The 56,812-nt window shown below is 66.1% G+C and carries 52 protein-coding genes (2 of these 52 only partly in view); 27 read left to right on the top strand and 25 right to left on the bottom strand.

Annotated features, from left to right (window positions below):
• The 3 genes from APZ15_RS24955 to APZ15_RS24945 form a co-directional block, all read left to right on the top strand.
• On the top strand, positions 1–632 hold the 3' portion of the coding sequence (locus tag APZ15_RS24955) for a PadR family transcriptional regulator (protein WP_027790182.1). Its footprint begins 82 nt before the window's first position; 632 of the gene's 714 nt are visible here — the last part of the coding sequence; its start codon lies off the left edge, out of view; the stop codon is at positions 630–632.
• Positions 633–669: 37 nt separating this feature from the next.
• Entirely contained in the window at positions 670–1,491 is an 822-nt protein-coding gene (locus APZ15_RS24950) for a siderophore-interacting protein (RefSeq protein ID WP_027790183.1), read from the top strand.
• A 167-nt stretch (positions 1,492–1,658) separates the two neighbouring features.
• Positions 1,659–1,883, top strand: a complete 225-nt coding sequence (locus APZ15_RS24945; RefSeq protein WP_027790184.1) for a hypothetical protein — start codon at positions 1,659–1,661, stop codon at positions 1,881–1,883.
• A gap of 24 nt (positions 1,884–1,907) precedes the next feature.
• Here APZ15_RS24945 and APZ15_RS24940 read toward each other — a convergent pair whose 3' ends face one another.
• Entirely contained in the window at positions 1,908–2,489 is a 582-nt protein-coding gene (locus APZ15_RS24940; RefSeq protein WP_021157499.1) for an undecaprenyl-diphosphatase, read from the bottom strand.
• A 443-nt stretch (positions 2,490–2,932) separates the two neighbouring features.
• Here APZ15_RS24940 and APZ15_RS24935 point away from each other — a divergent pair, with 443 nt between their 5' ends.
• From APZ15_RS24935 to APZ15_RS24920, 4 genes are read left to right on the top strand one after another with little or no spacing between them, the layout of a single operon-like run.
• Positions 2,933–3,673: an acetoacetate decarboxylase gene (locus APZ15_RS24935; protein WP_021157498.1), complete on the top strand. Its 741-nt coding sequence runs from the start codon at positions 2,933–2,935 to the stop codon at positions 3,671–3,673.
• Between the two features lie 52 nt (positions 3,674–3,725).
• Entirely contained in the window at positions 3,726–4,511 is a 786-nt protein-coding gene (locus APZ15_RS24930) for a 3-hydroxybutyrate dehydrogenase (protein WP_027790185.1), read from the top strand.
• The gene (locus tag APZ15_RS24925; RefSeq protein WP_027790186.1) at positions 4,508–5,725 is read left to right on the top strand and encodes a patatin-like phospholipase family protein; all 1,218 of its coding nucleotides are present in this window, start codon (positions 4,508–4,510) and stop codon (positions 5,723–5,725) included. Before APZ15_RS24930 ends, APZ15_RS24925 begins: the two co-directional genes overlap by 4 nt.
• Before the next feature lie 60 nt (positions 5,726–5,785).
• Positions 5,786–6,250: a hypothetical protein gene (locus APZ15_RS24920; protein WP_027790187.1), complete on the top strand. Its 465-nt coding sequence runs from the start codon at positions 5,786–5,788 to the stop codon at positions 6,248–6,250.
• Between the two features lie 75 nt (positions 6,251–6,325).
• Here APZ15_RS24920 and APZ15_RS24915 read toward each other — a convergent pair whose 3' ends face one another.
• Positions 6,326–7,210: a LysR family transcriptional regulator gene (locus APZ15_RS24915; RefSeq protein ID WP_027790188.1), complete on the bottom strand. Its 885-nt coding sequence runs from the start codon at positions 7,208–7,210 to the stop codon at positions 6,326–6,328.
• A 120-nt stretch (positions 7,211–7,330) separates the two neighbouring features.
• Between APZ15_RS24915 and argC the strand changes: the two genes are divergently transcribed.
• Positions 7,331–8,278 (top strand): N-acetyl-gamma-glutamyl-phosphate reductase, encoded by a 948-nt coding sequence (gene argC, locus APZ15_RS24910; RefSeq protein WP_027790189.1) that lies wholly within the window; start codon positions 7,331–7,333, stop codon positions 8,276–8,278.
• A 158-nt stretch (positions 8,279–8,436) separates the two neighbouring features.
• On the opposite strand, the gene APZ15_RS24905 is transcribed toward argC, so the two are convergent.
• On the bottom strand, positions 8,437–9,360 hold the full coding sequence (locus APZ15_RS24905; RefSeq protein WP_027790190.1) for a LysR substrate-binding domain-containing protein: 924 nt from the start codon (positions 9,358–9,360) through the stop codon (positions 8,437–8,439).
• Between the two features lie 117 nt (positions 9,361–9,477).
• Here APZ15_RS24905 and APZ15_RS24900 point away from each other — a divergent pair, with 117 nt between their 5' ends.
• Positions 9,478–10,563: a tartrate dehydrogenase gene (locus APZ15_RS24900; protein WP_027790191.1), complete on the top strand. Its 1,086-nt coding sequence runs from the start codon at positions 9,478–9,480 to the stop codon at positions 10,561–10,563.
• Between the two features lie 497 nt (positions 10,564–11,060).
• Here APZ15_RS24900 and APZ15_RS24895 read toward each other — a convergent pair whose 3' ends face one another.
• Together APZ15_RS24895 and APZ15_RS24890 are read right to left on the bottom strand one after the other, a co-directional pair.
• The gene (locus APZ15_RS24895) at positions 11,061–11,540 is read right to left on the bottom strand and encodes a nuclear transport factor 2 family protein (RefSeq protein WP_027790192.1); all 480 of its coding nucleotides are present in this window, start codon (positions 11,538–11,540) and stop codon (positions 11,061–11,063) included.
• A 63-nt stretch (positions 11,541–11,603) separates the two neighbouring features.
• On the bottom strand, positions 11,604–12,209 hold the full coding sequence (locus APZ15_RS24890) for a TetR/AcrR family transcriptional regulator (RefSeq protein ID WP_027790193.1): 606 nt from the start codon (positions 12,207–12,209) through the stop codon (positions 11,604–11,606).
• A 183-nt stretch (positions 12,210–12,392) separates the two neighbouring features.
• On the opposite strand from APZ15_RS24890, the gene APZ15_RS24885 reads away from it, so the two are divergent.
• Both APZ15_RS24885 and APZ15_RS24880 read left to right on the top strand, forming a co-directional pair.
• A complete protein-coding gene (locus tag APZ15_RS24885) occupies positions 12,393–13,031 on the top strand; it encodes a GNAT family N-acetyltransferase (RefSeq protein WP_027790194.1) in 639 nt (212 codons plus the stop codon).
• Positions 13,028–13,444 carry a hypothetical protein gene (locus APZ15_RS24880; protein WP_027790195.1) on the top strand — a complete coding sequence of 139 codons (417 nt, stop codon included), beginning with the start codon at positions 13,028–13,030 and terminating at the stop codon, positions 13,442–13,444. Before APZ15_RS24885 ends, APZ15_RS24880 begins: the two co-directional genes overlap by 4 nt.
• Positions 13,445–13,840: 396 nt before the next feature.
• Here the strand turns inward: APZ15_RS24880 and tdh are convergent, their stop codons facing one another.
• Together tdh and APZ15_RS24870 are read right to left on the bottom strand one after the other, a co-directional pair.
• Positions 13,841–14,869: an L-threonine 3-dehydrogenase gene (gene tdh, locus APZ15_RS24875; protein ID WP_021163717.1), complete on the bottom strand. Its 1,029-nt coding sequence runs from the start codon at positions 14,867–14,869 to the stop codon at positions 13,841–13,843.
• Positions 14,870–14,882: 13 nt separating this feature from the next.
• Positions 14,883–16,082: a glycine C-acetyltransferase gene (locus tag APZ15_RS24870; protein ID WP_021163718.1), complete on the bottom strand. Its 1,200-nt coding sequence runs from the start codon at positions 16,080–16,082 to the stop codon at positions 14,883–14,885.
• 161 nt (positions 16,083–16,243) lie between these two features.
• Between APZ15_RS24870 and APZ15_RS24865 the strand changes: the two genes are divergently transcribed.
• From APZ15_RS24865 to APZ15_RS24855, 3 genes are all read left to right on the top strand, one after another.
• A complete protein-coding gene (locus APZ15_RS24865; protein ID WP_027790196.1) occupies positions 16,244–16,855 on the top strand; it encodes a helix-turn-helix domain-containing protein in 612 nt (203 codons plus the stop codon).
• Positions 16,856–16,995: 140 nt separating this feature from the next.
• Complete coding sequence (locus APZ15_RS24860) at positions 16,996–17,373, top strand: DUF2471 family protein (RefSeq protein WP_021163720.1); 378 nt, start codon at positions 16,996–16,998, stop codon at positions 17,371–17,373.
• A 109-nt stretch (positions 17,374–17,482) separates the two neighbouring features.
• Positions 17,483–18,508, top strand: coding sequence for a tyrosine-type recombinase/integrase (locus APZ15_RS24855; protein ID WP_027790197.1), 1,026 nt, complete (start codon positions 17,483–17,485; stop codon positions 18,506–18,508).
• Positions 18,509–18,644: 136 nt separating this feature from the next.
• On the opposite strand, the gene APZ15_RS24850 is transcribed toward APZ15_RS24855, so the two are convergent.
• A complete protein-coding gene (locus tag APZ15_RS24850; RefSeq protein ID WP_027790198.1) occupies positions 18,645–19,826 on the bottom strand; it encodes a DNA-binding protein in 1,182 nt (393 codons plus the stop codon).
• Between the two features lie 1,822 nt (positions 19,827–21,648).
• Between APZ15_RS24850 and APZ15_RS24845 the strand changes: the two genes are divergently transcribed.
• Complete coding sequence (locus APZ15_RS24845; protein WP_021163723.1) at positions 21,649–23,016, top strand: replication initiation protein; 1,368 nt, start codon at positions 21,649–21,651, stop codon at positions 23,014–23,016.
• A 90-nt stretch (positions 23,017–23,106) separates the two neighbouring features.
• On the opposite strand, the gene APZ15_RS24840 is transcribed toward APZ15_RS24845, so the two are convergent.
• Entirely contained in the window at positions 23,107–24,168 is a 1,062-nt protein-coding gene (locus APZ15_RS24840) for a ParB/RepB/Spo0J family partition protein (RefSeq protein ID WP_021163724.1), read from the bottom strand.
• A gap of 23 nt (positions 24,169–24,191) precedes the next feature.
• A complete protein-coding gene (parA, locus tag APZ15_RS24835) occupies positions 24,192–24,854 on the bottom strand; it encodes a ParA family partition ATPase (protein WP_027790199.1) in 663 nt (220 codons plus the stop codon).
• Positions 24,855–25,879: 1,025 nt separating this feature from the next.
• Here parA and arsC point away from each other — a divergent pair.
• Positions 25,880–26,239: an arsenate reductase (glutaredoxin) gene (gene arsC / locus APZ15_RS24830; protein ID WP_034195996.1), complete on the top strand. Its 360-nt coding sequence runs from the start codon at positions 25,880–25,882 to the stop codon at positions 26,237–26,239.
• Between the two features lie 122 nt (positions 26,240–26,361).
• On the opposite strand, the gene APZ15_RS39760 is transcribed toward arsC, so the two are convergent.
• Both APZ15_RS39760 and APZ15_RS24825 read right to left on the bottom strand, forming a co-directional pair.
• Positions 26,362–26,577 (bottom strand): zf-HC2 domain-containing protein, encoded by a 216-nt coding sequence (locus tag APZ15_RS39760; RefSeq protein ID WP_059495285.1) that lies wholly within the window; start codon positions 26,575–26,577, stop codon positions 26,362–26,364.
• Complete coding sequence (locus APZ15_RS24825; protein ID WP_027790201.1) at positions 26,555–27,154, bottom strand: RNA polymerase factor sigma-70; 600 nt, start codon at positions 27,152–27,154, stop codon at positions 26,555–26,557. Before APZ15_RS24825 ends, APZ15_RS39760 begins: the two co-directional genes overlap by 23 nt.
• A gap of 365 nt (positions 27,155–27,519) precedes the next feature.
• Here APZ15_RS24825 and APZ15_RS24820 point away from each other — a divergent pair, with 365 nt between their 5' ends.
• Positions 27,520–28,074, top strand: a complete 555-nt coding sequence (locus tag APZ15_RS24820; RefSeq protein ID WP_011353625.1) for an NADPH-dependent FMN reductase — start codon at positions 27,520–27,522, stop codon at positions 28,072–28,074.
• 60 nt (positions 28,075–28,134) lie between these two features.
• Here the strand turns inward: APZ15_RS24820 and APZ15_RS24815 are convergent, their stop codons facing one another.
• A complete protein-coding gene (locus tag APZ15_RS24815; RefSeq protein WP_027790202.1) occupies positions 28,135–30,378 on the bottom strand; it encodes a hybrid sensor histidine kinase/response regulator in 2,244 nt (747 codons plus the stop codon).
• Between the two features lie 481 nt (positions 30,379–30,859).
• Here APZ15_RS24815 and APZ15_RS24810 point away from each other — a divergent pair, with 481 nt between their 5' ends.
• The 3 genes from APZ15_RS24810 to APZ15_RS24800 are packed head-to-tail and all read left to right on the top strand — an operon-like array spanning position 30,860 to position 32,782.
• A complete protein-coding gene (locus APZ15_RS24810) occupies positions 30,860–31,228 on the top strand; it encodes a response regulator (RefSeq protein ID WP_021161390.1) in 369 nt (122 codons plus the stop codon).
• Positions 31,221–31,847, top strand: a complete 627-nt coding sequence (locus tag APZ15_RS24805) for a chemotaxis protein CheC (protein WP_021161391.1) — start codon at positions 31,221–31,223, stop codon at positions 31,845–31,847. Before APZ15_RS24810 ends, APZ15_RS24805 begins: the two co-directional genes overlap by 8 nt.
• The gene (locus APZ15_RS24800) at positions 31,844–32,782 is read left to right on the top strand and encodes a GGDEF domain-containing protein (protein WP_027790203.1); all 939 of its coding nucleotides are present in this window, start codon (positions 31,844–31,846) and stop codon (positions 32,780–32,782) included. Before APZ15_RS24805 ends, APZ15_RS24800 begins: the two co-directional genes overlap by 4 nt.
• A gap of 54 nt (positions 32,783–32,836) precedes the next feature.
• Here APZ15_RS24800 and APZ15_RS24795 read toward each other — a convergent pair whose 3' ends face one another.
• Positions 32,837–33,721 (bottom strand): alpha/beta fold hydrolase, encoded by an 885-nt coding sequence (locus APZ15_RS24795; RefSeq protein ID WP_027790204.1) that lies wholly within the window; start codon positions 33,719–33,721, stop codon positions 32,837–32,839.
• Positions 33,722–33,896: 175 nt separating this feature from the next.
• Between APZ15_RS24795 and APZ15_RS24790 the strand changes: the two genes are divergently transcribed.
• The 5 genes from APZ15_RS24790 (at position 33,897) to APZ15_RS24770 (ending at position 39,301) form a co-directional block, all read left to right on the top strand.
• Entirely contained in the window at positions 33,897–34,229 is a 333-nt protein-coding gene (locus tag APZ15_RS24790; RefSeq protein WP_027790205.1) for a hypothetical protein, read from the top strand.
• Positions 34,230–34,488: 259 nt separating this feature from the next.
• Entirely contained in the window at positions 34,489–35,337 is an 849-nt protein-coding gene (gene hpnD / locus APZ15_RS24785; RefSeq protein ID WP_027790206.1) for a presqualene diphosphate synthase HpnD, read from the top strand.
• Positions 35,338–35,350: 13 nt separating this feature from the next.
• Entirely contained in the window at positions 35,351–36,604 is a 1,254-nt protein-coding gene (gene hpnE / locus APZ15_RS24780; RefSeq protein ID WP_027790207.1) for a hydroxysqualene dehydroxylase HpnE, read from the top strand.
• A 15-nt stretch (positions 36,605–36,619) separates the two neighbouring features.
• Positions 36,620–38,593: a squalene--hopene cyclase gene (shc, locus tag APZ15_RS24775; RefSeq protein WP_021161397.1), complete on the top strand. Its 1,974-nt coding sequence runs from the start codon at positions 36,620–36,622 to the stop codon at positions 38,591–38,593.
• A 24-nt stretch (positions 38,594–38,617) separates the two neighbouring features.
• Positions 38,618–39,301: a phosphorylase gene (locus APZ15_RS24770; protein ID WP_088611405.1), complete on the top strand. Its 684-nt coding sequence runs from the start codon at positions 38,618–38,620 to the stop codon at positions 39,299–39,301.
• 137 nt (positions 39,302–39,438) lie between these two features.
• Here the strand turns inward: APZ15_RS24770 and APZ15_RS24765 are convergent, their stop codons facing one another.
• Both APZ15_RS24765 and hpnN read right to left on the bottom strand, forming a co-directional pair.
• A complete protein-coding gene (locus APZ15_RS24765) occupies positions 39,439–40,398 on the bottom strand; it encodes an MlaA family lipoprotein (protein WP_027790209.1) in 960 nt (319 codons plus the stop codon).
• Positions 40,391–43,024, bottom strand: a complete 2,634-nt coding sequence (gene hpnN, locus APZ15_RS24760; RefSeq protein ID WP_027790210.1) for a hopanoid transporter HpnN — start codon at positions 43,022–43,024, stop codon at positions 40,391–40,393. Before hpnN ends, APZ15_RS24765 begins: the two co-directional genes overlap by 8 nt.
• A gap of 323 nt (positions 43,025–43,347) precedes the next feature.
• Between hpnN and APZ15_RS24755 the strand changes: the two genes are divergently transcribed.
• The gene (locus APZ15_RS24755) at positions 43,348–43,944 is read left to right on the top strand and encodes an MlaC/ttg2D family ABC transporter substrate-binding protein (RefSeq protein WP_027790211.1); all 597 of its coding nucleotides are present in this window, start codon (positions 43,348–43,350) and stop codon (positions 43,942–43,944) included.
• A gap of 128 nt (positions 43,945–44,072) precedes the next feature.
• On the opposite strand, the gene APZ15_RS24750 is transcribed toward APZ15_RS24755, so the two are convergent.
• The 5 genes from APZ15_RS24750 to APZ15_RS24730 form a co-directional block, all read right to left on the bottom strand.
• On the bottom strand, positions 44,073–45,254 hold the full coding sequence (locus tag APZ15_RS24750) for a fimbrial protein (RefSeq protein ID WP_027790212.1): 1,182 nt from the start codon (positions 45,252–45,254) through the stop codon (positions 44,073–44,075).
• The gene (locus APZ15_RS24745; RefSeq protein ID WP_455768393.1) at positions 45,242–47,821 is read right to left on the bottom strand and encodes a fimbria/pilus outer membrane usher protein; all 2,580 of its coding nucleotides are present in this window, start codon (positions 47,819–47,821) and stop codon (positions 45,242–45,244) included. Before APZ15_RS24745 ends, APZ15_RS24750 begins: the two co-directional genes overlap by 13 nt.
• Before the next feature lie 120 nt (positions 47,822–47,941).
• A complete protein-coding gene (locus tag APZ15_RS24740) occupies positions 47,942–48,715 on the bottom strand; it encodes a fimbria/pilus periplasmic chaperone (protein WP_027790214.1) in 774 nt (257 codons plus the stop codon).
• An 89-nt stretch (positions 48,716–48,804) separates the two neighbouring features.
• A complete protein-coding gene (locus APZ15_RS24735) occupies positions 48,805–49,353 on the bottom strand; it encodes a fimbrial protein (RefSeq protein ID WP_027790215.1) in 549 nt (182 codons plus the stop codon).
• A 273-nt stretch (positions 49,354–49,626) separates the two neighbouring features.
• Entirely contained in the window at positions 49,627–50,268 is a 642-nt protein-coding gene (locus APZ15_RS24730) for a TetR/AcrR family transcriptional regulator (RefSeq protein ID WP_027790216.1), read from the bottom strand.
• A 144-nt stretch (positions 50,269–50,412) separates the two neighbouring features.
• Between APZ15_RS24730 and APZ15_RS24725 the strand changes: the two genes are divergently transcribed.
• Positions 50,413–51,936: an MFS transporter gene (locus tag APZ15_RS24725; RefSeq protein WP_027790217.1), complete on the top strand. Its 1,524-nt coding sequence runs from the start codon at positions 50,413–50,415 to the stop codon at positions 51,934–51,936.
• Between the two features lie 49 nt (positions 51,937–51,985).
• Here the strand turns inward: APZ15_RS24725 and APZ15_RS24720 are convergent, their stop codons facing one another.
• The 4 genes from APZ15_RS24720 to APZ15_RS24705 all read right to left on the bottom strand — a co-directional run.
• On the bottom strand, positions 51,986–52,630 hold the full coding sequence (locus APZ15_RS24720) for a response regulator (RefSeq protein WP_027790218.1): 645 nt from the start codon (positions 52,628–52,630) through the stop codon (positions 51,986–51,988).
• Positions 52,631–52,659: 29 nt separating this feature from the next.
• The gene (locus APZ15_RS24715; protein ID WP_027790219.1) at positions 52,660–54,045 is read right to left on the bottom strand and encodes a cache domain-containing protein; all 1,386 of its coding nucleotides are present in this window, start codon (positions 54,043–54,045) and stop codon (positions 52,660–52,662) included.
• A gap of 168 nt (positions 54,046–54,213) precedes the next feature.
• Positions 54,214–55,776 (bottom strand): sensor domain-containing diguanylate cyclase, encoded by a 1,563-nt coding sequence (locus APZ15_RS24710; RefSeq protein WP_027790220.1) that lies wholly within the window; start codon positions 55,774–55,776, stop codon positions 54,214–54,216.
• A 563-nt stretch (positions 55,777–56,339) separates the two neighbouring features.
• A protein-coding gene (locus APZ15_RS24705) for a malate synthase G (RefSeq protein WP_027790221.1) crosses the window boundary here: on the bottom strand, positions 56,340–56,812 show its 3' end. 1,702 nt of this gene lie beyond the right edge of the window; 473 of the gene's 2,175 nt are visible here — the last part of the coding sequence; its start codon lies beyond the right edge, outside the window; the stop codon is at positions 56,340–56,342.

Below are 56,812 nucleotides of genomic sequence, written 5' to 3'. Positions count from 1 at the left end.
GGTACGCGATCGGCCGCCACCGCCGCGGCCACGATCCGTTCGGTGGCGGCGGCCCGTTCGGCGGCCGTGGCGGGCGCGGCGGCTTTGGCGATTTCGGCGACGACGGCATGCCACGCGGCCGCCAGTTCAGCTCCGACGATCTCCAGTTGCTGTTGCTTGCGCTCGTCGCCGAGCAACCGAGCCACGGCTACGAGCTGATCAAGGCGCTCGACACGCGTTCGAACGGTTTCTACAGCCCGAGCCCCGGCATGGTGTATCCGGCGCTCACGTATCTCGAAGAAGTCGGCTTCGTCGCGTCGCAGGCGGAAGGCAACCGCAAGCGTTATGCACTGACCGACGCCGGCCGCACCCATCTCGACGCCCAGCGCGAACGGGTCGATACGCTGTTCGCACGCCTCACGCACCTCGCTCGCAAGATGGAATTCATGCGCCGTGCGTTCGCCGGGGAATCGGCGGGCAACGAAACGCAGGACGAAACGCAAGCAGGCTGGCTGCCGGAGTTCGTCGAGGCGCGCCTCGCACTCAAGCGCGCGTTGCTGCACAAGAGCGCAGCCGGCCCGGATGAACAGCGCCGCGTCGCGGCCATCTTGCGCCGTGCGACGGCCGAAATCGAAGGCGGCACCGGCGCGTGATCCGCGCCGTCCCGTCAAACCTCAGGAGAACGGATTGATGCAGAACACATCCGAGCGCACCGTGACCCGCGTGCGCCACACCCTCAAGTTCCGCTTGCTGCAGGTCCTGCGCGTGCACGCCGTGACGCCGCACCTGCTGCGCGTCACGCTCGGCGGCCCCGATCTCGCGGATTTCGAATCCGCGTCGTTCGACGATCACGTGAAGGTATTTTTCCCGCCGCCCGGCGCCGAACGGCCTGCGATGCCGACGCTCGGCGCGAACGGTCCGGAGTTTCCGGAAGGCGAACCGAGGCCGGTCGCGCGCGACTTCACGCCGCGCCGCTTCGACCGCGCCGCTCGCGAACTCGATCTGGAATTCGTGCTGAACCACCCGGGCCCCGCGTCGCAGTGGGCCGCACAGGCACGCGTCGGCCAATGGCTCGGCATCGGCGGCCCGCGCGGTTCGTTCGTCGTCCCGACCGGTTTCGACTGGCACCTGCTGATCGGCGACGATACGGCGCTGCCGGCAGTCGCGCGGCGCCTCGAGGAATTGCCGGCCGGCGCGCGCGCGGCCGTCGTGATGGAAGTCGCGGATCGCACCGCGCAGATCGCGTTCGACACGCGCGCCGACGTGCATGAAATCTGGCGCTTCCGCGCCGAAGCCGACGCCGCGAACGGCGACGTACTGCTGAATGCCGTGCGCGACCTGCCGCTGCCGCCGTCCGGCGACGGCTACGTGTGGGCGGCAGGCGAAGCGCTGTCGATACGCGCGGTACGCCAGCACCTGACCGGCGAGCGCGGCGTCGACAAATCGCGCATCCGCGCGGCGGCCTACTGGAAGCGCGGCGCGGCGGCCGTGCACGAAACCCTGGAAGACTGACGGATGCGGGTAGCCGTCAAAGGCGTACCCGGCTGACCGGCGGATGACACAATCGTCGCGTCGGCGCACCAGCGGGCTTGGCACCGCTATCGCGACTGGTATATATCTGTGTGTGCGACGCCGCTGTCGGGCGACAGCCGTCGCAGCCCGCCCAGGAGCGTCCGGTCATGACAAAAGAAAGCCCCGCGTCGCCTTTCCTTCGCAACCTGAAGATCGCCGGCTATTGCGGCCTTGCCGCGGTGGTACTCGCGCTGTTCGTCGCGATGTGCGCGATCCTGAAGGAAAGCGCGCTCGACCGCGACGCCGCGCAACATCCGGCCGATACGCCCGAACTGCACGATGCGGGCGGCGGGCCATCCGCATCGGCTGAATCGGCCAGGACACCCGGCTGACGGCGTCCGGCCCGATCCCCCCGCTTACGGCGCGTGCCGGCGCCCCATCACGACTGCATGCACCGAATCGCCGAGCCGTTCGAGCAGCGCGGTCGCGCGTTGTCCGTACAGGTGCGCGGCCAGCGCGCCGGCCGTGCCGACCAGCACGCCGCCCGCCATGTCGAACGGCCAGTGCACGCCCGCATAGATACGCCCCCATGCAATCGCCGCGGCCAACGCGGCCATCACGAACCCGGTGAGCCGGGTCGTGCCGCCGAGCATCAACCCGACTGCCATGCTCCACGCGAACGTCATGTGGTCGCTCGGAAACGAGCTGTCCGGCGCATGCGGAATCAGTTGCGTGCCGACGCCGGCCATGAACGGACGCGGCGAGAACCAGAAATGTCCGATGACCTGCGCGAGCGCGATCGCCACGCATACGCCGACTCCGGCTTCGATCGCCTGGCGCCGCGTCGTGCGCGCGCCGAAGATCCAGGTCAGCAGCAGCATCGCGGGCAGCGCATAGACGAGCCAGTCGGCGGCGAAGATGGCGAGGCGGGCAACGCCCGGCTGCGGCGCAACCCCGGCGTTGATGGCGGAAAAAAGGGTGAGATTGAGGGTCTGCATGAATCCGGTTGCGTGAGGCGTAAAAACTCGGCCGGTTGCCCGGCCTGATACGAACGATGCTAGGGCGCTCTCGCTTAAGCGATGCTTAATGCGGCGGACGCACGCGACGAAGCCCGCCGCGGCGAACGCACTTAGAGCTTGCACTGCAGCACAAGTTCACACAATTGTCACATTCCCGCGCGACCGCCTCCCGGAAAGGCTCACCTGCCGTCCCGTAAAGACTCACCTTTTTCACATCGTGACGTCATCGATGCATGCGAATATCGGGACGCCGGGGGCTGTCCGGACCGTTTGCATCATTCATCTCAATATTTACGCGTCGAATTCTACGAAATCGGCAACAATTAATTCCATATGCGGCATCGCACAACGGCAACGCACAGGCATAGGATTACGAGCTTACGAGCACTCATCCACGAAGCGATCAACAACAAGGAGTCCGCATGAAACCCAGCGATGTCCGATCGAAAGCGTTTGCGATGCCGTTGACCAGCCCTGCCTTCCCGATGGGCCCTTACCGTTTCGTCGATCGTGAGTTCCTGATCATCACGTATCGCACCGATCCGGACCGTCTCCGCGAAATCGTCCCCGAGCCGCTGCAGGTCACCGAGCCGCTCGTGCATTACGAATTCATCCGCATGGCCGATTCGACCGGCTTCGGCGATTACACCGAAAGCGGCCAGGTCATTCCCGTCGAGTACAACGGCCAGCCGGGCGGCTATACGCTCGCGATGTATCTCGACGATCACCCGCCGATCGCCGGCGGCCGCGAACTGTGGGGCTTCCCGAAGAAACTCGCATCGCCCACGCTGCACGTGAACACCGACCACCTCCTCGGCACGCTCGACTACGGCAAGGTGCGCGTCGCGACCGGCACGATGGGCTACAAGCACAAGGAACTCGACATCGACGAGCAGACGAAGCGTCTTGCCGGCCCCAATTTCCTGCTGAAGATCATCCCGCACGTCGACGGCACTGCGCGCGTCTGCGAACTGGTGCGCTACTACATGCAGGACATCAAGATGAAGGGCGCGTGGACGGGCCCCGCATCGCTCGAGCTGGCGCCGCACGCGCTCGCGCCGGTAGCCGACCTGCCCGTGCTCGAAATCGTCGAAGCCCGGCACATCGTCGCGGATTTGACACTGGGCCTCGGCGAAGTCGTCTACGATTACCTGGCTCAGTAACACGTCCGCAGTCCTTTCTCCCTGTCAAACCTTTCACCACGGGAATTCGAACATGAGCAACCTGAATGGCAAGACCGCAGTCGTCACGGGCGCCGCGAGCGGCATCGGCAAGGAAATCGCACTCGAGCTCGCGAAAGCGGGCGCGGCCGTCGCGATCGCCGACCTGAACCAGGACGGCGCGAACGCCGTTGCCGACGAGATCGTCAAGGCGGGCGGCAAGGCGATCGGCGTCGCGATGGATGTGACGAACGAGGAAGCCGTGAACAGCGGTATCGACAAGGTGGCCGCAACGTTCGGCTCGGTCGACATCCTCGTGTCGAACGCGGGCATCCAGATCGTCAACCCGATCGAGAACTACTCGTTCTCCGACTGGAAGAAGATGCAGGCGATCCACGTCGACGGTGCATTCCTGACGACCAAGGCCGCGCTCAAGCACATGTACAAGGACGATCGCGGCGGTGTCGTGATCTACATGGGTTCGGTGCACTCGCACGAAGCGTCGCCGCTGAAATCGGCGTACGTGACGGCCAAGCACGGGCTGCTCGGCCTGGCCCGCGTGCTGGCGAAGGAAGGCGCGAAGCACAACGTGCGCTCGCACGTCGTATGTCCGGGCTTCGTGCGCACGCCGCTGGTCGACAAGCAGATTCCGGAGCAGGCGAAGGAACTCGGGATCAGCGAAGAGGAAGTGGTGAAGAAGGTGATGCTCGGCAATACGGTCGACGGCGTGTTCACGACGGTGCAGGACGTCGCGCAGACGGTGCTGTTCCTGTCGGCGTTCCCGAGCGCCGCGCTCACGGGCCAGTCGTTCATCGTCAGCCACGGCTGGTTCATGCAATGAAGCCGCACGCCCGCACCGAAAAGCAGGCCGTCGATGCGGCGGACCTGCATCACGAGGCCGGCGCACCGGCCGCCGCGCGCACGCTGCCGTACGAAACGATCGCGCTCGTGCTGCAAGGCGGCGGCGCGCTCGGCGCGTACCAGGCCGGCGTGTTCGAAGGGCTGCACGAGGCGGGCATTCCGCTCGACTGGATCGCGGGCATCTCGATCGGCGCGCTCAACACCGCGCTGATCGCGGGCAATGCGCCCGAGCATCGCGTCGAGCGGCTGCGCGAGTTCTGGGAAACGATCTGCAAGCCGGCGTTCTTCCCGACGGTTCCGGCCGCATTCGAGTTCGCGCTGTTCAACAGCATCGACCAGGTTCGTACGTTCTTCACCGCGTCGCAGGCCGCGAGCGCGATGATGCAGGGCCAGCAGGGCTTCTTCGTGCCGCGCTTTCCGCCGCCGCTGCCGGGCGTGTCGGATCATCCGGAGAAGATCAGCTGGTACGACACGTCTCAATTGCGCGCGACGCTGCTGAAGCTGTGCGATTTCGACCGGATCAATTCGGGCGAAACGCGCGTGTCGGTCGGCGCGGTCAACGTCGGCACCGGCAACTTCGTGTACTTCGACAACTCGCGCATCCGTCTGGCACCCGAGCATTTCATGGCGTCCGGCGCGCTGCCGCCCGCGTTCCCGCCGGTCGAGATCGACGGCGAGTACTACTGGGACGGCGGTGTCGTGTCGAACACGCCGCTGATGGAAGTGCTCCGCGCACGGCCGCGCCGCGACACGCTCGCGTTCCAGGTCGACCTGTGGAGCGCGCGCGGGCCGCTGCCGCGCACGATGGCCGACGTCGCCGAGCGCACGAAGGACGTGCAGTATTCGAGCCGCACGCGCTTCGTGACCGACACGCTGCAGCGCGAACAGCGCTACCGCAACGTGCTGCGCCACGTGCTCGAGCAGGTGCCGGAAGAGCAGCGCAAGGCGGATCCCTGGTGCGTCGAGGCCGATGCGATGTCGTCCAGCAAGAAGTACAACATCCAGCACCTGATCTACCAGCAGAAGGCGTACGAGCATCACTACAAGGACTATCAGTTCGGTCTGTCGACGATGCGTGACCACTGGTCCGCGGGTCTCGACGACATCCGCAAGACGCTCGCAGTCAAGGACGGCCTCGCGCTGCCCAACAACGACGCGGGCTTCGTGACGCACGACATTCACCGCAAACGGTAATGCCGTGCGCGACGGATCGGCGCGATGCATGCGCCGATCCGTCCTCTTCTCCGATCAGACATGCCGATCTTCATTGCACTGTTCGCGCTCATCGCTGCCGGATGGGGCGCGGTTCACCTGTTTCACGTCATCGCCGCACAGTTCGGCCAGCCGGTCGCGATCGCGGCCGCCGTGCTCGCCGCCGCGATCCTGATCGCGCTGGTCGCCTGGTGGATCAAGCGCCACCGCGACATCGCACCGAATACGAAGGAAGAAGGCTGGACCCACGTCGTGCACCGCGCGTGGGGCGAGCTGCGCGTGTCCGCAACGCAGGGGCTGCTGTGGCTGTCGCACGACGGCGCGGACGGCCGCTATACGCTGTCGCAGCTCGACGGCTGCCAGGCCGCGCCGATCGGTGGCCGCTGGCACCTCGTCGTGCACGTGCGCGATGGCGTGCGCAGCGAATGGACGCTGCCGATGATGGACAAGCGCGACGCGCAACGCTGGGCGCGCGTGCTGACGCTCGCGAAGGACAACCGGCTTTGAGACGGCATGCCGTGGATGCACGGGCACGGCATGCACGCATGAACCGCCGCGCCGCCTAGCCCGCATGCCGGTGCGCTATCGCGCGCCGAGCGCCCACAACGCATCGAGTACATGCTGGGTCGCCCGCTCGACCGGCCCCGCCCGATGGGCGATCCCCAGTTCACGCCACAACGCCGGGCGCAACGCCCGCATGACGATGCGCGCATCGGGCAGCGGGGCGCCCGCCTCGTGCGGCAGCAGCGTCGCGCCGTAGCCCGCGGCGACCAGGCTCTTGATCGCATCGTTGTAGTTGAGTTCGATCCGCGGCTCCGGCCGGTGGCCGCCGAGCGCGAACCATTCCGTCGTCAGCCGTGACAGGCGGGTGGTCGCATCGTTGAGAATCAGCGGGCGGGCGGCCAGATAGCCGGGCGTCACGCGCGCCGGAAGCGGCCAGTCCGCCGGCAGAAACGCCATCACCGGATCGCGCCGCCACGCGCGAATCGACAGCCCCGCGACCGCCGTCTGCGGCAGCGCCACCAGCCCGACATCGAGCGTGCCCTGTGCGATGCGCGCCAGCGTGTCGTGCGACGTGAGCACCGCGATCTGGACATCGATGTCCGGATGCTGCTCGCGCAAGCGGGCCACCGCCTGCGGCAGCAGGTGCGCGATCGCCCCGGTCGATGCGCCGAGGCGTACGCGTCCGGTCAACCCCTGCACCTGTCGCTGCACATCGTCCAGCGTGGATTCGACCTCGGCCAGCAGGCGGCGCGCGCGCTCCACCAGCACTTCACCGATGGGCGACGGCCGCACGTTTCCACGCGTGCGGGACAGCAACGGCGCGCCGATGCGGCTCTCCAGTTCGGCAATGTGAAGGCTGACGGTCGGCGGCGCGAGGTGAAGCAGTTGCGCCGCGGCGACAAAGGACCCTTGGTCCGCGATGGCGACCAGCGTGCGCAGGCGGTCCAGGCTGATCTCCCGCATTCTCCACCTCTCGTTCAAGAAAACTGAATCTGATGGTCAGTAAATTCAACTTTTCCTATTCTAGGCGTTCGGCGGACGATACGGCTTTCCCGACGACCGAACCGAAGGAACGCGACCACCATGAGCCAGCCCACTGTCTACATCGACGGCGATCAAGGGACGACCGGATTGCAGATCCACGAGCGCCTGCGCGGGCGCACCGACTTGCGGCTCGTCGCGCTGCCGGAGGCCGAGCGCAAGGATCCCGTGCGGCGCGCCGAAGCGATCAATGCCGCCGACATCGCGATTCTGTGCCTGCCCGACGCGGCCGCACGCGAAGCGGTCGGCTTCATCCGGAATCCGGCGGTACGCGTGATCGACGCGAGTTCGGCCCATCGCACGCAGCCGGAATGGGTCTACGGCTTTCCCGAGATGGCCGACGGGCAGGCACGGGCGATTGCACACGCACGGCGTGTCACCAATCCGGGCTGCTACCCGACCGGCGCGGTCGGGCTGCTGCGGCCGCTGCTACAGGCCGGGCTGCTGCCGCGCGACTACCCGGTGAGCATCCATGCCGTGTCCGGATACTCGGGCGGCGGGCGGGCTGCCGTCGACGCATTCGAATCGGACGGCGCTTCACGCGCGAAACCGCTGCAGATCTACGGCCTCGCCCTCGCGCACAAGCATCCGCCCGAGATCCAGCTGCATGCCGGTCTGGCGAACCGTCCGTTGTTCGTGCCGGCTTACGGTGCCTATCGGCAAGGCATCGTGCTCACCGTGCCGATCGAGTTGCGGCTGCTCCCTGCCGGTGTGACCGGTGAGCAACTGCATGCATGTCTCGCGCACCATTACGCCGAGTCGCGCCACGTCGACGTCACGCCGCTCGCGGACACGCATGCGATCACGCATCTCGATCCGCAAGCGCTGAACGGCACCAATGACATGCGGCTCGGCGTGTTCGTCAATGCCGAGCACGGCCAGGTGCTGCTGTCCGCCGTGTTCGACAATCTCGGCAAAGGCGCATCCGGCGCAGCCGTGCAGAATCTCGACCTGATGCTCGGGGCGGCAGGCGCGGCAAAAGCGGCGTAAGCCGTGTGCGGGCACCAGCGTCGGCAGGCCCGGCATCTCGCGACCGCGATGTGTTGATACCCGTTCGACGCGACCGGTTCGCGACGCGGTTGCGAGCCGGAAACGGGGCCTGCCGATGTTGCGCACATGCCCCCGTAAAAGCTCACCTTTAGCCGGTTTCAGGCCGTATCGTCACCCGCCGCGGCATTCAAACCGGCCAGCGTCTCCATCAGAAAATCCACGCACACGCGCACTTTCGCCGACGCCGCGACGCGCTCCGGATACACGGCCCAGATGTTCGCGGGCTGGATTGCGTCCGGCAGCACGCGACACAGTGCACCGCGTTCGATCAGCGGCGCGGCTTCCCAGATCGAACGCAGCACGATGCCGCGCCCGGCCAGCGCCCATTGCACGGCGACCTCGCCATGGTTCGTCGACAGCGCGCCGCCAACCTTCACCGTGGCCGTTTCACCGCGCACGTTCAGCCGCCACACGCCGAACGGGTGATCGCGCTCCTTGATGGCAAGACAGTCGTGCGATGCGAGATCCGCGAGCGAGCGCGGTGTACCGCGCCGGGCGAGATAGTCGGGCGACGCACACAACACGCGGTAGTTCGCGGCAAGGCGGCGCGCGATCAGGTGATCGGCGATCTCGTCGCCGATGCGCACGTCGAGGTCGTAGCCTTCGCCCGCGACGTCGACGAGCCGGTCGAACAGATCGAGCCGCACGTTCAGTTGCGGATAGCGTGCCGAGAAGTCGAGCAGCGCCGGCGCGACGATGTACCGGCCGAAGCCGAAGCTGCTCGAAATGCGCAACGTGCCGCGCGGCACCGTGCGCGTGGTCGACACGTCCTCGACGAGATGATCGACGTCGTCGAGAATCTTCTCGGCGCGCGCGAACACGCGCTCGCCTGCTTCCGTGACCGTCACGCGGCGCGTCGAGCGATGCAGCAGGCGCGTGCCGAGCTGCGCCTCGAGCAACGCGATGCGCTTGCTGACATAGGCCGGCGACACCGCGAGCTGCTCGGCGGCCGCGCTGAAGCTGGTCAGGCGGACGACCAGGCTGAACACGCGCAGGTCGTCAAGATTCGGCGATTTGTTCACGATTCGTGGAAAGTCGATTAACCTTTCGCGCGATTTTAATCCAGATGGAAATAAATAGAATGACGTGACGCGCCGCTGCCTCTCCCCGCGGCCAGCCCACCAGCCAAGGAGCTTTGCATGACCGACAAGACCTACAGAATTGCCGTGATCCCCGGCGACGGCATCGGCCGCGAAGTGATGCCCGAGGGCCTGCGCGCACTCGACGCCGTGACCGCGCGCTTCGGCATCCGCTTCGACTTCGTCCAGATCGACTGGGCGAGCTGCGACTACTACGCACAGCACGGCAAGATGATGCCGGACGACTGGAAGGCACAGCTCTCGGGCATGGACGCAATCCTGTTCGGCGCGGTCGGCTGGCCCGCGACGGTGCCCGATCACGTTTCGCTGTGGGGCTCGCTGCTGAAATTCCGCCGCGAATTCGACCAGTACATCAACCTGCGGCCCGCGCGCCTGTTCGACGGCGTGCCGTCGCCGCTCGCCGGCCGCCGCGCGGGCGACATCGACTTCATGATCGTGCGCGAGAACACCGAGGGCGAGTATTCGTCGGTCGGCGGCACGATGTTCGAAGGCACCGATCGCGAGATCGTGATGCAGCAGGCGATCTTCACGCGTCACGGCACCGAGCGCGTGCTGAAATTCGCGTTCGAACTCGCGCAGCGGCGCGCGAAGCGCCTCACCGTCGCGACGAAGAGCAACGGCATCGCGATCAGCATGCCGTGGTGGGACGCGCGCACGGCCGAGATGGCCGAACGCTATCCCGACATCGCCGTCGACAAGCAGCACATCGACATCCTGTGCGCGCGTTTCGTGCTGCAGCCGGACCGCTTCGACGTCGTCGTCGCGTCGAACCTGTTCGGCGACATCCTGTCGGATCTCGGGCCCGCGTGTACGGGCACGATCGGCATCGCGCCGTCGGCGAACCTGAACCCCGACCGCACGTTTCCGTCGCTGTTCGAACCCGTGCACGGCTCCGCGCCCGACATCACGGGGCAATACATCGCGAACCCGGTCGCGATGATCTGGTCGGCGGCCCTGATGCTCGACTTCCTCGGCAACGGCGCAGGCCGCGAACGCGAAGCGCACGATGCGATCGTCGCCGCGATCGAGGACGTGCTGCGCACGGGGCCGCATACGCGCGATCTCGGCGGCAACGCGAGGACACAGGAAGTGGGCGAGGCGATCGCCGCGCGCATCGCGGGCTGACGATCAGGCCCGGCGCAATCGCAATCACACGCGCCGGGCAGAGGCTGCACGAATCGGTGTGCGGTGAGTTGCACGCCATGCGTTTGCGCACGTGTGCGAATTCCTGCGCCTGCCTGGTGAAGTCGAGCGGTGAGCAACGTCGCACCGCAACGCGCACGGCACGCGCCATCAGGCGTCGACGTCGATACGATCGGTGAGCTGCACGCCACACGCGTGCACACCGATCGTCAAACCGCTACCGGCCCCGATCGATCGGTGAGATGCATCACGTGGTGAAGCACACCGTTGCATACCGATACGCGCATCACGAGATCCCTACGTGCATGACATGTCCGCTTTGCCCGGGACGATGCCGCGTCGAACGGCTCGAAGCACACAGTCCGACGCGACATTTCCCCTCGTCCCGAAAAACCTCACCTTCAGCGCATCGACTCCCGAATTTCCTCACCGTTGAAGCCCGGTGATGCGTTCGCCGGTCCGTCGAGTCGGCACGCGCGTCACAGGCCGAGATCGGACAGCCCGGGATGATCGTCCGGACGACGGCCGAGCGGCCAGTGATAGAGACGATCCTGCTCGCGAATCGGCAGGTCGTTGATGCTCGCGTGACGATGCGCCATCAGCCCGTTTTCGTCGAATTCCCAGTTTTCGTTGCCGTACGAACGGAACCAGTTGCCGGCATCGTCATGCCATTCGTACGCAAAGCGCACCGCGATGCGATTGCCGTCGAATGCCCACAGCTCCTTGATCAGCCGGTAGTCGAGCTCGCGCGCCCACTTGCGCTGCAGCAGCCCGACGATCTCGTCGCGGCCGGTCACGAATTCCGCACGATTGCGCCATCGGCTTTGCGGCGTATAGGCGAGCGACACGCGCTGCGGGTCGCGTGTGTTCCACGCGTCCTCGGCGGCGCGCACTTTCTGGCGCGCCGTTTCGAGCGTGAAGGGCGGAACGGGCGGACGAACTTCGACGGAAACGGACATGGGTTGCTCCTGTTCAGGTTCTGGCCACGGACGACCGCGGCCGGTTCGGATTCGCTGCTTCGACTATCGTGATACCGCGTCGAGCAGCAGTTCGGCCGTCGCGCGCGCATCGCGCGCGGCGTTTGCATCACCGCTGACGAGCGCCACGCCGATTGCGCCGTCGATCAGCACGAGCCACTGACGCGCGATGCGCGCGAGCCCGCGGCGCTCGATGCCGGTTTCATCGGCATACGCATCGAACCGCTCACGCACGAACGCCAGCAAGCGCGCCTTGTGCGAGCGTGCGACGACGCGCACCGGATCGTCGGCATCGGGAATCTCGCCCGATGCGTTGAGGAACGCGCAGCCGTGAAAGTCGGGTTGCCCGAACCAGTCGCGCAGCGCGTCGAACATGCCGAGCAACTGAACGCGCGGTGCCTTGCCGCGCGCCAGCGTCGCGTCGACGAACCAGCGCATCCAGCGTTCGTCGCGACGTTCGAGCGCGGCCACCACCAGCGCCTCTTTCGATTCGAAATGCGAATAAAAGCTCTTTCGCGCCGCGCCGGATCGCTTGACGATCGCATCGACACCGGTTGCATGGATGCCGCCCGAGTAGATCAGCGCTTCGGCTGCATCGAGCAGCCGGTCGCGAACGCCCGGTTCGCCGGAAGGGTCGTGATGTGTGTTCATGGGTTTACGGTAGAACGATCGTTCTCCACCGTCAACACCCGGATGAAAAAGCCCTGCTGGCGGAAGGGCTGAATTGCAACCTGGCCGCGCGATGCAAGTCCGCCGCGTTTACGACATTTTTTCTTGAAGCGGACGCGCGACGCTCACTACACTTCGCTCACCCTGTCTGGGCGAAAGGACATCATGCAGCGACCGGAATCCGCGCGCCCCGCGCGCGCCTATGCGGCTTATGCCAAGCGGCTCGACGGCCGCGTCGTCGTGCGGCGCTTCGACCCGCGCAACGATTCGTACGACACGTTGACCGCGCTGCTGCATCGCGCCTTCGCACCGCTCGGCGCACTGGGCTTCAACTGCCCGTGCGTCGATCAGCCGGCCTCGGCGACACGCGAACGCGTACTCACCGGCGAGTGCTTCGTTGCGCTCGGCAACGCGCACCTGGTCGCGACGATGACGATGCGTTCGCACGATCCCGATTCCCGCTGCGATCCATACCGCAGCCGGCACGTCGCGACGCTCGGCCAGCTTGCCGTCGATCCCGTCTGGCAGGACCGCGGCATCGGCCGATCGCTGCTCGCATTCGCGCAACGGCGGGCCGCCGCGCGCGGCGCGACGCACCTGGCGCTCGACGCACCTTACGCGGCGGTCCGGCTCATCGATTTCTATCGTCGCGAAGGATTTCAACCGGTCGACATGATGCGCTTTCCGGGGCACAACTACGACAGCACGATCCTGTGCAAATCGGTCTGCGTCACAAGCGGTCGCATCGTTGCCGGTGATACGACGCGGATCGACGTTGAACGACCTGTCGGTGCCGCGTCGTGAAACACGACATGCCGAAGCGCGAAGGCGGCGACGATCGCACCCGGCTCGCCGTCCGGCAGGCACGCGTGCGCGCTGCACTGCGGCTGCGTGGCGTGTTGAAGCTGACGATCGTCACGATCGCGGTCGCGCACGTGCTGGCATTCGTGTTCGACAGCCTGCTGGTCGTGGCCGGCTTCGCGCCGGATGCCGCAGCGGTGCTGCTGTTCCGTTTCGTGACGTGCGCGCTGGTCAGCTTCTGGCTGCAAGCGGATGCGTTGCGCGCATATCAATATGCGGCGCAACACGGGTTCGTCACCGCGCCCGGAGTGCACGGCGGCCCGGTCGACGTTGCACCGCAGTGTCCGAAACGCTGGCTCGTCGTGTTGAGTCTTCAGCTCGATCCGCGCGGGTTGAACGGTGAACGGATCAAGTAGCCGTCGGCGCACCGATCGACGTCGATCGATATCGAATGGTTTCACGCATGAGTGAGTCGCAACGACGCGCGCGGGCTCACGGTCGACGCCACGGTTCGGCACGACATCGCATGCGGTTGCATGACGAGCGATCGCGCGGCAAGGCAAGCAGGGAAGTGTCTGGAAGGGGAGAGAAGGTGCCGGAAGGCACGAGGGCGGAAAGCGAGGCAGCTTCCGTCAGGTGAAGTGAACGTGCGATTGCAGTTCACCGATGCGCAATCGTGTCGCGATTCGGCGCGCCAACACAGCTCCCGAATAATCTCACCTTGAGCCTGGACTCGCGCGTTTCGGCCTCGAAAACGCAGACGTAAACGAAAGCGGGGCAGGCGGCGAACACGCAGCACTGCCCCGCGGCACTCAGGCCGTCCAGTCGAGAATCACCTTGCCGCTCTCGCCGGACAGCATCGCGGCAAAGCCTTTCTCGTAATCGTCGGCCGCGAAGCGATGCGTGATGATCGGCGACAGGTCGAGGCCGCTTTGCAGCATCGCGACCATCTTGTACCAGGTCTCGAACATCTCGCGGCCGTAGATGCCCTTGATCTCGAGCCCCTTGAAGATCACCTGGTTCCAGTCGATCGCCGTCTGCGCGGGCGGAATGCCGAGCAGCGCGACCTTGCCGCCGTGGTTCATCGCCTCGAGCATGCTCGTGAACGCGCTCGGCACACCCGACATTTCGAGGCCGACGTCGAAGCCTTCGGTCATGTGCAGGTCGGTCATCACGTCGCGCAACGACTCGCGCGCGACGTTGACCGCACGCGTCGCGCCCATCTTGCGCGCGAGTTCCAGCCGGTAGTCGTTGATGTCGGTGATGACGACGTTGCGCGCGCCGACGTGCTTCGCGATCGCAACAGCCATGATGCCGATCGGGCCCGCACCGGTGATCAGCACGTCTTCGCCGACGAGGTTGAACGACAGCGCCGTATGCGTCGCGTTGCCGAACGGATCGAAGATCGACGCGAGATCGTCGGAGATCTCGGGCGGGATCTTGAACGCGTTGAATGCCGGAATCGCCAGATACTCGGCGAACGCGCCTTCGCGGTTCACGCCGACGCCGACCGTGTTGCGGCACAGATGCCGGCGCCCCGCGCGACAGTTGCGGCAGAAGCCGCACGTGATGTGGCCTTCGCCGGACACGCGATCGCCGATCGCGAAGCCGCGCACTTCCTGCCCCATCTCGACGATCTCGCCGACATATTCGTGACCGACGTGCATCGGTACGGGAATCGTCTTCTGCGCCCAGTCGTCCCACTTCCAGATATGGATGTCGGTGCCGCAGATCGCCGTGCGGCGGATCTTGATCAGCACGTCGTTGTGGCCGACTTCGGGACGCTTCACGCGCGTAAGCGTGAGGCCGGGGCCGCGTTCGAGCTTTGCCAGTGCTTTCATGGTCGCGCCTCCGTCAGATCACGCCGAGCGACTTGCCGACGCGCACGAACGCGGCGACCGTCTGGTCGATCTGTTCAGGCGTATGCGCGGCGCTCATCTGCGTGCGGATGCGGGCGCGGCCGCGCGGCACGACGGGGAACGAGAAGCCGATCACGTAGACGCCTTCGCCGAGCAGCTTGTCGGCCATGTTCGTCGCGAGCTGCGCATCGCCGAGCATCACCGGGATGATCGGATGCGCACCCGGCACGAGCGTGAAACCGGCTTCGGTCATCTGCTTGCGAAACCGCGCGCCGTTCTCGCGCACGCGCTCGCGCAGCTTCGCGCCTTCGTCGCTGCCGAGCAGTTCCAGCACCTTCAGCGATGCCGCGGCGATGCTCGGCGTAAGCGTGTTCGAGAAGAGATACGGGCGCGAGCGCTGGCGCAGCAGCTCGACGACTTCGCGACGCGCGGCGACATAGCCGCCCGATGCGCCGCCGAGCGCCTTGCCGAGCGTACCCGTGATGATGTCGACGCGGCCTTCGACGCCGCAGTGCTCGGGTGTGCCGCGGCCGTGCGTGCCGATGAAGCCGACCGCATGCGAATCGTCGACCATCACGAGCGCGCCGTAGCGATCGGCGAGATCGCAGATGCCTTTCAGGTCGGCGATGATGCCGTCCATCGAGAACACGCCGTCGGTCGCGATCAGCTTGTGGCGCGCGCCCGCTGCATCGGCTTCCTTCAGCTTCGCCTCGAGGTCGGACAGGTCGTTGTTCTTGTAGCGGAAACGCTTTGCCTTGCAGAGGCGGATGCCGTCGATGATGCTCGCGTGGTTCAGCTCGTCGCTGATCACCGCGTCGTTCTCGTCGAGCAGCGTCTCGAACAGCCCGCCGTTCGCATCGAAGCAGCTCGAATAGAGGATGCTGTCCTCGGTGCCGAGAAAGGCGGCCAGCGCGCTTTCCAGTTGCTTGTGCACGGTTTGCGTGCCGCAGATGAAGCGCACCGATGCCATGCCGAAGCCGTCCTGGTCGAGGCCGGCCTTCGCCGCGTCGATCAGGCGCGGATCGTTCGCCAGGCCCAGGTAGTTGTTCGCGCAGAAATTGAGCACGCCGGCACCGCCGGCGAGCCGCACGGCTGCCGCCTGAGGACTCGCGATCTCGCGCTCGGTCTTGTAAAAACCGTCCGCGCGGATCTGGTCCAGCGTCCCGCGCACCTGGGCGAGAAAGGCATCACGCATCGCAAAGCTCCTGACAGGGTTTCGCATTCCGCAACGCGCCACTCGTGGCGGCGGCGCAACGGCCTGCTACTGTTATAGTCGGTCGTTCGGTTGACCGCATTTATCCGATATTCCGAACTAGAATTCGAAATACCGAACAACTCTAAGCGAACGGAATCCAAATGGCAAGTTCCTCCGGTTCGCGGCGCACGCCTGCCAGCGCCGCACCGCAACCGCCGGCCGCCACGCCGCCGCGTGTCGGCGAGCAGATCCAGCGGCTGCGCAACGAACGCAAGCTGACACTCGACGACCTGTCGCGCGCAGCCGGCGTATCGAAATCGATGCTCTCCGAGATCGAACGCGACAAGGCCAACCCGACGATCGCCGTGGCGTGGCGGCTGACGAACGCACTCGGCATCACGCTCGACGAGCTGTTCTCGCAACCGAAGGCGCCCGAGACTATCCGCGTCGACGGCCCGCACGACATTCCGACACTCGCCGGCCATGACGGCCGATACCAGTTGCGCGTGTGGGGCCCGATCGACCTCGCCGGCAAGTTCGAGTGGTACGAGCTGACGCTACCGGGCGGCGGCGCACTGATATCGAACGCCCACGAGCCCGGCACGCGCGAGCACCTCACCGTGCTGCAGGGCGCGATGGAAATCGAAGCCGCGGCGGCAAGCCGGCGCCTGAAGGCAGGCGACACAGCGCGCTACCCGGCCGACGAGCCGCACGCGATCCGCAATCCCGGCAAGGCCGAGGCGCGGGCACTGCTGATCGTGATACACCGCTGACGGCGCGGATAGCCGGCCGAAAGGCCGATTGCAGGCCAGTTGCGGAAAACACTGTATGTTTGTACAGTATACGGACATTCCGCCATGCATGGGCTGGAGCCGGCGCACCGAGGCGCCTGCCCGGTCGACAGGAGCCTGCAATGACAGAAGAACAAGATTTGGCCGCGCTCAGCTTCAAGGCTGCCGCGCACGACCTCGAGCTGATCGTTCGCCATATCGCCGGGCGTTATATCCGCCAGCGCGTCCCGCTGACGTGGCGCCTGCTGCATGCGATCGAAGCCGAGGCGCTTGCCGATCTCGGCTTTGCCAGCCGGCACGAGGCCGGCATGCGTCAATTGTTCGAACGGCCGTCGGACATGACGTTTCCCGAAACGGACGATCCGATCGACTTCGGGCGCTCGAACGCGCTACCCGCCGTATTTTCGTTCGCGGTTCTCGCATACGAAGCCGCGTCAACCTCGAACGACACCGCGCCTCGCGAGCGGGCTCACCGCCCGTCCAAGGCGTGGGGCGACTGACTGCCCGCCCAGGCCGCCACGCGTGGCGGCCTTGTCCTGCCCCTTGCCTCTTGATGCCCGAGACGTTGCGGAAAGGGCTACCATACACGCAACTAACGGAACAAATCACATGTCCCTTCCCGCCTCTCCCGACATCCCGGCACGCCCGGAAGAAACGGACCTGTTCGACCGCGGCGCGTCCGACTGGATCCTCTCTCCCGAAGCCGCATTCGATGCATGGCTCGCCATGCAGGACTATCGTCGCTCATCGGCCGACGTCTATCGCGCGCAATGGGGCGCGTTTCTCACGTGGCTGCGTACGCACCAGAAGAATCTGGCGACGGTCGATACGGCAACCATCGCGAATTTCGTCGGCGAACTCCCGATCCGGAAAACCCAGCGAATGCGCTATCTTCGGCTGATCGAGCGCGTGCTCGACCATATCCGGCGCACCGAATACGCGTCGACCAACCCGGCCCGGTTCATTGCTCAGGATGGCGAAGCGAACTGGCGCAAGGCTCGCGACAACGAACCTACCGGTTTCCTCACGCCGGCCGAGCGCGCGACGTTGCTCACGTACCTGTTTTCGCCGATCGGCGTATCCGGTTCCGCGTACTGGAAAGAGCGGCGCGACCGCGCGCTCGTTGCCGCGTTTCTCGGCGCCGGCATTAAAACCGGTGAAGCTCGTGCACTTACGATTAGTTGCATCAATACAGCTGGAACCTCGCTGCAGATCGAGTCGACGCACCCTGATTTCGCGCGCGAAACCCATCTGGCGTCGTTCGCGATCGCCCTGCTCGAAGCGTGGCTCACCGAACGCAAGCGCCAGGAGATTCCCGGTGAACTCGTGTTCCCCGCATCCCATGCCGGGCGGCCGATGCACAAGGCGACGATGCTGCGCGCCATCGACGCGATCGTCGAATCCGCCGGGCTCACATCGTCACGCACCGCGCGCGCCAGCCCGCAAACCCTGCGTAATACCTACGCGGCCGAACTGTTCGAACACGACGTGCCGCCCGAACGAGTCGGCAAATGGCTGGGCTTCATGCGACCGATCTCGTCGAACCGCCTGCATCGCGCATGGAAAAACTGGCGCGACGGTCTGGCCGACAACAATGCCGACGGTGACGCGTCGGGCATCGACGAAACTCACTGATCCCCAAACAGCTGCTCACGCCAAGCGATCCGTGAGCAGCCTTGTGCGGCACAGCCTCACCGTTCAATCGCTCCCGAAAAACCTCACCTCAAGCTCCCCGGATCGTCTCACCTGTGCAGTGCCGCCGCCCATTGCGTCACGTGCGCACAAAGCGGGCGACGGCTTCCAATCGGGATGGCCATGCGCCCGAAGCGTGTTCGCACTCGGGGCAGGCCACTTCAAAACCCTCTTTTCCGTGTGACAGCTCGGGCTCACCGTCGCAATGCGGACAATGGGCCGGTACCGGAGTCTCTTGATCCAGTGAGGTGCCGATCGCGGCAAACGCCTCCGCATCCAGTTGCCCGGCATCAGCCAGGCGGCGGATCAGCGCGGCGATTTCCGGATTCATTCCGCGGCTCGCGCGCAGCAAACTCACATCGCGCGTCGCGCGTTCCAGTTCATCTCCCTGGCTGCGCAACTGTTCTTCGAGCCGGTCTGCGCGCGCCTTGGCCGCACTCAATTGCTGCAGGAAATCGAATTCCTTGCGCTGAACGTCGCGTAAGCCGTTCTGGTAGGTCGACGCCGTGCTGCGCAACGAATCCAGCTCGACCAGCATCGGCTTGACGCGGCGTTCGGCTTCGGCCACCGCGTCCTTGATTTGCTGCGCGTAGTGCTCGGTGCGCTGCTGCAGTTCGGCTTGAAGCGCATCGATGCGGTCGCGCAGCGTGGCGTTCTGCGCCTGCTCGGCTTCGATACGGCCGGCCGCCGCAGCCAGCTCCTTCTCCAGTCGAGCGACTGTGGTGAGTAACGTCGCTTCGCTTGCCGAACCGTGCGTCGTTTGCGATGCAAGCTGGACTTCGAGCTCGGTCACGCGCGCCTGCAATTGCTCGTTTTTCGCTTCGCCACGTGCGAGCGCGCCTTCGAGCGTCTCCTGGCGGACGATTGCGTCGCGCAACCGCTGTTCGGCGTCGGCCACGCCGGCGCGAACCTGTTCGCGATCGCCGTCGAGGCTGTCTCGCGCGGCTTTCAACGCTTCTTCATAGAGTGCCCCGAGCAACGCGCCGGCTTTTTCTTCGACCGCTTTCGGAATTGCGGCACCGTCGAGCCTGACCTTGGAGGCGGAACGGATGCGCTCCCAGAAATGGTCGATGTCTTTCGGGATATCGCTGGCGCTGCCGATCTGGGTGAGATCGCGGACGTTGGCAGCCGACGGCCGGATGCCAAGATCGAAGAACAACCGCTTGCATGCATGCAGCGACAATTCCTGCCGTCGCGCACCTCTTGCACGCAGCGATTCCAGTTCGTCCCGAATGGTTTGGCGTATTTCGTCCAGGGTCATCGCTGTGCTCACAGACATTGAAGTGTGGCAATCATAACGAAATACGTACTTATTGATACTTGTTTCGGCTCAACGTTGTGAATTTGCGTCGCTTTGCACAGAAATCGGATCTGTGAGCCGATCTGGGCGACTGTGGTCCAGAATTCCGTGAAACAAAGCGAAGAAAGTTAGCCAAGTCCTTGTCGTGCAAGCGTTTTTCTGTCGATCCCGAATTTCGGCATTTGTTTCACATGACAACGGCTCCGGTTGCCTGTCGGTGTTCAGGGGTTGGGGTGTCTGTGGAAAACTCTGCAGCCGATGTCTTGAGAGTATTAGAAGTAAACACCTTTGAACCCTTAGTTAAAAACGTTAACGCCACGGCACAGCCTTATGCTGCAAGGCTTTCCGGCCGACAAGGTGAAGTTTTACGGGAGCCAAGGTGATCTTCTGCGGGAGCTGAAGTGATGGGGTTCAGGGAGCTGCGTGAGCCGTTGCGGGAAAGGTCGTGAGCGGATTCGGGATCACAGTGAAACACGAGATTTCCCAAAGGTGAGGCTTTTCGGGGCCTCACAGCCACAGAACCCGCGCTGTGCCTGACTGCACAGTTTTCTGCCTGTGCAGACATGGGTGAGAATTTGCGGGACCTTCTTTGTGCCCCGATTCTGCCCATCTTTTAGGCAGTTTCTGTGAAAGGTGAGGTTTCACGGGACTCCACGGGCGTTTGGTGTGAGGATTTCCGGGAAAGGGACGCCATTTTGCACAGCAAAAGTGCTCTCGTGGGCCTGTGATGCACTAAAGGTGAGGTTTTTCGGGAGGGAAATCCGAGTTTTCCTGCCCGGATCCCGCTGAGGTGAGCTTTTTCGGGGCATGGATCACAGACTGTGATTCGGACCACAGGTGAGCCTTTCCGGGAATGGAATTTGCCTGAAAAATGGTCAAAGGTGAGCGTTTTCGGGATCCGTGGACGGCCGAATTGGCCGAAAAGCCCGCCAGGACTGGAAGAAATCTCGTTTTTGCTGTGCCTCTTTTTGGCACAGGTGAGATTTTTCGGGGGGCGACATACCGTTGTCGTATGAAGGATTTCCGTCGAAAGGTGAGGCTTTTCGGGGGATGTCGGCGGTGCACAGCCAAATGCCTTCTGTGCATAAGTATCGGAAGGCATTGAGGTTTTTGATACCGCGTCTGTTACGGTGAGGTTTTTCGGGAGCTATTTCCGTGCCAGAAGTGGCACAGCGATTTTTCGGTAAGGTGAGCGTTTTCGGGAGGCTCTGATGGCGGATCCCGCGCGTGCCGGGCATTCGTCGGCATTCAGATGAATGAACATGCTGTGCTCAAGGTGAGTTTTTTCGGGACCCGATACGGTTTGTGCGCTGTACAATGCGCGCCCGGGCCGACACAGCAGGTTCGTTCGGGTCCCGCGGGCCGGTTTGGCGGGCGTCTTCCGGGGCGGCGAACCCGATCACGATCGCCCGGAGAGTCGCGCCTGTACATGCATACAGGCCTGAACGGGTCGTATCGGGAAGCGCGATGAGGTGGGATCGCAACCCTGTGACGAACTCACGGCAGCGCAGTCGTAAAATTACGACAAATCGAAAGGTGAGCCGATACGGGAGTGCATTTCGCACGTTCCGGGCACAGGTGAAATTCTGTGAATCGGCGCATCCCGCAGCACGTCTGGACGAGTCCGGAACGCTGCAAATCCGGACCGGTGAGGATTTTCGGGAGCGCCTGGGGTGAGTGCCGTTTTACGCGCGCACTTCACCCGCTATGGTGAGCATGTCGTTCTGGACGCACTTCACCGCAGACGCTATCCTTCCGGAAAACTTCTCCTCCGACCCGACGTATGGCCACGACGAAGCGCGCCAAGAAAACCGATGTGGATGTGGTGAGTGCCAGTTCAGCCGAATTGCGTAAGGCCGTCGAGGCGATCGCAATTCAGCCGAAGAGCGGCAAGATCACGCTCCTCACTCGCAAGCTGTTCAATGTCCTGCTGGCCGTGGCGCAGCAGGCCGACGACTCGGGCGATACGTATCGCGCGCTGCTCTCGGACATCGTCGCCAACTCCGCCTTCGATTCGAACGACACCGCGCTGGTGAAGGAACACCTGCGCCGCATGGTGTCGGTGCAGGTCGAATGGAGCACGGGGACGTCGAGCCAGAAGCCGGGACGCAAGTGGGGGATCTCGACGCTGATCGCCGACGCCGAAATTCTCGAGGATCCGGCGACCCGCCGCGTGTGGGTCGAATTCTCGTTCGCGCCGAAGATCAAGAAAAAGCTGCTCGACCCGGTCCAGTACGCGCGCCTGAGCCTGCAGTTCCAGAGCCAGCTGCGCAGCAGCGCCGGCCTCGCGCTGTACGAAATCTGCGTGCGCTACCTGACGAACCCGAGCCACCTGACGATGCGTGAGCCGTGGGAATGGTGGCGGCCGATCCTGTCGGGCACGCCCGACACGGAAGCCGGCGACGAAGCAAAACGTGAGTACAAGTACTTCAAGCGCGACTATCTGCGTCCCGCGATCGCGGAAGTCAACGCGGTCACCAACATCTTCGTCGAGCTGATCGAACACCGTGAAGGGCGTCGGGTCGCGGAGATCCAGTTCCGTGTGACCGAGCGCAAGCAGCCGATGCTCGCGCTCGACGAACATCCGAACGTGTTCGACAGCACGCTGGTCGACCGGATGGTGAAGATCGGGATCCCGCTGAAGGAAGCGCAGACGCTCTATGCGGACAGCGAGGAAAACCGCATTCGTGCCGCGCTGCAGATGACCGAGCAGCGGATGCGCAGCACGACGCTGCCGCCGGTGCGCAGCGCACCGGCGTTGTTCAAGGATGCGCTGAAGAAGGGTTATGCGCCGCCGGTCGAATCGGTCGACGCGCTGCCTGCCGGCACGCCGCCTGCGAAGATTGCGGCGGCCCAGCCGGACGATCTGAAGGCACGCCTGTTGAGCGAATTCGCCGCGTTCCGCCGCAAGGAAGCGAAGGTGCTGTACGAAGAGCAGGGCGACGCCGAGCGCGAAGTGGCGCGCGAGTCGTTCGAGTCGGAGGCGCTGCCGACGATGGGCACCCATCTGCGCGACGACTGGCGAAAGCGCGGCCTCGATTCCAAGCTGGCCGAGACGGCCTTTTTCGACTGGCTGGCCCAGAAGACCTGGGGCGAGCCGACGGACGGCGACCTGCTGTCGTTCACGCTGAACCAGTCGCGGGCCGCCTGAGGCCCGCTCAGGCCCGCTGACGGGCCGCCGCCGGCCCCGCCCTCGGTTGGCGGGCCCGGCATCTTCACCAGGCCCAACCGGCCGTTTCCGTCACTCCGACAACAGCATCCGCTCGAGCTGCTCGAGGATCGCGTCGCGCTTGTCCTTCGGGAGGCCGCGCAGGCGCAGTTCGATGCGATCTTCGCCATACGACTTCAGGTCGCCGACCGACTTGCCGCCAAGCTTGATCTCGAGACGCTGCGCATAGCGCTGACGGCCGGCAGCCTTCGGCGTTTCCTGCGCCGCGACGCGGCCCTTGACGATGTCCGACACCTGGCGCGTGCTGAGATCGTCCGACACGATCTTGTTGATCAGCCGCAGCGTGGCCTCGGTGCCGCGCGCATTGTGATAGCGGCCGACCTGATACGCCATGTTTGAACCGAAGCGATCGGGGCGCGCGACCATTTCCTGCATGATCGCTTCCGGCAGTTTGCCGATCGACAGGGCGACGGCCACCGTCGATTCGTCGAGGCCGAGGTGCTCGGAGAGTTCCTTCTGGCTCTGGAAATGCTTGTCGTCGAGGAAGCGGCGCCACACGACGGCGTTGTCGAACACCGTCTGCGAATCGCGCTGGACGTTGAGATCGTAGCCGAGCTTGTAGCTCTGGATGCCGATCGGCACGTCGATCACGATCGCCTTGACCGATTCCTTGTTGGCTTCCTTCAGCGCCCGCACGCGGCGGCCGCCATCGCTGACGAAATACGTGCCCGGATTGTCGTAATCCGGAATCACGTGGATCGCCTGCTGTTGCCCTTGCTTCGCGAGGTTGACCGCGAGTTCTGCAATCGACGATTTCAGATAGAAGTGCCGCGGATTGAACGGGCTATGCTTGATCGCCTTCAGCGACAGCTCGATCACCTGCCCGGGCGCATAGCGGTTCTCTAGACGCCACGCACGATATTGCGCCGATTCATCGATCGACGGATCGAGCGTGAGCTCGGGAGCGGGCTGCGGCGCGGTGTCTTTCTTCGCGGATTTGGTCGGCGCCGGGGTGGGGGTCTCGGACTTGACGATGCCGTCGATCGCATTGAGTCGATCGAGCGCCGTGCGCTTCTCGCTCGTCGTGATATCCGGGCGCGCTTGGAATCCTTTGGCAAATTGGGAGGGTTTCATGTGACTCCTTTGTGCGCATAAAGTCAGGGCAGCATGGCGACGATTTCGTCGGCGCATGCGCGAATTTCCGTGGCGGCCAGCTTGCCGCCACGATCGTTCATCTGCAGCACGGTCTGACCGAGCGCCATCGCCTGCTTGTACGCCTCCCGGGTCGGGATCTGCGTTTTCAGCAACGGGAAGCCGAGTTCCTCGAGCGCGCGCTTGAGCTCGCGGGTCAGCATGCGCTTCTCTTCGGTCTTGTTCAGCAGGAAGACCGCGCGGAGGTCTTCGTTCATGACCTGCGCCTGCTGGATCAGTTTGACCAGCCCGACACTCGACCAGTAATCAGCCGGCGACGACGACGTCGGAATCACGGCAATCGATGCGGCCAGCAGGACGACGCCCGACACCTTCTCGGTGATCGACGGCGGGCAGTCCACGACGATGATGTCGTAGTCGTTGATGAACTTCTTGATCTCGCGATGGATCTGGCCATCGGCTTCGGCAAGGTTGACGACCGGAAACGGGATGCCGTTTTCGCTGTCGCCGGATGCGCTCGACCAGTGAACCAGCGTGTTTTGACGGTCTGCGTCGATGACGAGGACGCGCTTCCCTTTTTCATGGAACGCGGCACCGAGGTGCATGGCAATCGTGCTTTTGCCGACGCCACCTTTTTGTTGAGTGACTGCAATGATTTCCGCGGCCAATTTTCACTCCTATTTTGGTCGTTGGAATTCTACAGGACGATATTTGAATTTCAATGAAATTGTCGTTCGACAACTACGCATTGGCCATTCGGGCTATCGGTTTATGCGCATAAACGAACCGGAGATGGCGAGTGGCCCGATTGGATGGTGTAGCGGATGTCTGCAACGTCGATGGACGGGGCGGGGTTTGAATCATCAAGTGTGGCGTCGCTGGTGTGAGTAGCGAGTTGCCGCGGGATCGTGGTGCGCTGCCCTTTCGTTCGATGAGGCGGTTGGGGCTGAGAGCTGGAGAGTTTGTGCGCATAAACTCCGCTGAAACCGCGGCTGTCGACCGCGTGACCGGGGGGAGCTGCACCTCTGATAGTGGAGTGTTAGCGGTATGTCCTGGCCCGGTACACCGCGTTGAGGCATGCCGCTGAACCCGTGTACGTCGGCACACCTCGCTGCCTTTGGGCGTCTCGTTTATGCGCATAAACTGCGGCCGATGGCGATGGCGATGGCGATGGCGATGGCGATGGCGATGGCGATGGCGATGGCGAGCGGCGAGCGGCGAAAGATCACACCCCGACTGCTCCGGAATCCAGTGCGCGGCGATTGACCATCGGGCATGTCGACGTAGCAATCGCATCCACGTGAGGACGTTTCCACTGTCACCACGCCGCGAATCGAGAGCTGCCTCGCCCGGCAACCGCCCGCTTTATGCGCATAAAGCAACCGACGTACGACGCACCCGCCCGCCTCCTTTCCGGTCGGAACCTCCCATCGTATTGATCTGGCGTGCGGCACCTCGATCCGTCATCCCGCGGCAGAACACCGCTCACCTTTATGCGCATAAACACATCAACGCAACGCCGTGAAGCGCATCCCGAACAGCACTCCCCTCTCATGGTCCGTCGCACGACCTGGTCCATCTGCTTCCGCGAAGCAGCAAATCCACTCGAAATCCCGCGATCCCGCGCCAACCTCCCGGCCCAGACACCCGATGCAGACTGGCTACAATACGGGGCTCTACCCTCCAGGCTTGAATGATGATCACGATCTACCACAACCCCCGATGCTCGAAGTCGCGCGAGACGCTTGCTTTGATCGAGTCGCTGAATACCACCGGTGCGCCCCTGAATGTCGTCGAGTACCTGAAGACGCCACCGACGGTAGAGGAATTGGAAGCGCTGCATCGGCAGCTTGGCCGCCCGGTTCGAGACATGCTGCGCGACGGAGAGGAACCGTACAAGACGCTGAATCTGGCCCGCGCCGATCTGACCGACACACAAGCCTACGCGGCGATTGCCGCTCATCCGATTCTGCTGCAGCGGCCCATCGTCGTTTATCGCGGCAAGGCCGCCATCGGCCGGCCGCCCGAATCGGTGCAGGCGCTGTTCGAATAATTCTTGCCCGCCGTATTTTTCTGATTGCATCGGCCGGGTACAAACATCGGCATTCGAAGCCGATACGATCGCCGGACACCGTGCGACCACCACCCGGGCGATCGCAACCAAGCAAGCCGCCCCTAGCCTTCCCCGGACGACCCATCGTCGTCGTCCGGCCCCCGCCCCGCCGCCGCTTTCGCGGCTGTCCGCAGCAGTGCGATCTGACCGCGATAGGCCCTGCAGCCACTGCAGGTCGGCAGGTGTACACGCACCTGCAGGCGCTCGTGCAGGGTCAGATGCCGGTCGAGGGCATCCGACAGCAGTCGCGTCACGTCAGTACATTTCCCCGGCAGCATCTTCGGTCGTCAGTCCTTTTTCACTGAGGCAGGTTCGCAGGCGCGTGCGCGCCCGATACAGCAGCACGCTGCAATGATTCGTCGTCAGCGTCAATTCGCTGCAGATGTCCGTAATCTCGACGTCGAGGAATTCGCGCATCATGAACACGCGCCCGATCTGCTCCGGCAGGTGGTCGAGGCAGGTCTGGAACAGCGTCCAGAACTGCTGCTGCTGCAACAGCGTTTCCGGTCGCGGCCACGGTCGCGGCTTCGCATGCGCGGCCCAGTGCCCGTTTTCCTTGAACAGCTCGCGATCGAGCGCCGATTCGCCGTCGAGCTCGGCATCGAGCGCCGACAAGCTCACCGTGCGCTGCCGCGCGCGCAGCACGTCGATCAGCTTGTTGCGCAGGATGCCGAACACCCAGGTCTTGTGGGCCGACAGCCCGGCGAAATCGCCCGCGTGCGACCACGCGGCGGCGAGCGCTTCCTGCACGGCGTCTTCGGCCGCGTCGGCATCGCGGAGCTGGAGTCGCGCGAAGCGCAGCAGGTCGCGCCGCAGTTGCGCGAGATAGGCGGGATCGTCGTATTCGGACGGCATGTCTGGGTTGCGGTGTCTCGAGGCAATCGCGTGCGCCACCAAGCGGGCGCGTCGCGGTGCGAGCAGCTTACTGGGCGCGGTGCCCGCCTGCAATGCATGTTCCGTCGCGAATTCACGAAACCGGTCGACGCGCTGCGCTATGCTTGCCGAACCCTGTGTCGTGTGTCGACCTCGGCACGCGGCGGGCAATTTGTAACGTCAGATCATAACGGTCAAGTTATCCACAATTTCTGTGGAAAACCTTGTGGAAAGTCGGCCGGCCGGCCCCGTGGGGCGGTTCGCGGGCTGGCTTGCCTATAAACAGACCTTTGTCGCTCGTTCGGAAGCAATCGATCCGATTCCTCACTCACCGGAAGGAGAATGTCATGTCCTATCGCATCGCTGTGGTCGTCGGCAGCCTGCGTCGCGCTTCGTGGAACCGCGCGCTCGCGCACGCCGTGATCTCGCTCGCCCCCGCCGATTTCTCGTTCGAGTTCGTCGAGATCGGCGAACTGCCGCTGTACAGCCAGGACTACGACGCGGATTTCCCGGAAGTCGCGAAACGCTTCAAGCAGTCGATCGAAGCCGCCGATGCGCTGCTGTTCTTCACGCCGGAGTACAACCGCTCGATTCCGGGCGTGCTGAAGAATGCGCTCGACTGGGGCTCGCGCCCGTGGGGTTCCAATTCGTGGTCGGGCAAGCCGGGTGCGGTGCTCGGCACGTCGCCGGGTGCGACGGGTACCGCGCTCGCGCAGCAGCACCTGCGCAACGTGCTCGCGTACCTCGACGTGAAGACGCTCGGGCAGCCCGAGATGTTCATCAAGCACGATCCGGCACGCATCGACGATCAGGGCCAGATCGTCAGCGAAGACACCCGCAAGTTCCTGCAGGGTTTCGTCGATCGCTACACGGGCTGGGTGCGCTTGCTGAAGTCGGCCTGAGCGTCGCCCCGTTCATGTCGCCGGCGCCGGCCCGCACGTAGCGGGTCACGTGCCGGCGTGTCACGCGTGCCGTGCGTCGCGCGCTTCGCGGATGCCCAGCAGGATCTCGTCGAGCAGCGCGATGTCGAACGGCTTCGACAGCACGCGGACGTTGACGGTGCGCGTGCGGTCGAGTTCCTCCGCGTAACCCGTGACGAGAATCACGGGCAGCTTCTCCGGCCGCTTCTCGACCGCTTCGGCGAGGTCGATGCCGTTCAGGCTGCCCGGCATGTGGATATCCGAAATCACGAGGTCGAACGCGTCGTTCGCGGCCGCGCCTTCGATCAGGCGCAACGCGTCGTCGGCGGTGGGCGCGTAGGTCACGCGGTGCCCGAGCAGCGACAGCAGCGCTTCGGTGCCGGCCGCGACTTCGCTGTTGTCCTCGACGAGCAGCACGTGCAGGCCGGCGAGCGCGCCCGTGCCCGCGTCGTGCGCGACCGCCGGCGGCCGTGCGACGACATCCTCGGCGCGCGCGCGCGGCAGGTAGAGGCGCACCGACGTGCCGGCACCGACCGCGCTGTCGATCGTCGCGAGGCCACCCGAGCGTTCGCAGAACGCGAATACCTGCGGCAGGCCGAGCCCCGTCCCCATCCCCTGAGCCTTCGTCGTGAACAGCGGCTCGAACGCGCGGGCGAGCACGTCGGGCGCCATGCCCGAACCCGTATCGTCGAGCGAGATCTGCACGAAATCGCCGGTCAGCGGAAAGCCGTCCTCGCGACGCAGCGTCACGTTGCGCGCGCCGACCGTGAAGCGGCCGCCGGCCGCCATCGCGTCGCGCGCGTTGACCGCGAGGTTGATCACCGCGAGTTCGAGCTCGGCGACGTCGACGCGGATCGGCCACACACCGGGCTCGATCGCGACGACCAGCGACGATTTCGAACCGAGCGACGTCTTCAGCAGTTCGCGGCATGTGCCGACCCATTGCCCGACGTCGATCGTCTCGTTGTGCAGCGGCTGCTTGCGTGCGACGCCGAGGAGCTGGCGCGTGAGCGACTGCCCGTTCTTCAGCGCGCGTTCGATCGCGCCGAGCTCCTTGTCGAGATGCTGGACCCCGCGCCGCCGCACGATCTGCACGTTGCTCGAGATGATCATCAGCAGGTTGTTGAAATCGTGCGCGACGCTGCCGACGAGATTGCCGAGCGCCTGCATCTTGCGCGACTGCCGGTACGCCGATTCGATCGAACGGCGCATCGACGCTTCGGCCTGCCAGCGGTCCCACGCCTCCTCTTCCGCCTTCAGCCGCTTGAGCGACAGCCAGATCACCGACCACAGCGCGACCGACGGCGCGAACATCGAGAGGAACAGCACGCTCAGGTGTTCGTACCATTCACGCCAGATCGCCGACGTGCGATACGAGCACGTCACGTAGACGGGATAGCTGCCGACCTGGCGATACGCGACGATCTCGCTGCTCGCGCCGTCGTGGCGCACCCGCACGACACCGGCGCGCGGATCGTTGCGTGCGTCGCCGAACGTGACGGCGCGGTCGGTGTGCGCGAGTGCCGGCGGCGGCGGATACGACGCGATCACCGCGCCGTCCGAGCGCGCGAGCGCCATCGTCATCGGCGTGCTGGCGCCGCCGAGCAGGTCGCGGTAGAACGCGTTGAAATACGACGACTTCAGCGCGATCGACACCATTCCGGCGAACGAACCGTCGCTATGGCGACGCGCGACGCCCGTGTTGAACACGGGAATGTTCTCGAGCTTGAGCGGCCCCATCATCAGCCGCGAGATGTGTTCGATCACCTTGCCGTCGCGAATGCCGGCGAAATCGTCGCGGTTCGCGATCGACGCATAGGGCGCCGGATAGTAGAGGCTGTTCGCGAGCAGCATCCCGCTCGCGCCGAAGATCGACACGGCCGCCACCTGCGGATAGCCGCCGCCGATCGTGTTCAGCGCTTCGTGGATGTCGGACTCCCTGTTGCGCACGGTTGCATCGTCCATGTCCTGCACGAGATCGACGATGCGCGCATCGAGCGTCTCGCTCAGGTCGAACACCTTGAGCGCGTGCTCCTCGGCAACCCGCACGGTGCGCATCGTCACGTCGCTCGCGGCGGCCTCGCGCGTCTTCAGGTCGTTGTACGCCATCACCACGACGTAGATGCAGGGCAGCACGATCGCCGCGACGAGCAGCACGATCAGCGTCACGCGTCGCACCGCGAAATCGTGCTCGGGCGCACCGGACGCATAGTTGCCGTCGTCCTGCCAGTCGTCGGCGGGCGTGGAGGCGGGAGCGTGGGAATCGGCGGGCCGGTCGGACGTCATCGAGGAAGCGGGTGAGGCGAAGGTGCCTGCCATCATAAACGAGTTGCGACGGCCCGCCGAACGGCCCCGGATGCACCCGGACGCAAGTAATCCTGTCGATTTCGACAGGGGGAATTCGTCAGATTGAAAACGCGACGAATCCGGCAGCGCAAACGTACACAAGGAAAAATTTTGCGTGCTTATCTCGAAAATGGTCGCGGCTGTTTTCGGAATGGCGCATGTTCGGACCGATTCTGTCCGAAATGGTGAATATGGCGAGTTGCATCGCCTCCGGTTTACTCCGAGAATCGCGCCTTGCTTTCCCTATGACAGATATCTGCGCCCGCCGGCATTCGCCGCGCGGCGCGTCGCGCGCGCCCGCGTTGCGGCGCCCGCGCGCGGTTGCAAGGCGGCTGCCCGCGCCCGAACGCATCGGCGCCTCAAGAAGTGCGCCGCGCGGTCGTTAACGCGAGAGAGACCATTCCGTATACCGCTTCGCCCCATGCCTTTGCCGATTGTAATTGCCGACGATTCGCTGCTCGCTCGCAAACTTCTGACAAAGGCGCTGCCGGGAGGCTGGGACGTCGATGTCGCGTATGCCGCGAATGGTCGAGAGGCCTTGGCGCTGTATCGTGACGGCAAAGCTTCCGTAATGTTTCTGGACCTGACGATGCCCGACATGAGCGGATATCAGGTGCTGGAGACACTGCGCCACGAAGATCTGAACACGTTCGTGATCGTGGTATCCGCCGATATCCAGCCGCAGGCGCAAGCACGCGTGCGCGAATTGGGCGCGATCGCATTCGTTGCCAAGCCCGTGACGTCGGAGGCATTGCTGCCCATTCTCAAGGAGTATGGGTTGTATGCCTGACTCGGTGTTCACGGCGGAGCAACGCGACGCGTTGCAGGAGATCGCCAACCTCGCAATGGGCCGTGCCGCCGCACGGCTCGCGTTGTTGCTCGGGCGCTTCATCGAACTGTCGGTGCCGCGCGTGCGGGTCGTGAAAGCGACCGACGCGGGCGATGCGCTGCGCGAGATGACGGGCATCTACGACAACGTGACCGCCGTGCGCCAGGGCTTCCGTTCCGACATCAAGGGCGAGGCGATCGTGCTGTGCCGTACCGCGAGCATCGCGCGGCTCATGTCGGTCGTCGACCGCACGTTCGGCGAAGGCGTGTACGGCGGGATGGCGACACCCGACGAAGTCGTGTTCGACGTCGCGAACGTGCTGATGGGCGCCTGCGTCGCATCGATCCTCGACGAGCTCGGGCGCAAGCCGGTGTTCTTTCCGCCTGGGTTGCTCGGCGCGAACGTGTCGTTCGACGACGTCTTCCAGCCGACCGAACTGGCGTGGAGCGTGGCATTGCTGCTCGAGGTGAACTTCGGGCTCGAGGACCACGCGTTCCGGGCCCACTTCGTGATGCTGATGGCCGAGGATTCGATCCGGCTGATGGGCGACGCGCTCGACGCGTTGCTGTCCGCGCTATGACGGCCGCTACCCCGTCGCTGAGCGATCTCGTGATCGAGCGGGTGGGCTTCGGCCTGTTCGTGCTCGACCGCGCGATGACCGTGCTGATGTGGAATCGCTTCATGCAGGACCACAGCGGTATCCCGGCCGCCGACGTGATCGGCCGCAACCTGTTCGACTGTTTTCCCGACCTGCCGCGCGCGTGGCTGTCGCGCAAGCTCGAGAGCGTGTTCCAGCTCGGCAGCTTTGCGTTCAGCTCGTGGGAGCAGCGGCCCTACCTGTTCCGCTTCGAGCACGACCGGCCGATCACGGGCGGCGTCGACTACATGCAGCAGGACTGCACGTTCATGCCGCTCACGCGCGGCCGCGACGTCGAGGCCGTGTGCGTGACGATCTCGGACGTCACGCACGTGAGCGTGATGCAGCGTGAGCGCGAGGAGGCGGTCGCGAAGCTGCGCGAACACGCGAATCGAGACGGCCTGACCGGCATCGCGAACCGGCGTTTCTTCGAGGCGCGGCTCGGCGACGAATTCGCGCGCTGGCAGCGCTACGGCGGCGACATGTCGGTGCTGCTGTTCGACCTCGACCACTTCAAGACGATCAACGACCGTTTCGGGCATGCGGCCGGCGACGCCGTGCTGCGCGAGACGGCGCGCCGCGTCGCGTCGATCGTGCGTGCGCAGGATACGTTCGGCCGCTTCGGTGGCGAGGAATTCGCGCTGCTGCTGCCGTGCACGAATCTCGACGAGGCGATGCTCGTGGCCGACAAGGTGCGCGATGCGATCGGCAGCGTGCCGGTCGATGCCGAGGGCGTCAGCGTGCCGGTGACGGCGAGTGTCGGCGGCGCGTGTGCAAAGGCGGGTGCGCCCACTTGCGACGTGCTCGTCAACGAGGCCGACGCCGCGCTCTATCGCGCGAAGCGGCTCGGGCGGGACCGCTCGGTGGCCTACGCGTAGGCGCACCCGCACGGCCCTGCTGCGCGGAGCGGATGCGCCCCGCGCGTGCCGTGCTCAGCTTTTCGCGATGTCGGCCAGCACGCCGGCCAGGACGGCCGGCTGCGACATGAACGGCGAATGGCTGCTGTCGAGCTGGTGCACGTGGGTCGGGTTGCCGGGCGCGAACGCGTCGGCTTCGTCGATGAAGCGCTGCTGCAGCGCGGGCAGGATCACGCGATCCTGCAGGCACTTGATGTAGTGGCGGTCGATCGCGCCCCAGCGCGCGGCCGTCGTCGGGATCGCGGTCGCGAACGGCGCGGCCGGCACGTCGCAGGTCATCAGGTTCGCGACGGCTTCGAAGTCGGCTTGCGGCACGTCGTCGTACAGCGCGCGCTTCGCGAGCTCGCGATACGCGGTGTCACCGCTGCGCGGATCGATGCGCAGCGCACCGGCGACGCGCGGGCTCGCCAGCATCAGCGGGCCGAGCAGCTCACCCTTGTTCTCGGGCGCGCGCACGTAGTCGAGGCCCGGCACGCCCGACGCGGGCATGAAGGCCGAGAGATAGACGATCTTCGCGATTTTCCCGGGCGCGCGTTCGGCAGCCGCCGTGATCGCGAGGCCGCCCATGCTGTGCCCGACGAGCACGACCTTGCCGTGGCCGAGCGCGTACGCGTCGTCGACCGCCTGCATGACCTGCGTCGCGTAATCGTCGAGCGTCGTGTTCGCGACCGGCGACGGCTCGGCGCCGAACGCATCCTTGTCGAGCGGGCGGGTGAAGTAGGAAGCCGGAAAGCGGGCGTTGATGCCGTGCGCGGGCAGGTCGCGCGCGATCGACAGGTGGCCGCGCTCGGCCAGCGCGGCCGCAACGTGCGCATAGCACCACGCGCCGTGCCAGGCGCCGTGCACGAGCACGAAAACGGGATGATCGGACTGCGGGGTGGCGCTTGCGTTCGTCTCCATGGTGTCCGGGTCTTCAGATTTTGAGAAAGGTGTCATCTTAGACGAACCCGCGCGCACCCAGACGGGCCGCTTTCGATCTGTCCCTCTTGTCTCGTACAGGCCACATTTCGTCCGTATCCGATATGAATTTATCCCGAAGCGCGCTAATTTGTTGCTTTGCCCGCGATTGCGCCCCATGAACGTCGACTATCTCTTCTATCGGAAGCCGAACAAACCCGGCCCCTATTCGCTCGACGACCTGGGCGACATCGCGCCGCCGATCGGTCCGGGCGACCTGATACGCGCGGGTATCGCACGCGTGTTCGCGCAGATCGACTGGCAAGAATCGCCCGACGTGCCGGGTGCGTGGTTCGGCACGGGCGGCGCGGTGTTCCAGTTCACCGCGGAGCCCGACGGCCACGTGACGAGCTTCATGGGCTCGCGCCTCGAGCGTCGCTCGATGTTGCAGCTCACGCGCGAAATGGGGCTCATTGCGCTCGACCTGCAGCGCGACATCGTCTACGGCTGACGCAGCGCCGGCGCCGCTTCCTGCCCGGGCCGGGCGCCCTTGCCGGCCAACGGCCTCCGGCATGCCGCCGCACGCGGCGAGTGTCCGCCATCGAACTTCAAAGATTGCTATACTTTCGCCCAATTCCGGCTTCCGGCCGGTAATTTGTGCCTGTCTGCGTCGATCGTTCGCATATCTCGCACGCATTTGACGCCCTGACCATCCCAGCCGGGCATGGCTTCTTCAATCGCCCCGCGTGGGTGTCTCCGTGGAGCTTGTCTTGGCCGTTTCCAATTCCGTCGTGGACGAACAAGAAACCGACGCCGCTGCCGTCACATCGGGCAGTTCTTTCTATCTTGCGATGCGCATCCTGCCGGCCGTGCAGCGCGATGCGATGTTCCAGGTCTATGCGTTTTGCCGCGCGGTCGACGACATCGCCGACAGCGACCTGCCGCGCGCCGAGCGCAATGCGGGCCTCGATCGCTGGCGCGCCGACATCGACGCATGCTACGCCGGCCGCCCGCCGCGCCATCTCGCCGCGCTCGACCGCGAGATCCGTGCATTCAACCTGCAGCGCGACGATTTCCACGCGATGATCGACGGGATGGCGATGGATGCGGTCGAAGACATCTGCGCGCCCGACGAGCCGACGCTCGACCTCTTCTGCGATCGCGTGGCGAGCGCGGCCGGCCGTCTGTCGGTGAGGATTTTCGGGATGCCTGAAGCCGAAGGGATCAAGCTGTCGCATCACCTCGGCCGCGCACTGCAACTGACCAACATCCTGCGCGACATCGACGACGATGCGGCGATCAACCGCTGCTACCTGCCGCGCGAGCTGCTCGCGCGCGAAGGCATCGCGATTACCGACCCGGCGACGATCGTGCGCGATCCGGCGCTGCCGCGCGTGTGCGCGACGCTCGTCGAGCGCGCGCTCGAGCATTTCCGCCAGGCCGACGCAGTGATGGATACGTGCCCGCGTGCGCAGGTGAAGGCGCCGCGCATCATGTCAGGGGCGTATCGCTGCATTCTCGAAGCCGCGATCGCACGCGGCTTCGCCTTCCCGCGCGCGCCGCTGCGCAAGCCGAAGGCGCGCATGCTGATGATCGCCGCGCGCTACGCGCTGTTCTGAGTCGACCGAGTCGATGCCCAGGACCGTCCACGTGATCGGCGCCGGCCTTGCCGGCCTGTCGGCCGCGGTCGAGCTGCAACGCCGCGGGCGGCGCATCGTGCTGCACGACGCGCACGCGCATGCGGGCGGCCGCTGCCGCTCATGGTTCGACGGGACGCTGAACACGACGCTCGACAGCGGGCTGCACACGGTGTTCGCGGGACAGCCCGCGACGCAGCGCTACCTGCGCGCGATCGGCGCGGCCGACCGGCTCGCGGGGCCCGCGCTGCCTGAATTCCCGGTCGTCGACGTCGCGTCGCAGCAGCGCTGGACGCTGCGCTTCGGCGGCGGGCGCTGGCCGTCGTGGCTGTTCGATGCCGCGTCGCGTGCGCCGGGCACGACGCCGCTCGACTACCTGGCGCTCGCCCCGCTCGCGTTCGCGCGCATGGGCCGCTCACTCGCTCAGACGATGCGATGCGACGGCATGCTGTGGGAACGTTGGCTGCGGCCGTATTTCCTCGGTGTGCTGAACGTCGAGCCGCGCCACGCGAGCGCCGAACTCGCGCGTGCGGCGCTGTGCGGCACGTTTGCCGCGGGCGGCCCCGGCTGCCGTCCGCTCGTCGCGCGCGATGGTCTCGGCAGCGCATTCGTCGAACCGGCGCTGCGGATGCTGCAGCACGGCGGCGCGCAGATCCGGCTGAACTCGCGGCTCGACGCGCTCGAATTCGGCGCGCACGGCAACGCGGTCGATGCGATCTCGGTCGGCGGCGAGCGGATCGATCTCGCACCGGGCGACGCCGTCGTGCTGGCCGTGCCGCCCGAGGTCGCGCAGCCGCTCGTGCCCGAGCTCACCGCGCCCGACACGTTCAGCGCGGTCGTGACCGCGTACTTCGCGGTCGAGGCGCCGGCCGGCACGCCGTTGCAGACGGCGGTCGTGAACGGTGTCGTCGATGCGGTGCGCACCGGCGGCGGCCAGCTCGCGGCGACGATCCGCGACGCCGGCCGCTGGCTCGACACGCCGCGCGACACGCTTGCGCGGCGCATCTGGGAAGACGTCGCGCGCGTGACGGGCGCGAACCCGGAAACCATCCCCGCGTGGCAGCTCGTCGTCGAGCCGCGCGCGGGCTTTGCGGCGGTGCCGTCGCAGGAAATGAAGCGTCCGGCCGTGCGTACGCGCTGGACCAATCTCGTGCTGGCGGGCGACTGGATTGCCACCGGCTTGCCCGCCACGATCGAGGGCGCGATCCGCTCCGGCCAGCTGGCCGCGGACGTGCTCCAGACACAGTAAGCAACAGAGGGACCGATGAACGATCTCACCGAAATGGCTACCTTGTCCGCCGGCACCGTGCCGGCCGGCGTCGATGCGGCCGTCGCGCGTGCGACCGACGCGCTGCTGGCCGCGCAGAACGCGGACGGCCACTGGGTCTACGAACTCGAAGCCGATTCGACGATTCCCGCCGAATACGTGCTGCTCGTCCACTATCTCGGCGAGACGCCGAACGTCGAGCTCGAACAGAAGATCGGCAAGTATCTGCGCCGCATCCAGCAGGCCGACGGCGGCTGGCCGCTGTTCACCGACGGCGCGCCGAACATCAGCGCGAGCGTGAAGGCGTATTTCGCGCTGAAGGTGATCGGTGACGACGAGAACGCCGAGCACATGCAGCGTGCGCGCCGCGCGATCCACGCGATGGGCGGCGCCGAGATGTCGAACGTGTTCACGCGCATCCAGCTCGCGCTGTACGGCGCGATTCCGTGGCGCGCGGTGCCGATGATGCCGGTCGAGATCATGCTGCTGCCGCAGTGGTTCCCGTTCCACCTGTCGAAGGTGTCGTACTGGGCGCGCACCGTGATCGTGCCGCTGCTCGTGCTGAACGCGAAGCGCCCGCTCGCGAAGAACCCGCGCGGCGTGCGCATCGACGAGCTGTTCATCGATCCGCCCGTCAACGCCGGCCTGCTGCCGCGCCAGGGTCACCAGAGCCCCGGCTGGTTCGCGTTCTTCCGCGTGGTCGACCATGCGCTGCGCGCGGCTGACGGCCTGTTCCCGAACTACACGCGCGAACGCGCGATCCGCCAGGCCGTCTCGTTCGTCGACGAGCGCCTGAACGGCGAGGACGGCCTCGGCGCGATCTATCCGGCGATGGCCAACGCGGTGATGATGTACGACGTGCTCGGCTACGCGGAAGATCATCCGAACCGCGCGATCGCACGCAAGTCGATCGAGAAGCTGCTCGTCGTGCACGACGACGAAGCGTATTGCCAGCCGTGCCTGTCGCCGGTGTGGGACACGTCGCTCGCCGCACATGCGCTGCTCGAGACGGGCGACGCGCGTGCCGAGGAAGCCGTGCTGCGCGGCCTCGAATGGCTGCGCCCGCTGCAGATCCTCGACGTGCGCGGCGACTGGATCTCGCGCCGCCCGCACGTGCGGCCCGGCGGCTGGGCTTTCCAGTACGCGAACGCGCACTACCCGGACGTCGACGACACGGCGGTGGTCGCGGTGGCGATGGATCGCGCGCAGAAACTCCGGCAGAACGACGCGTATCGGGATTCGATCGCACGCGCGCGCGAGTGGGTCGTCGGGATGCAGAGCAGCGACGGCGGCTGGGGCGCGTTCGAACCGGAAAACACGCAGTACTACCTGAACAACATCCCGTTCTCGGATCACGGCGCGCTGCTCGATCCGCCGACGGCCGACGTGTCGGGCCGCTGCCTGTCGATGCTGGCGCAGCTCGGCGAGACGCCGCTGAACAGCGAGCCGGCGCGCCGCGCGCTCGACTACATGCTCAAGGAGCAGGAACCGGACGGCAGCTGGTACGGCCGCTGGGGGATGAACTACGTGTACGGCACGTGGACGGCACTGTGCTCGCTGAACGCGGCCGGCCTGACGCCGGACGATCCGCGCATGAAGCGCGGCGCGCAGTGGCTGCTGTCGATCCAGAACAAGGACGGCGGCTGGGGCGAGGACGGCGACAGCTACAAGCTGAACTATCGCGGCTTCGAACAGGCGCCGAGCACGGCGTCGCAGACGGCCTGGGCGCTGCTCGGCCTGATGGCGGCCGGCGAGGTGAACAACCCGGCGGTGGCGCGTGGTGTCGACTACCTGATCGCCAACCAGAACGAAGAAGGCCTGTGGGACGAGGCGCGCTTCACGGCGACGGGCTTCCCGCGCGTGTTCTACCTGCGCTACCACGGCTATCGCAAGTTCTTCCCGCTGTGGGCGCTCGCGCGCTATCGCAACCTGAAGCGCGACAACACGACGCGCGTCACGTTCGGGCTGTAACGCGTGGCGACGCAATCCACCGGCATGCTGCCCGTCATCGCCGTGACGGGGATGGCGTTCGAGGCGCGCATTGCGCGCGGCGACGGCGTCGAAGCGGTCTTCGCCGCGCGCGCCGACCGGCTCGAACGCGCGCTGACCGAGGCGACCGCGCGCGGTTGCGCGGGCATCGTGAGCTTCGGCACCGCGGGCGGGCTCGCGCCCGACCTGGCGCCCGGCGCGCTCGTGATCGCGAACGCGATCGACGGGCCGTTCGGCCGCGTCGAGACCGATACGCGCTGGAGCACGCGGCTCGTCGCCGCGCTGCACGACACGCCGGTGTGGGCGCGCGTCACGCGCGGCACGATCGCGGCGGTGAGCGCACCGGTCGTCAGCGAACAGGAAAAGACGTCGCTGCATCGCGCGAAGGGCGCGCTCGCCGTCGACATGGAGTCGCATATCGCGGCGGCCTTCGCGGCGTCGCGCGGTGTGCCGTTCGCGGTGTGTCGCGCGATCGTCGATCCGGCGTGGCGCACGTTGCCCAGCGCGGCGACGGCCGGCCTGCGCGACGACGGCAGCACGGCGATCCTGCCGATCCTGCGTGAACTGCTGAAGCAGCCGTCGCAGCTCGGCCCGCTGCTGCAGGTGGCCAGCGACGCGCGCGCGGCGCGCACGACGCTGATCCAGGCGCGGCACGCATTCGAGCGTGCGGGCGCGATGCGGATCGTCTGAGCGGCGTTCGCCGCTTTTCTTACCCCTCCCTTCCCGGCTTTCCTTCCGGTTCTCGCGGACAAATCGCGGACAAAAAAAGAGCGCTGCAGATTTGAACTGCAGCGCTCTTTTTCCTTGCGGCGGTAGCCGTTGCAGCGTTACTGCGCGGCCGGACTGCTCGCAGGCGTTGCCGGCGCGGTTGCCGATGCCGCGGCAGGCGCAGCAGCCGGCGTGCTCGCCGGCATCGCACCGTCCGCACCCGGATCGTCGTACTGCGGCAGCCCCGGCGCGGCCGGTGCATTGTTCGGCGCAGCGCCCGGTGTACCGCCCGACTCGCCCGGATCCTCGTAGTTCGGCAACCCCGGCACGGCAGGCGTCGCGGCGGGCACGGCGCCCGATTCACCCGGTTCGTTGTAGGTCGGCAGCGTTGTGGACGACGACTGGCTGCGATACGTCAGCGACTTGCGCTGCTGCAGGTACGCGTCGCGCACGAACGAATACGGATCGAGCGCGGCCTGCTTCAGCAGGTCGGTCGCGCCGAGCAGGTCCGAGCGCGCGCTGATGAACTGCGCGATGTACATCGGGTTGCGCGCGGCCGGCTCGATGTAGTTGAGCAGGTTGAAGCGCACGTCCACCGCGCGGCCGACGCCGTCGCGGAACGTGCTCGGCCCGAACACGGGCAGCACGAGGTACGGGCCGGACGGCACGCCCCAGCGCGCCATCGTCAGGCCGAAATCCTGGTGATGCTTCGGCAGCCCGGCCGGCGTCGCGATGTCGATCAGGCCGGCGACGCCGAACAGCGAGTTCATCGCGACGCGCATCAAGTCCTGCGTCGCGTCGGTGATGCGCAACTGCAGCAGGTTGTTCGCGATGTTGCCGAGGTCGCCGAGGTTCGAGAAGAAGTTGCTGATCGCGGTGCGCACGGGCGTCGGCGTGACCTTCTGGTAACCCTTCGCGATCGGCTGGGCGATGTTCGTGTCGACGGTGTCGTTGAACTTGTACATCGCCCGGTTCATCGGCTCGAGCGGGTCGTTGGGGTTGCGGTTCGGTCCCGTCGCGCAGCCGGTCAGCACTGCGCTGGCGGCAACGGTCGCCGCAATGATTCGCACCTTATTCATTGATTCCTTGCGATTGGTTCTTGGCGCGTTTGACGCGCGGTTTGCCCATCAGGACGGGCTGGAACACCACGGCGCCGATCAGCGTGCAGGTCAGGGCCAGCGCGAGCAGCTTGCCCATGCTCGACGTGCCCGGGTGGTGCGACAGCCACAGGCTGCCGAATGCGGTCGCCGTCGTCGCGGCGCTGAACAGGACGGCGTGCGTGAGGCTCGAGTGCAGCAGCCCGGTTTGCCCCCCGCGCCACGCCATCACGAAATACACCTTGAACGCGACGCCGACGCCGAGCATCAGCGGCAGCGCGATGATGTTCGCGAAGTTGAGCGACATGCCGAGCACGACGCACAGTTCGAGCGTCACGATGCCCGACACGAGCAGCGGCACCAGCGTGCGCAGCACGTCGCCGAAGCGGCGCAGCGTGACCCACAGCAGGATCGTGATCGAGATGATCGACCACAGTGCCGCATGCAGGAACGCGTTGATGATCGTGTCGGCCGAATGCAGGATCGAGATCGGCCCGCCGGTCGCGCCCGGCTCCGCGGCCTTCACGGTCTTCGCGAAGCGGCGCAGCATCGTGTCGTCGTTCGGGTCGACGCCCTTCGGCACCTTCGGCGAAATCTGCACGAGTGCGTGGCCGTCCGGTGCGACCCAGTCGCGCACGAGCTGTGGCGGCAGCGATTCGCGCGTGATGTCCTGCGGCTGCAGCAGCGAGGCGAGCTGGTTGAGCGCGATGCGCAGCGTGTCGGAGAACGCACGCTCGGCGCGGTCGCGCGTCGCGGCGTCCGCGGCGGCGAGTTTCGCGAGCGAGGCCGACAGGTGCTGCGCGGCGGCCGCGCCCGGGCCCGGGTGATCTTCGGCCGCGTAGCTCAGCAGGTCCGACACGCGCTTGAGCGCGGCGACGCGCTGCGCATCGGTCGCGGGCGGCGCGGCCGGCTGCGTCAGCGCGGGCAGCAGGTCGCTCGCGGCCGCGGCGATCGCCGCGCGCTTGGCCGGCTGGTCGGCGGGGATGAAGGTCGACAGTGTGGTCGTGCGGCCGACTTCAGGCAGTGCGTCGAGGCGCTTCGCGGCCGCGTCGGCATCGGCGAGCGACGGCGCGAGCAGCGTGACGTCGTTGACGGCGGCTTCCGGCGAGTCCTTCAGCGCAAGCAGCGTCGCCATCGATTCGCTGTGCGGATCCTTCAGGTGCAGCGGGTTGAAGTCGAAGTGGAGGAACGCGAGCAGCGGCAGCGCGCCGATCACGACCACGAGCGTGCCGATCAGGATCGGCTTGCGATGGCGATCGAGGTAGTCGTCGACCGGCGCGAGCCACGGGAAGCCCGGCGTCTTCGATTCGCCCGGCGGCGCGAACAGGCGCAGCAGCGCCGGCAGCAGCGTGATCGTGGTCAGCAGCGCGACGAACATCCCGACGCCCGCGATCAGGCCGAGTTCGGACACGCCGCGATAGGCGGTGGGAATGAACGAGAAGAAGCTCGCCGCGACGGCCGCGGTGGCCAGCGCGAGCGGCATGCCCATCGAGTGCGCGGCGCCGATCAGCGCGTGATCGATGCGCGGATCGCGGAAGCGCTCCTCGCGGTATTTCACGCCGTACTGGATCGAGAAATCGACGCCGAGGCCGACGAACAGCACCATGAACGCGACCGAGATCATGTTCAGCGAGCCGACCATCGCGAGGCCGAGCGCGGCGGTCACGACGAGGCCGACGAACAGCGTGACGAGCACCGAGCCGATCATCCGCTTCGAGCGCAGCGCCAGCCACAGGATGACGAGCACGGCGAGCAGCGTGAGCGCGCCGTTGAGCGCCGCGCCATCTTCGACGGACGCGAATTCGTCGTCGGCGAGCGGCTGTTCGCCGGTCAGGCGCACGGCGGCGCCGTAGCGCTTCTCGAGGTCGAGCGAACGGGCCGCGTCGCGGATCACCTGGCTGGTTTCCGCGCCGGCCTTCAGCGCGCCGTAGTTGACCACCGGCTGCACGGTGACGAACGCGCGCGCGGGCTGCCGCGCGGCATCGTTGTCGACCAGCGCGCGCCACGAGAACGCGGCCGGCTTGCCGGCCAGCACGTCGTCGACCGTCGCGGCGCTGCGTGCGAGCAGCTTCGCCATCGCGGGCAGTTTCACCTGGCCGGTCAGGAGCGGCTGGCCGAGCGTGGTGGAGAGTGTGGTCGCGAGCCCGGTCAGGCTCGGGTTCTTCGCGAGTTCGTTGACGAGCGGGCGCGCGCTCGCGAGCTGCGAGGTGGTATCCGTGACCTCCTGCGGCGACAGGAACAGCAGCCCGTTGTGCTCGAAGAACGGCCCGCCGCCGGGCTCGGCCACCTGGCCGATGCGGCCGGCGTCGGCATCCTTGCGCAGCGCTTCGGTCAGCGCATGCGCGGCGGCGTTCGCGAATTCGGGCGCCGGCGCCTCGACGACGGCGAGGATCGTGCCGTTGCGTTGCGGGAACGCCTTGTCGACGGCCTGGCCGAGGGCGGCCCATTGCGGCTCGGCATCGACGAGCTTGCTGATGTCGGTGTTGATCTTGAAATGCTGCGCGACATAGACGCCGCTGAGCGCGGCGATGACGAGCGACAGGACGACGACCCAGACGGGGCGGCGCACCGACCATGCAACGAGTCGGACGATGAGAGATGTCACCATGTGGCGGTGGGGAGCGGCTGGCAAGGGCAAAGTAGCCAAGTATACCGGCGCGGCGTGGCGGCGGTCGTGACGTTGGGGGTTTCGGGGCGGGAAGGAGATTTGTTCGCGACGGCGGAATCGATACCGATGGCTCGCCGGTTTGTAAGGGGATATTTACATAATCGGCGCCGCGCTGCGTCGTCGCGCCGCCGCACGCCTGTGACAAAGGAACCTGAAAGGTAACAGTCGGTCACGGCGGCGCACCGAGGCGTCGGGCCCGGTATACTTTGCTTCGTCGGCCGGTGCAATGAACCGGTCGTTTTTTCTCATCGAGCGATATTCGTATGAAACGTCATCTGTTTGCTTTCGTCGCGGCGGCCGCCGTGTCGGTTTCCGCTTTTGCGCAGAGCGCGCCGGTCGATATCGTCCGCAATGCGGTCGAAGGTACCGTCAACGCGATGAAGGCCGATCCGGCCGCGCGCGGCGGGGACATGGCGAAGGTCTCGGCGGTCGTCGAGCAGCGCTTCCTGCCCGCGACCAACTTCGAGCGCACGACCCGCATCGCGGTCGGCGACGCGTGGAAGCAGGCCACGCCGCAACAGCAGCAGGAGCTTTACAAGCAGTTCAAGCTGCTGATGACGCGCACCTACGCCGCGTCGCTCGCGCAGCTCGGCAGCCAGGACGCGAAGTTCTCGTTCAAGGCCGGCGGCGCGTCGGGCGCAGACGCGCTCGTGCAGTCGACGGTCACGACGCCGGGCGACAGCCAGTCGGTCGGCTATCGTCTCGGCAAGGTCGGCAACGACTGGAAGATCTACGACATCGACATGTCGGGCGCGTGGCTGATCCAGGTCTACCAGGGCCAGTTCAAGAGCCAGCTCGCATCGGGCGGGATCGACGGCCTGATCGCGTATCTGCAGAAACACAATTCGCGGACGAACTGACCGCCGCCGCGCGGTTCGGAATCCGGATGCATGAAGGGCGCCCTCGGGCGCCCTTGTTTATTTACCCTGGGGCGTGCACGCGCAAGTCCACACCGCCTTCGCACACATCGAGGCTCGCTGTGCGCGGCCTACTGATACGTCATGGTGAAGGTCAGCACGGCGTTTGCGCTGCCGGCTGTTACCTTCGCGGCCGTCTGGTAGTACCTGGCGGTGAGCGGGATCGTGTAGGAGCCGCCGGTCGATTTGCTGTAGCTCGTCAGCGTGTACTGCGTGTTGTATTTCAGCGCGTTGCCGTTGCCGTCCTTCAGTTGCAGGCCGATACCGGTGGCCGTCGAACCGCTCGACAGCGCCAGCACGCCGTTGGTGCTGTCGAGGACGGCATTGACCGGGATGAACTGGTACTGGATCGAGTTCAGGCCTGTCGGGCAGGCGTTGACCGCCACGTTGAGCGAGACGGCCTGTTTGTTGGTCGAGCCGATGCCCGTGAATTCCGACTGCATGGGCGAGCCCATGTTGACCGTCACGTTCGGCGTGGTGCACGCCGCGACATTGACGATGGTCGAGGTCAGCGAATACGACACGTGGCTCGAAGCGGAGACCGCAAACGGGCCGTTGATGTTTGCTCCCCCCGTCGAGGGAGCTCCCTCGAACAGCACGCCGCCCGTCACCGTGCCCGCCGTGATGGCGCCGGTCTTGACCAGCGCCACCTGAACCTGGCCGCCGTTGGTGACCAAACTGTTCGTACCGTTTTGGTTACAGGCCCACCCAGCCCAAGGGCTGGGTAGCGGCGGCCTCGGCGTGCCGAGATCGTCCCATGGCTGCCATCCACAACCGTTCGCATAGGAACGCACGCCGATCGCGACACCGACGCCCGGCACATTGGTATTCCAGACCGTATAGGCCACACCATTCGGCCCGGCCACCGTCATGCCGGCCTTGGTCATCGACAGCGCTTCGAAGGCCATACCCGAGAATGCAGAACCCGACACGAGGCAACTATAGAAGTTGGTGGTGGCCGGAGTACTGGCCCAGGTCGTCAGCACCGTACCGATCGCTGCGTCGCGCGGGATCGTCACCGAAGCCGGCATCGAGATCGTCACCGTCTGTGCCGTGCCCGTGCAACTGGCGCTCTGCGCGAGCGCGGCACGCGAACCCGGACCAAGCATCAACGCTACCAGCGCGAGCAGCCAGAACACCATGCGGCCCCAGCCGCGCGCCGACTTCGCCTGCCGGCGCTTCGCGGTCGAATTTTCGTTTCGTTTCATGACCTCTCCCAGGCTCATTTCATCAGCAGCGCTCATTTCGTACATACCGCTTCCGTATCGGTCCACCGTTGCCGGCTCGTGTTGCTCGCCGGCGCAAGCGTGTAGGATAGCGAACAACCCTCGGCGGCCGTGTCGCCCCACTTCACCTTCAGCGTGCCGGTATCCGTCTTCACGCCGCGCAGCACGACGCGGCCATCCTGCGCGACGGTGCCGACGTTCTGCCCCGCCGTATCGCTCACCTCCGCGCCGAACGGAACCGGCTCACCATCGGCCATGCGCGCGCGCATGATTACCGCGCGTCCGCCGCCCTCGGTCTCGTACTTCAGCCGCACCACCGCACCCGCGGTCGGCGCGACGTGCTGCGCGCTGGATTTGAGCTCGACGCTCATCGGTACGCCCTTCGGATCGATTTCCACCTCGTTGGTCGAGAACGGCGTCAGGGTCGACACCAGTGCATGACCGAACCGATCGATGCGCAGGCCGCTGCCGGCCGTCACGCGTGCGCCGTTTGCGTCCTTGGCCTCGACGATCGCCATCGTCTCGCCCATGGTCGGCGCAAAGGCCACGCCGCCGGCATAGGCCACCATACCGCCCGAGATGCCGCCGCCGTACTGCGTAAAGCCGGTGCCCTTCGAAGCGTTGCCCGACAAGGTCGCATACGGCGACATGTAGGACACGTTGCCGCCGACGTTGGCGGTCGCCCCGGTGCCGCTGCCGCGGGTATGACCGACGTTCACGCCATAGCTGAGCGCGTTGTCGATGCCGAGCGAGCCGGTCAGCGACTGCTGGACCAGGGTTGCGCCATGGCTGTCGTGTTGCAGGCTGGTCGACGAGTACAACGTGCGCGAGCCGAGGTTCAGCGGGATCGACACGTTCAGCATGAAGCGGTTGTCCCAGCGGTTTTGCGTCGCGTCGAATTGGCGCGCGACCGACACGCCGTAGTTGATGCGCCGGAAATTGTTGCTGTAGCCGGCCTGGAACTGCGTGTCGTTGCCGCTGCGATTCCAGTAATTGACGGTCGAGCCGGACAGGTAGAACGAGCCCCAGCCTTCCGGCAGGCCCTGGTTCAGCATGACCTGGAACTGACCGCGACGCACGCCGCCCGACAGCAGGCCGTTCACGCCGCCGGTCTGCTGGCTGCGCAACTGCATGGCGTCCTGCAGGCCCAGGTAACCGCTGCTCGAATAACGATAGGCGGCCACCGCGATATTGGTATTGGTCGGACTGATCAGCTTGCTGTACGAGAGCTTCACGCTCTGGCCGTGGCGCGTGCCCAGGCCGGGCAGATCGGTGTTGGCCTGCGTGATGTCCAGCGCGAACGAGCCCAGCCCGGTGTTGAGTGCGACGCCGGCCAGGCCTGCCAGGTAGCCGGGCGCGGCCGTCATGCCGCCGTAGCCGGTGATCAGGTTGGTGAAACCGTGCTGTATGGTCGCCTGGAACAGCGCGGGCTTGCTCGACAGCAGCGGACTGCGGTACTGGCCGGCCGTCACGCTGAAACGCGTGATGCCGGGCCGCAGCGAACTGACGGCCGACGCATACGGCACCTTGAAGGTGTGGATGCTGCCGTCGGCTTCGGTCACGATGACGTCGAGGTCGCCGCCATAACCGGTCGCATAGAGATCGTCGATCTCGAACGGGCCGGTCGCGACGTTGGCGCTGTAGACGATGTTGCCGTTCTGGCGCACCTGCACCAGCGCATTGCTGTTGGCGATGCCGTGGATGGTCGGCGCATAGCCGCGTTGCGATTCCGGATACATGCGCTCGTCGCTGGCGATCCGCACGCCGCGAAAGCCCACGCTGTCGAACATCGTGCCGTCGGTGAACGCGTCGCCGATCACGAGCTGCGCCTTCAGGCGCGCGATCGAGCGCTGCAGGCTGGTCTGCACGCTCTGGTAGTGCGTGCCGCCGTGCGTGTCGTAGGTGGTGTTGCCGTTGTGGCGGAAGCGCCAGGGCCCGACGTTCAGGCCGGCGGTCAGGCCCAGGTAGGCCTGGGTCGACGAGGCGCCCTGGTTGTCGGCGCGGTAGAGGTTGCCGTTGTACGACAGCAGCGCAGCCGGCACGCCCTCGTCCCAGTAGCGCGGATCCACGTAGCCGCGCGCCGCGCGGCTCAACGAGGCCTGCGGGATGCTGACGTCGAGCCGCTGCTCGCCATTGTCGAAAGTGGCGACGGCGTCCGGCACCAGCATGCCGATCGTCGCGCAGGCATGGTTCGAGTCCGTCAACATGAGCGTCGCTTCGGGCGACAGCTTCGCGAGATCCACCCCGACCTGCTGCAGCAGCTCGCGATCGAAGCAGGGCTGGACGTTGTTTCGGCTGTCGCCCACCTGGCGCAGCGTGATCGCGGTACGACCGATCCAGTTCGTGTTGACGTACAGGTCGGCGCGATACGAACCCGGCGCCGCGGCATTGCCTTTTTCGAAGCGACTGACGTCCACCCGCGTGCCGCCCGGGCGCTGCAGGAACAGGTCGTCGAACTGGACTTCCGCCACCTGTGTGGCGCTTGTGGTCTGCGCCATCGTGCCCGTCGACGCGAACACCGACAGCGCGAGCAGGAAGCACGGGCGCGGGCGCCAGCGCACGAATGGCGGCAAACTCGAAAGACGTTGGATCACGATAGGCACCCGAGCGTGAGCAAGCCTCCGCCCTGCCCGGGCGGGCATGCTTGGTCTTGCTGTGGAAAGGACGTGGCGCGCTACCCGCGCCTCGCGCAATGGAAGAGAGTCAGTCGCGCATCATCGCGACGGTGCGGCGGTGTCTGACCGCAATGGCGTCTCGCCGATGACCGAGCCGCCGTAGTCGTTCAGCGTCGTGTAACGCACGCTGGCGCCGGCCGAGCCGGGCACATCGCCTTTCAGCGGGAAGGCGCGCGTCTCGCCCGGCCCGACCATGCCGCCATCGTCGAAGATTGCGCTGCGTCCGCCCGACTGCACGCTGATCGTGGTCAGCGACACATGGAACGGCGTCGGGTTGTGCGCCTCGATGGCCGGCTTGCCGTCGGCCTGTGTGAGCCGCCAGGTGAGCTGCGCCGGCGCATCGGCCGATGAACCCGCGAGTTTTTCCGGACGATAGAACAGCTTGATGCGCGAACGGAATGCGAGCTGGATACGGTTCATGTCCGCGTCCGCCGCGCTCGGCTTGGGCGGCACCTCGAGCACGTTGAGCCAGAACACCGACTCGTGATCGTGCGGCATGGGTTCGCCGGTGTAGACGATGCGCAGCGTCTGCGATTTGGACGGATCGATCCGCGAGATCGGCGGCGTGACGGTGAAGGGCACCTTGGTCGTGGACGGCGCGCCGCGCACGTCACCTGTATCGACCCACGACTGCACGAGCGCGGGCGACTGGCCGGCGTTCGACAGCTTGAGCGTGACCTCGGATTCGCTCGCGGCATAGATTACGCGCGTGCCACCGATCACCACCGATGCATCGGCGGGCGTTGCCAGGTTGCCGAGCCATGCGGCGCATGCGGTGGCGATCGCGCGCCGGAGTGTATTTCGAAGCTTCATGATGGAGATCGATGCAGGTAGCGAGCACGAGGGGCGGTGCGACGTCGTGCCGCTCCGCCCGATCTTGCTATGTATAACTAAGTGATTGGTTACTGATAAACGAGCGAGTACATCACGCTCGACGTCGCCGCGCCTGCCGTTGCAGCGCCGGTTGCGAAGTACTGCGCGTAGTAGTTCAGCGTGGCGGTGCCGGTCGAGCTGATTGCGACTGACTTCGAGTTTTGCGAGGCGTCAGCTGCGCCGATCTTGATAGGCGAATAGGTGCCGTCGCCGTTCAGCAGCTGGATCTCGACGTTGGTCGCGCCGCCGGCGGCCAGGATCAGGTTGCCGGTGGCGGTGTCGACCGTCGGGCCCGGTTCGAAGTAGGTGTGGACGTTGCCCGACGCCGGCGTGCAGGCCGTCAGCGCGATGTTGAAGGGCGTGCGGTTGGCCCACTGGCCTGCGGCGGCCAGCGCGCTGGTCGCCACCGATTGCAGCGGCACATTGAAGTTGTTCGAGCCGCTGCCGTTGCCGTTGATCGTGCAGGTTTGCGCGGTAACGCTGCCGTTGAACGTGATTGTGCCGTCGGCTGCGGATGCGATTTGCGACGCAGTGGCTGCAGCCACGAACAACACGGCGGTGATGAGTTTGGTTTGCATGTTTTGGTTTCAGAAAGAATCGATCTGGATGGTGATACGACGCCGACGCGATATCCGTTGACAGCGCGACGCGACATCCAACGGCGACCCGAAAAGGCATCACACGGCCGAATATTATGTTTTCGGCTTGGTTACACTTGGACAGAACGAATCCTACTGGCGTCAACAATTCGTAAGATGAACAATTGTCACTTTGCGATGGCACCAATGAAAAATGCCGTTCAGCGTGACTGAACGGCATTCGCCTTCGGGTGCCTGATGCGTTGCCGTGCGTCAGGTGCCGACGCCGAGCATCCGCAGGCAATCGTCGACCACCGCGTCGACGAACGCGGTGCGATCCGTTTCCGGCGCCGCGATGATGTGGTCGGTCGCGCCGTGCACGCCCGCATAGATCAGCAGCGCGGTGACCTGTGGGTGCGCGAGCCGCCAGGTGCCGGCCCGTGCGCCGCCGTCGAGAATCTCGCCGAGCTGTTCGAGGATCGCGTTCTTGTCGGCATTCGCGCGATCGTGGTGATGGTGATTCGCGTAGACGATGTCGTGCGTGCGGTAGGTCGCCGCGTAGGTTTCGATGTTGGTGCGGATCCACGCGCGCAGGCGCGCGAGCCAGTCGTCGGCGTCGCACGCGTCCACGGCGTGCTGCAAACGGTCGAGGAACGACGCCGTGTAGCGCTGCGCGAGCGCGGCGAGCATGTCGGATTTCGATTCGAAGTAGTGGTAGAACGTGCCCTTCGCCACCTGCGCGTGCTCGACGATCTCGCTGATGGTCGTCGCTTCCACGCCCTGCGCGAGGAACAGCCTCTCGGCCGCGGCCATCAGCTCCTCGAGGCGCACTTCCGCCGGCTTTGTGCGCGGCAGCTTGCCCGCCGGCGCGTCGTCCTTTCCTGTCGTGATTCCTGCCTTTGTCCTGTCCGTCATCGCGCGGCTCGACGCCCGTTCGTGCAAAGCCCGCAGTTTAGGCCAGCGCCCCGTTCACGGCCAACGCAATCCATTGACCGACGGTCAGTCGGTATATATGATGCGAATCATTCTCATCTTCGTGCCCGTGAAGGGCCGACCGCCATGCCTCGCTACCGTCGCGCCGCACTCGTCCTGGCCGCCTGTCTCGGCACCTTTCTCGCCACGCTCGACATCAGCATCGTCAACGTCGCGTTGCCGACGCTGCAGACGGCGCTCGATACCGACATCGGTGGCCTTCAGTGGGTCGTCAACGCGTACGCGCTCGCGTTGTCGGCGTTCATGCTGTCGGCCGGCCCGCTCGGCGATCGCTACGGACACAAGCGCGTGTGGCTCGCCAGCGTGGTTCTGTTCACGGCCGGGTCGGTGGTCTGCGCATGCGCGAGCCGGCTCGAGCCGCTGTTGATCGGGCGCGCGATCCAGGGGCTCGCCGGCGCGTTGCTGATACCGGGCGCGATGCCGATCCTCACGCATGCGTTTCCCGATGCGCGCGAGCGCGCCCGCGCGATCGGCGGATGGTCCGCGTTCAGCGCACTCGCGCTGATCCTCGGGCCGCTGGTGGGGGGGCTGCTCGTCGAGCATGGCGGATGGCAGGACATCTTCCTCGTCAACGTGCCGATCGGCATCGTGACCGTGCTGCTCGGCGCGTGGGGCATTCCGGAGCGCCGGCATCCGCAGCACGCGGCGTTCGATCCGCTCGGCCAGGCGCTGAGCGTGGCCTGGCTCGGGTTGCTCACGTACGGGCTGATCGGCATCGGCGAAGCCGGCGCGTCGCACGTGAAGGTGCTCGCGCCGCTCGCGGGCGCCGCGGTGGCGTTCGTCGTGTTCGTGCGTGTCGAAACGCGCGTCGAGCGGCCGCTGCTGCCGGTCTGGCTGTTTCGCGACCGGCGACTGGTGCGCGCCAATCTCGCGTCGTTCGTGCTCGGGTTCTCGGGGTACAGCAGCCTGTTCTTCCTGTCGCTGTTCCTGCAGCAGGCGCAGGGCCGCACGCCCGCCGCCGCCGGCTGGCAACTGATGCCGCAGTTCGTGATGACGGCGATCACGTCGATGCTGTTCGGGCGCATCGCGGCGCGCATTCCGTTGCACGCGCTGATGGTGGCCGGGTATGGCCTGGTCGGCGCGATGCTCGCGGTCATGGCGGGCTTCGGTGCGGGAACGCCGTATGTGCCCGTCGGCATCGCGCTGGCGGTGCTCGGGGTCGGCATGGGGCTCGCGGTGCCCGCGACCGGCATGACCGTGATGGAACTCGCGCCGGCCGAGCGTGCGGGCATGGCGTCGGCGACGATGAACGCGTTGCGCCAGACGGGGATGAGCATGGGCATCGCGGTGCTCGGCAGCATGATGAGCGTCGGTGCGCTGCACCGGATGACGGCCGCGATGCAAGCGGCCGGCAGCGCGCAAGCGGATACGCTGGCGCGGCAGGCGGTGATGGAGCATGTGTTTGCAGCGGGACAGCCGGCGCTGCTTGGCGCGTATCGGGATGCGATGGCGCACGGTTTTTCGATCGCGGTCCTGTGTTCCGGAATCCTCAGTGTGGGTGTTGCTGTGATGCTGATGATGCGGCGTGAAACGAAGAAGCAATCGGGGGGCGCGACGGCGGCGTGTATGACGTCTTCACGGTCGGATTGATATGCCTTGCCGGCCGGCCGAGCCTTTTGCAGCAGATCGCGGCGCCGACCTACCTTCGCCGATGCTCGACCGCGAACTTGATCAGCTCGGCCTGCCCCTCGATCTCCAGCTTGCGCTTCAGGTTGAGCCGGTGCGTCTCGACCGTGCGCACCGACAGCCCTGTCTGCTGCGCGATCTGCTTGCTCGACAGCCCTTCAGCCAGCGCGTCGAGGATGTCGCGTTCGCGCGGCGTGAGCCGGTCGAGCGGCGACGCGGTCGTGCTCGCGTGGATCATCCGCGCGGCGAGCCCTTCGCTGAAGAACGTCTGGCCCGCCAGCACCGTGCCGATCGCGCGCACGATCTCGCTCGCGGGCGAATCCTTCAGCAGGTAGCCGCTCGCGCCGGCACGCACGGCCTGCGTCACGTATTCGACGTTGTCGTGCATCGACAGCATCAGCACGCGGATGCCCGGAAAGCGTTCGTGAAACACGCCCGCGAGCGTGATGCCGTTCATGCCGTTCATGCCGATGTCCATCAGCGCGAGATCGGGTTCGAGCGACGCGGCGAGCGCGAGCGCCTCGTCGGCGTTGCCGGCTTCGCCGACCACGGACAGGTCGGCCGCTTCGAGCCGCATCCGCAAGCCGTCGCGCACGAGCGGGTGATCGTCGACGAGCAGCAGTCGGGCGACGGGCCGGGCGGTGTCGGGGGCGCTCATGCGTGAAAGGTCTCCTGTGATGGGGCGCGTCATGACGCGGCGCCTGGCAGCGGCACGCGCGCGGCGACGATCGTGTGGCCGACCTGCGACGTGATCGTCAGCGTGCCGCCGAGCGCGTCGAGGCGCTCGCGCATGTTGCGCAGGCCGATGCCGTGGCGCACGTCGGCCTGCGAGCGTTCGGCGTCGAAGCCGCAGCCGTTGTCGGCGATGGTCAGCGTGACGGATTGCGCACCGACGTCGAGCGTGACGGCCGCGCGCGACGCCCGCGCATGATGCACGATGTTGCTCAACGCTTCCTGCGCGATCCGGAACAGCGCGGTGTTGACCGCCGCGGGCAGCGGCCGGGCGCCGCTGTGCGCGACCTGCGTGTAACCGATGTCGATGCCGCTTTCGGCGCCGAGCTCGCGCACCAGCTGCTCGAGCGCCGCCGCGAGGCCGAGATCGTCGAGCATCGCGGGGCGCAGCGCATGCGAGATGCGCCGCACTTCACGCAGCGTGTCGCCGAGCCGCACGACGCCCGATGTCAGCGCCTGCTCGGCCTCGGGCATGCGCGCGGTGCCGCGTTCGAAGCGCGCGAGCGCGGATTCGAGCATCAGCTTCGCCGATACCATCATCTGGCTGATCCCGTCATGCAGCTCGCGTGACAGCCGCGCCCGCTCCTGCTCCTGCGATTCGACGACGCGCTGCGCAAGCAGCTTGAGCTTCGCGTCGGCGCTGCGCGACTCGCTGACGTTCAGCACCAGCGCGCACACGGCGATCGCGGCGGCACCCGTGAGCGCGATCGCGGTGAGCCAGCTCATCGTGCGCTCGATGTTCGCGGACGCGCGCGCGTCGATGCGCTGCAGCGCGGTGTCGACATCGTCGAGATAGATGCCGGTGCCGACCATCCAGCCCCAGCGTTCGAGCGCGATGACGTAGCCCAGCTTCGGCGCGACGCGGCCCGTCGACGGCCGCTGCCACGCGTAGCGCACATAGCCGCCGCCGCTCGACGCCGCGCCGATCAGCTTCTGGATCGTCAGCGCGCCCTGCGGGTCGCGCATCGACCAGTAGTTGTGGCCGACCCGCTCGGGCTCGCGCGGATGCATCAGGGAATTGCCGTGCAGGTCGTACACGAAGAAGTAACCGTCCGGGCCGAAATCCATCTTCTGCAGCATCGCGAGCGCCTGCGTACGCAGCAGCGCGTCGTCGCGCGCGTTGCGGCCGCTCGCGTCGTAGAGCGGCATGATCGCGCTCGTCGCGAGCTCGACGTAGTGCTTGAGCTCGACCTCCTTGCTCGACATGTACGCGGCCTGGATCGTCGCGTGCTGCGTGCGCGCGAGGGACGTCGCCTGCTGGCGCACGCCGAAACCGATGCCGGCGATCGCGAGCAGGAACGGCACGATGGCCAGAAGGAAGATCTTTGCCTTGAGTCTCATGGTGGTGCGAAGCGGCCGCGCACCCGCGCGGGCCGGCCGGGCCAGGCAGCCGCGCGGCGGCGTGTCGAGGCGACATTGTCGGCGATTTTGCGCGCGGGCGGCGACAGTGGCCGGCCAGCTGCCCTGCCGTCGCCCGGCGGCGGCCCGGTCAGGCCCGGTCAGGCCCGGTCAGGCCCGCCGCGCCGCGAGGCCGCCGGAGGGGGCCGCGTGCACGACGATGCGGTTGCGCCCGCCTTCCTTCGCGCGATACAGCGCGTCGTCGGCCAGCTTCAGCGCGGCCTGCATGTCGTCGTCGTGTTCCGGATAGCTCGTCGTCACGCCGATGCTCACCGTCAGGCGGCCGGTTGCCCCGGCGTCGTGACGGATGCCGAGATCGAGGATGCCGGTGCGGATCGTCTCGGCGATCGACGCCGCGCCGTCCGTATCGACGTCGGGCAGCACGACGACGAACTCCTCGCCGCCGTAGCGCGCCGCGTAATCGGCCGGGCGGCGCAGGCAGCCGGCGATGCAGTGGCCGACCGCGGCGAGCGCGTCGTCGCCGGCCTGGTGCCCTTGGGTGTCGTTGTAGCGCTTGAAGTAGTCGACGTCGATGAACAGCAGCGACAGCGCGTGCTGCGAGCGCGCGGCCCGGCGCCATTCGCGTGCGAGCGTGACGTCGAGCATGCGGCGGTTGTCGAGGCCCGTGAGGCCGTCGGTGCGCGCGAGCGCCTGCAGTTCGGTTTCCGCGCGGTGGCGCTTGCGCAGCTGCACGTCGAGCAGCAGCGACAGGCCGACGAAGCCGATCGCGAGCGCAACCATCGCCGAGCCGATCGGAATCGCACGGTCGTACCACGCGGCGTAGGTATCCGCTTCCGAGCGCGCGACCATGATGATGAGCGGCAGGTGCTCGAGATGCCGGAACACGTAGAGGCGGCGCACGCCGTCGATCGACGCGGTATCGGCGAAGCTGCCTTCGTTGGCGGTCATGAACCGCCGGAACGTGCTGGCGTGGCTGATGTCGCGGCCGACGATCTTCGGGTCGTACGGCTCGCGCGCGACCATCTTGCCGTCGGTGTTGATCAGCGCGATCGAGCCGCGATCGCCGAGCGACAGCCGCGAGAACAGGTTCTGGAAATATTCGAGCCGGATCGACATCACGGCGACGCCGCCGAACGAGCCGTCGGGCCCCGTGATCCGCCGGCTGAGCGCGATGCTCGGCGAGCCGCCGCGCAAGCGCGAATGATACGGGGGGCTGACGTACAGGCCGACGTCGGGATGGTCGCGGTGCGTCGTGAAGTACGGCTCGTTGCCGAAGTTGGCCTTGCGCGGCACGTCGCTCTTGCCGTCGACCGCGATGTCGCCCTTCGCGTCGAGCACATAGATGCCGCCGAGGTACTTGGCCGTCGTCGCACGGTCGAACAGCACCTGGCGGCGCAGCGGCATCGGCAGCTTGACGACATCCGGGTCGTTCTCGCCTTCGACGACGGCCTGCAGCGACAGCGAATAGATCTCGATGTTGCGCTCGATGTCCCACGACGCCATCAGCGCGAGATTCTGCTGCATCGAGATCGAGCGGTCGCGCGCGTCGATGCGGCCTTCGTACAGCACGATCCCGCACAGGGACAGCAGGAGCAGCGCGATCAGCAGCCCGGTATAGAAGATCAGGTGCGGCAGCAGGAACCGGCGCAGATGTGCGGCGACACGGCTCGTCAGGCCGGATTCGCTGGGCACTGCGTAATCGGTTTCTGCCATGGTCCGTGGATCGATGGGCATTGCCGCCGGGCGGCGGGCCGATGCGATTGTTCGTATGACGTGGCGGCGGCGATCCGCCACGCGTCCATTCGACGCCTTCCTGCCGGCCGGCGAGAAAATGGACACTGATTACCGGGAATCGCGGCCAGATATACCGGTAAATCGAGCATTTACTGGTGACATCTACGCCGATTCAACGATCCGAGGAATCGGGCAGTGCGAATTCAACGGAGTATAACGCGCGCGTTCCCGCGCGCGGAAAATGTTGCGGGCCGTTGATCCGGATCAAATTTCAGTGAATTCCCGGGCTTGCGAATATCCGGCAAAGCGTTCCAGCGCAAGGCTGTACGGCATGAGCGGCGAAACCGCGGTACACGGCCGCCGATTCCCATCGGGTTAACGGCAGGCGAGCGAAAAAAATGAAGGCGTCGATATGCGCCGATTATTCGTTTCAGCAGCCGGGCGAACGCGAAAATGAAAACGGGCGGCCGTTGCGGCCGCCCGTTTCGTGAAGCCCGGCGTACGGGCTGCCGGCACGCCGGAAACCCGCGGCACGGCCGTGCTTATCCGCCGTGCTGTTGCGCCTTGAACGCGAGCCGGAACCGGTGCAGCAGCGGCTCGGTATAACCGCTCGGCTGCGACGTGCCCTGCAGCGCGAGCGCGCACGCGGCCTTGAACGCGGTCGACTGGTCGTAGCCGGGCGCCATCGGGCGATAGTTCGGGTCGCCGGCGTTCTGCTGGTCGACGACGCGCGCCATCCGCTTGAACACGTCGAGCACGAATGCCTCGGTGATCACGCCGTGGCGCAGCCAGTTCGCGATGTGCTGGCTCGAAATGCGCAGCGTCGCGCGGTCTTCCATCAGGCCGACGTCGTGGATGTCCGGCACCTTCGAGCAGCCGACGCCCTGTTCGACCCAGCGCACGACGTAGCCGAGGATGCCCTGCGCGTTGTTCTCGACTTCGCTCAGGATCTCGGCTTCGCTCCACGCGGCGCGCTCGACGACCGGCACGGTCAGCAGCCCTTCGAGCAGCGTGT

It is taken from the genome of Burkholderia cepacia ATCC 25416 (assembly GCF_001411495.1).
Taxonomy (GTDB): domain Bacteria; phylum Pseudomonadota; class Gammaproteobacteria; order Burkholderiales; family Burkholderiaceae; genus Burkholderia; species Burkholderia cepacia.
The sequence above is the reverse complement of the archived record's forward strand: the minus strand, read 5'-3'. Positions and strand labels throughout refer to the sequence as shown.

Coding starts and splice junctions, on each gene's coding strand:
- APZ15_RS24950 (WP_027790183.1), top strand. CDS start 670: ATGCAGAACACATCCGAGCGCACCGTGACCCGCGTGCGCCACACCCTC.
- APZ15_RS24945 (WP_027790184.1), top strand. CDS start 1,659: ATGACAAAAGAAAGCCCCGCGTCGCCTTTCCTTCGCAACCTGAAGATC.
- APZ15_RS24940 (WP_021157499.1), bottom strand. CDS start 2,489: ATGCAGACCCTCAATCTCACCCTTTTTTCCGCCATCAACGCCGGGGTT.
- APZ15_RS24935 (WP_021157498.1), top strand. CDS start 2,933: ATGAAACCCAGCGATGTCCGATCGAAAGCGTTTGCGATGCCGTTGACC.
- APZ15_RS24930 (WP_027790185.1), top strand. CDS start 3,726: ATGAGCAACCTGAATGGCAAGACCGCAGTCGTCACGGGCGCCGCGAGC.
- APZ15_RS24925 (WP_027790186.1), top strand. CDS start 4,508: ATGAAGCCGCACGCCCGCACCGAAAAGCAGGCCGTCGATGCGGCGGAC.
- APZ15_RS24920 (WP_027790187.1), top strand. CDS start 5,786: ATGCCGATCTTCATTGCACTGTTCGCGCTCATCGCTGCCGGATGGGGC.
- APZ15_RS24915 (WP_027790188.1), bottom strand. CDS start 7,210: ATGCGGGAGATCAGCCTGGACCGCCTGCGCACGCTGGTCGCCATCGCG.
- argC (WP_027790189.1), top strand. CDS start 7,331: ATGAGCCAGCCCACTGTCTACATCGACGGCGATCAAGGGACGACCGGA.
- APZ15_RS24900 (WP_027790191.1), top strand. CDS start 9,478: ATGACCGACAAGACCTACAGAATTGCCGTGATCCCCGGCGACGGCATC.
- APZ15_RS24895 (WP_027790192.1), bottom strand. CDS start 11,540: ATGTCCGTTTCCGTCGAAGTTCGTCCGCCCGTTCCGCCCTTCACGCTC.
- APZ15_RS24890 (WP_027790193.1), bottom strand. CDS start 12,209: ATGAACACACATCACGACCCTTCCGGCGAACCGGGCGTTCGCGACCGG.
- APZ15_RS24885 (WP_027790194.1), top strand. CDS start 12,393: ATGCAGCGACCGGAATCCGCGCGCCCCGCGCGCGCCTATGCGGCTTAT.
- tdh (WP_021163717.1), bottom strand. CDS start 14,869: ATGAAAGCACTGGCAAAGCTCGAACGCGGCCCCGGCCTCACGCTTACG.
- APZ15_RS24870 (WP_021163718.1), bottom strand. CDS start 16,082: ATGCGTGATGCCTTTCTCGCCCAGGTGCGCGGGACGCTGGACCAGATC.
- APZ15_RS24865 (WP_027790196.1), top strand. CDS start 16,244: ATGGCAAGTTCCTCCGGTTCGCGGCGCACGCCTGCCAGCGCCGCACCG.
- APZ15_RS24860 (WP_021163720.1), top strand. CDS start 16,996: ATGACAGAAGAACAAGATTTGGCCGCGCTCAGCTTCAAGGCTGCCGCG.
- APZ15_RS24855 (WP_027790197.1), top strand. CDS start 17,483: ATGTCCCTTCCCGCCTCTCCCGACATCCCGGCACGCCCGGAAGAAACG.
- APZ15_RS24850 (WP_027790198.1), bottom strand. CDS start 19,826: ATGACCCTGGACGAAATACGCCAAACCATTCGGGACGAACTGGAATCG.
- APZ15_RS24845 (WP_021163723.1), top strand. CDS start 21,649: ATGGCCACGACGAAGCGCGCCAAGAAAACCGATGTGGATGTGGTGAGT.
- APZ15_RS24840 (WP_021163724.1), bottom strand. CDS start 24,168: ATGAAACCCTCCCAATTTGCCAAAGGATTCCAAGCGCGCCCGGATATC.
- arsC (WP_034195996.1), top strand. CDS start 25,880: ATGATGATCACGATCTACCACAACCCCCGATGCTCGAAGTCGCGCGAG.
- APZ15_RS39760 (WP_059495285.1), bottom strand. CDS start 26,577: ATGCTGCCGGGGAAATGTACTGACGTGACGCGACTGCTGTCGGATGCC.
- APZ15_RS24825 (WP_027790201.1), bottom strand. CDS start 27,154: ATGCCGTCCGAATACGACGATCCCGCCTATCTCGCGCAACTGCGGCGC.
- APZ15_RS24820 (WP_011353625.1), top strand. CDS start 27,520: ATGTCCTATCGCATCGCTGTGGTCGTCGGCAGCCTGCGTCGCGCTTCG.
- APZ15_RS24815 (WP_027790202.1), bottom strand. CDS start 30,378: ATGACGTCCGACCGGCCCGCCGATTCCCACGCTCCCGCCTCCACGCCC.
- APZ15_RS24810 (WP_021161390.1), top strand. CDS start 30,860: ATGCCTTTGCCGATTGTAATTGCCGACGATTCGCTGCTCGCTCGCAAA.
- APZ15_RS24805 (WP_021161391.1), top strand. CDS start 31,221: ATGCCTGACTCGGTGTTCACGGCGGAGCAACGCGACGCGTTGCAGGAG.
- APZ15_RS24800 (WP_027790203.1), top strand. CDS start 31,844: ATGACGGCCGCTACCCCGTCGCTGAGCGATCTCGTGATCGAGCGGGTG.
- APZ15_RS24795 (WP_027790204.1), bottom strand. CDS start 33,721: ATGGAGACGAACGCAAGCGCCACCCCGCAGTCCGATCATCCCGTTTTC.
- APZ15_RS24790 (WP_027790205.1), top strand. CDS start 33,897: ATGAACGTCGACTATCTCTTCTATCGGAAGCCGAACAAACCCGGCCCC.
- hpnE (WP_027790207.1), top strand. CDS start 35,351: ATGCCCAGGACCGTCCACGTGATCGGCGCCGGCCTTGCCGGCCTGTCG.
- shc (WP_021161397.1), top strand. CDS start 36,620: ATGAACGATCTCACCGAAATGGCTACCTTGTCCGCCGGCACCGTGCCG.
- APZ15_RS24770 (WP_088611405.1), top strand. CDS start 38,618: ATGCTGCCCGTCATCGCCGTGACGGGGATGGCGTTCGAGGCGCGCATT.
- APZ15_RS24765 (WP_027790209.1), bottom strand. CDS start 40,398: ATGAATAAGGTGCGAATCATTGCGGCGACCGTTGCCGCCAGCGCAGTG.
- hpnN (WP_027790210.1), bottom strand. CDS start 43,024: ATGGTGACATCTCTCATCGTCCGACTCGTTGCATGGTCGGTGCGCCGC.
- APZ15_RS24755 (WP_027790211.1), top strand. CDS start 43,348: ATGAAACGTCATCTGTTTGCTTTCGTCGCGGCGGCCGCCGTGTCGGTT.
- APZ15_RS24750 (WP_027790212.1), bottom strand. CDS start 45,254: ATGTACGAAATGAGCGCTGCTGATGAAATGAGCCTGGGAGAGGTCATG.
- APZ15_RS24740 (WP_027790214.1), bottom strand. CDS start 48,715: ATGAAGCTTCGAAATACACTCCGGCGCGCGATCGCCACCGCATGCGCC.
- APZ15_RS24735 (WP_027790215.1), bottom strand. CDS start 49,353: ATGCAAACCAAACTCATCACCGCCGTGTTGTTCGTGGCTGCAGCCACT.
- APZ15_RS24730 (WP_027790216.1), bottom strand. CDS start 50,268: ATGACGGACAGGACAAAGGCAGGAATCACGACAGGAAAGGACGACGCG.
- APZ15_RS24725 (WP_027790217.1), top strand. CDS start 50,413: ATGCCTCGCTACCGTCGCGCCGCACTCGTCCTGGCCGCCTGTCTCGGC.
- APZ15_RS24720 (WP_027790218.1), bottom strand. CDS start 52,630: ATGAGCGCCCCCGACACCGCCCGGCCCGTCGCCCGACTGCTGCTCGTC.
- APZ15_RS24715 (WP_027790219.1), bottom strand. CDS start 54,045: ATGAGACTCAAGGCAAAGATCTTCCTTCTGGCCATCGTGCCGTTCCTG.
- APZ15_RS24710 (WP_027790220.1), bottom strand. CDS start 55,776: ATGGCAGAAACCGATTACGCAGTGCCCAGCGAATCCGGCCTGACGAGC.